Annotated in this window: 56 protein-coding genes, 2 pseudogenes and 2 riboswitches (1 of these 60 running past the window's edge); of the genes and pseudogenes, 47 read left to right on the top strand and 11 right to left on the bottom strand. The window is 37.9% G+C overall.

The genetic code is table 11. From position 1 onward, the window contains the following. A protein-coding gene (locus ACQKOF_RS17450) for a glycosyltransferase family 4 protein (protein ID WP_427559641.1) crosses the window boundary here: on the top strand, window positions 1-86 show its 3' portion. The gene continues 1012 nt to the left of window position 1, outside the view; only the last 86 of its 1098 coding nucleotides appear in the window; its start codon lies beyond the left edge, outside the window; its stop codon occupies window positions 84-86. Between the two features lie 335 nt (window positions 87-421). Here the strand turns inward: ACQKOF_RS17450 and ACQKOF_RS17445 are convergent, their stop codons facing one another. The 5 genes from ACQKOF_RS17445 to ACQKOF_RS17425 all read right to left on the bottom strand — a co-directional run bounded on the left by ACQKOF_RS17445 (window position 422) and on the right by ACQKOF_RS17425 (window position 6835). Beyond that, the gene (locus tag ACQKOF_RS17445; RefSeq protein WP_427559638.1) at window positions 422-3919 is read right to left on the bottom strand and encodes a S8 family peptidase; all 3498 of its coding nucleotides are present in this window, start codon (window positions 3917-3919) and stop codon (window positions 422-424) included. Between the two features lie 285 nt (window positions 3920-4204). Next, window positions 4205-5041, bottom strand: coding sequence for an energy-coupling factor ABC transporter ATP-binding protein (locus tag ACQKOF_RS17440; protein WP_427559635.1), 837 nt, complete (start codon window positions 5039-5041; stop codon window positions 4205-4207). Further along, window positions 5041-5811 (bottom strand): cobalt ECF transporter T component CbiQ, encoded by a 771-nt coding sequence (gene cbiQ, locus ACQKOF_RS17435; protein ID WP_427559632.1) that lies wholly within the window; start codon window positions 5809-5811, stop codon window positions 5041-5043. The genes ACQKOF_RS17440 and cbiQ overlap by 1 nt, the downstream gene beginning before the upstream one ends. A 3-nt stretch (window positions 5812-5814) precedes the next feature. Then, on the bottom strand, window positions 5815-6087 hold the full coding sequence (locus ACQKOF_RS17430) for an energy-coupling factor ABC transporter substrate-binding protein (protein WP_427559629.1): 273 nt from the start codon (window positions 6085-6087) through the stop codon (window positions 5815-5817). Between the two features lies 1 nt (window position 6088). Continuing rightward, entirely contained in the window at window positions 6089-6835 is a 747-nt protein-coding gene (locus ACQKOF_RS17425) for an energy-coupling factor ABC transporter permease (RefSeq protein ID WP_427559626.1), read from the bottom strand. A gap of 143 nt (window positions 6836-6978) precedes the next feature. Then, a riboswitch (cobalamin riboswitch) is annotated at window positions 6979-7163 on the bottom strand. Between the two features lie 228 nt (window positions 7164-7391). After that, window positions 7392-7576, top strand: a riboswitch (cobalamin riboswitch). 136 nt (window positions 7577-7712) lie between these two features. On the opposite strand from ACQKOF_RS17425, the gene ACQKOF_RS17420 reads away from it, so the two are divergent. The 18 genes from ACQKOF_RS17420 (at window position 7713) to rnz (ending at window position 24615) form a co-directional block, all read left to right on the top strand. Further along, complete coding sequence (locus tag ACQKOF_RS17420; protein ID WP_427559624.1) at window positions 7713-8084, top strand: (2Fe-2S) ferredoxin domain-containing protein; 372 nt, start codon at window positions 7713-7715, stop codon at window positions 8082-8084. A gap of 4 nt (window positions 8085-8088) precedes the next feature. Continuing rightward, window positions 8089-9759: a precorrin-3B C(17)-methyltransferase gene (cobJ, locus tag ACQKOF_RS17415; protein WP_427559621.1), complete on the top strand. Its 1671-nt coding sequence runs from the start codon at window positions 8089-8091 to the stop codon at window positions 9757-9759. A 14-nt stretch (window positions 9760-9773) separates the two neighbouring features. Beyond that, window positions 9774-10679 carry a sirohydrochlorin chelatase gene (locus ACQKOF_RS17410; RefSeq protein ID WP_427559618.1) on the top strand — a complete coding sequence of 302 codons (906 nt, stop codon included), beginning with the start codon at window positions 9774-9776 and terminating at the stop codon, window positions 10677-10679. Further along, entirely contained in the window at window positions 10676-11437 is a 762-nt protein-coding gene (gene cobK, locus ACQKOF_RS17405; protein WP_427559615.1) for a precorrin-6A reductase, read from the top strand. The genes ACQKOF_RS17410 and cobK overlap by 4 nt, the downstream gene beginning before the upstream one ends. Before the next feature lie 12 nt (window positions 11438-11449). Continuing rightward, window positions 11450-12109 (top strand): precorrin-8X methylmutase, encoded by a 660-nt coding sequence (locus ACQKOF_RS17400; protein ID WP_053594968.1) that lies wholly within the window; start codon window positions 11450-11452, stop codon window positions 12107-12109. Beyond that, entirely contained in the window at window positions 12109-13242 is a 1134-nt protein-coding gene (locus ACQKOF_RS17395; RefSeq protein ID WP_427559612.1) for a cobalt-precorrin-5B (C(1))-methyltransferase, read from the top strand. Before ACQKOF_RS17400 ends, ACQKOF_RS17395 begins: the two co-directional genes overlap by 1 nt. After that, window positions 13199-14419, top strand: a complete 1221-nt coding sequence (cbiE, locus tag ACQKOF_RS17390) for a precorrin-6y C5,15-methyltransferase (decarboxylating) subunit CbiE (RefSeq protein WP_427559609.1) — start codon at window positions 13199-13201, stop codon at window positions 14417-14419. The genes ACQKOF_RS17395 and cbiE overlap by 44 nt, the downstream gene beginning before the upstream one ends. Continuing rightward, window positions 14412-15119, top strand: a complete 708-nt coding sequence (gene cobI, locus ACQKOF_RS17385) for a precorrin-2 C(20)-methyltransferase (protein ID WP_427559606.1) — start codon at window positions 14412-14414, stop codon at window positions 15117-15119. Before cbiE ends, cobI begins: the two co-directional genes overlap by 8 nt. Next, entirely contained in the window at window positions 15119-15904 is a 786-nt protein-coding gene (gene cobM, locus ACQKOF_RS17380; protein ID WP_427559603.1) for a precorrin-4 C(11)-methyltransferase, read from the top strand. The genes cobI and cobM overlap by 1 nt, the downstream gene beginning before the upstream one ends. Then, window positions 15897-17018: a cobalt-precorrin 5A hydrolase gene (locus ACQKOF_RS17375; RefSeq protein WP_427559600.1), complete on the top strand. Its 1122-nt coding sequence runs from the start codon at window positions 15897-15899 to the stop codon at window positions 17016-17018. The genes cobM and ACQKOF_RS17375 overlap by 8 nt, the downstream gene beginning before the upstream one ends. 11 nt (window positions 17019-17029) lie before the next feature. After that, window positions 17030-18397, top strand: a complete 1368-nt coding sequence (locus tag ACQKOF_RS17370) for a cobyrinate a,c-diamide synthase (RefSeq protein ID WP_427559597.1) — start codon at window positions 17030-17032, stop codon at window positions 18395-18397. Then, complete coding sequence (locus ACQKOF_RS17365) at window positions 18390-19028, top strand: precorrin-2 dehydrogenase/sirohydrochlorin ferrochelatase family protein (protein ID WP_427559594.1); 639 nt, start codon at window positions 18390-18392, stop codon at window positions 19026-19028. Before ACQKOF_RS17370 ends, ACQKOF_RS17365 begins: the two co-directional genes overlap by 8 nt. Then, window positions 19025-19792, top strand: a complete 768-nt coding sequence (cobA, locus tag ACQKOF_RS17360; protein WP_427559591.1) for a uroporphyrinogen-III C-methyltransferase — start codon at window positions 19025-19027, stop codon at window positions 19790-19792. Before ACQKOF_RS17365 ends, cobA begins: the two co-directional genes overlap by 4 nt. A gap of 37 nt (window positions 19793-19829) precedes the next feature. Beyond that, entirely contained in the window at window positions 19830-20390 is a 561-nt protein-coding gene (locus ACQKOF_RS17355) for a nitroreductase family protein (protein ID WP_427559588.1), read from the top strand. 14 nt (window positions 20391-20404) lie between these two features. Beyond that, window positions 20405-20941, top strand: coding sequence for a cob(I)yrinic acid a,c-diamide adenosyltransferase (locus ACQKOF_RS17350; protein WP_427559586.1), 537 nt, complete (start codon window positions 20405-20407; stop codon window positions 20939-20941). Between the two features lie 309 nt (window positions 20942-21250). Next, window positions 21251-22750, top strand: coding sequence for a cobyric acid synthase (locus ACQKOF_RS17345; protein ID WP_427559583.1), 1500 nt, complete (start codon window positions 21251-21253; stop codon window positions 22748-22750). Beyond that, window positions 22747-23583 (top strand): class I SAM-dependent methyltransferase, encoded by an 837-nt coding sequence (locus ACQKOF_RS17340; protein WP_427559580.1) that lies wholly within the window; start codon window positions 22747-22749, stop codon window positions 23581-23583. Before ACQKOF_RS17345 ends, ACQKOF_RS17340 begins: the two co-directional genes overlap by 4 nt. Window positions 23584-23682: 99 nt before the next feature. Continuing rightward, window positions 23683-24615, top strand: coding sequence for a ribonuclease Z (gene rnz, locus ACQKOF_RS17335; RefSeq protein WP_427559577.1), 933 nt, complete (start codon window positions 23683-23685; stop codon window positions 24613-24615). Window positions 24616-24831: 216 nt separating this feature from the next. Here rnz and ACQKOF_RS17330 read toward each other — a convergent pair whose 3' ends face one another. Then, window positions 24832-25374, bottom strand: a complete 543-nt coding sequence (locus ACQKOF_RS17330; protein WP_427559575.1) for a TetR/AcrR family transcriptional regulator — start codon at window positions 25372-25374, stop codon at window positions 24832-24834. A gap of 169 nt (window positions 25375-25543) precedes the next feature. On the opposite strand from ACQKOF_RS17330, the gene ACQKOF_RS17325 reads away from it, so the two are divergent. Further along, window positions 25544-26974 carry a DHA2 family efflux MFS transporter permease subunit gene (locus ACQKOF_RS17325; RefSeq protein WP_427559572.1) on the top strand — a complete coding sequence of 477 codons (1431 nt, stop codon included), beginning with the start codon at window positions 25544-25546 and terminating at the stop codon, window positions 26972-26974. A 338-nt stretch (window positions 26975-27312) separates the two neighbouring features. Here ACQKOF_RS17325 and ACQKOF_RS17320 read toward each other — a convergent pair whose 3' ends face one another. Next, the gene (locus ACQKOF_RS17320; RefSeq protein WP_427559699.1) at window positions 27313-28209 is read right to left on the bottom strand and encodes a metallophosphoesterase; all 897 of its coding nucleotides are present in this window, start codon (window positions 28207-28209) and stop codon (window positions 27313-27315) included. Window positions 28210-28630: 421 nt separating this feature from the next. Between ACQKOF_RS17320 and ACQKOF_RS17315 the strand changes: the two genes are divergently transcribed. From ACQKOF_RS17315 to ACQKOF_RS17265, 11 genes and pseudogenes are all read left to right on the top strand, one after another. Then, window positions 28631-29887 (top strand): glycoside hydrolase family 5 protein, encoded by a 1257-nt coding sequence (locus tag ACQKOF_RS17315; RefSeq protein WP_427559696.1) that lies wholly within the window; start codon window positions 28631-28633, stop codon window positions 29885-29887. Window positions 29888-30096: 209 nt separating this feature from the next. Beyond that, window positions 30097-30669, top strand: a complete 573-nt coding sequence (locus ACQKOF_RS17310) for a glycoside hydrolase family 73 protein (RefSeq protein WP_427559569.1) — start codon at window positions 30097-30099, stop codon at window positions 30667-30669. Between the two features lie 12 nt (window positions 30670-30681). Next, a pseudogene (locus ACQKOF_RS17305) lies at window positions 30682-31030 on the top strand (response regulator transcription factor); the annotation flags it as partial. Between the two features lie 71 nt (window positions 31031-31101). Beyond that, window positions 31102-31320: pseudogene (locus ACQKOF_RS17300) on the top strand (winged helix-turn-helix domain-containing protein); the annotation flags it as partial. Beyond that, the gene (locus ACQKOF_RS17295; RefSeq protein ID WP_427559566.1) at window positions 31317-32672 is read left to right on the top strand and encodes a histidine kinase dimerization/phospho-acceptor domain-containing protein; all 1356 of its coding nucleotides are present in this window, start codon (window positions 31317-31319) and stop codon (window positions 32670-32672) included. The pseudogene ACQKOF_RS17300 and the gene ACQKOF_RS17295, both read left to right, overlap by 4 nt. 443 nt (window positions 32673-33115) lie before the next feature. Beyond that, window positions 33116-33346, top strand: a complete 231-nt coding sequence (locus ACQKOF_RS17290; RefSeq protein WP_370044341.1) for an acyl-phosphate glycerol 3-phosphate acyltransferase — start codon at window positions 33116-33118, stop codon at window positions 33344-33346. Between the two features lie 231 nt (window positions 33347-33577). After that, window positions 33578-34198: a sporulation-specific diadenylate cyclase CdaS gene (cdaS, locus tag ACQKOF_RS17285; protein WP_427559562.1), complete on the top strand. Its 621-nt coding sequence runs from the start codon at window positions 33578-33580 to the stop codon at window positions 34196-34198. A gap of 98 nt (window positions 34199-34296) precedes the next feature. Beyond that, window positions 34297-34740: a MarR family winged helix-turn-helix transcriptional regulator gene (locus ACQKOF_RS17280; RefSeq protein ID WP_427559559.1), complete on the top strand. Its 444-nt coding sequence runs from the start codon at window positions 34297-34299 to the stop codon at window positions 34738-34740. Between the two features lie 53 nt (window positions 34741-34793). Further along, the gene (locus ACQKOF_RS17275; protein WP_427559556.1) at window positions 34794-35735 is read left to right on the top strand and encodes a ring-cleaving dioxygenase; all 942 of its coding nucleotides are present in this window, start codon (window positions 34794-34796) and stop codon (window positions 35733-35735) included. Between the two features lie 14 nt (window positions 35736-35749). Continuing rightward, window positions 35750-36805, top strand: coding sequence for an LLM class flavin-dependent oxidoreductase (locus ACQKOF_RS17270; RefSeq protein WP_427559553.1), 1056 nt, complete (start codon window positions 35750-35752; stop codon window positions 36803-36805). A 12-nt stretch (window positions 36806-36817) separates the two neighbouring features. Next, window positions 36818-37384 (top strand): NADPH-dependent FMN reductase, encoded by a 567-nt coding sequence (locus ACQKOF_RS17265; RefSeq protein ID WP_427559551.1) that lies wholly within the window; start codon window positions 36818-36820, stop codon window positions 37382-37384. A gap of 68 nt (window positions 37385-37452) precedes the next feature. Here ACQKOF_RS17265 and ACQKOF_RS17260 read toward each other — a convergent pair whose 3' ends face one another. Then, on the bottom strand, window positions 37453-38478 hold the full coding sequence (locus ACQKOF_RS17260; RefSeq protein WP_427559549.1) for a DUF2332 domain-containing protein: 1026 nt from the start codon (window positions 38476-38478) through the stop codon (window positions 37453-37455). A 120-nt stretch (window positions 38479-38598) separates the two neighbouring features. Between ACQKOF_RS17260 and ACQKOF_RS17255 the strand changes: the two genes are divergently transcribed. The 5 genes from ACQKOF_RS17255 to ACQKOF_RS17235 all read left to right on the top strand — a co-directional run bounded on the left by ACQKOF_RS17255 (window position 38599) and on the right by ACQKOF_RS17235 (window position 43096). Further along, window positions 38599-39480 carry a LysR family transcriptional regulator gene (locus tag ACQKOF_RS17255; protein WP_427559546.1) on the top strand — a complete coding sequence of 294 codons (882 nt, stop codon included), beginning with the start codon at window positions 38599-38601 and terminating at the stop codon, window positions 39478-39480. Window positions 39481-39742: 262 nt separating this feature from the next. Further along, a complete protein-coding gene (locus ACQKOF_RS17250; RefSeq protein ID WP_427559543.1) occupies window positions 39743-40417 on the top strand; it encodes a response regulator transcription factor in 675 nt (224 codons plus the stop codon). 82 nt (window positions 40418-40499) lie between these two features. After that, window positions 40500-41423: an ATP-binding cassette domain-containing protein gene (locus ACQKOF_RS17245; RefSeq protein WP_427559540.1), complete on the top strand. Its 924-nt coding sequence runs from the start codon at window positions 40500-40502 to the stop codon at window positions 41421-41423. Beyond that, window positions 41416-42198 (top strand): hypothetical protein, encoded by a 783-nt coding sequence (locus ACQKOF_RS17240; RefSeq protein WP_427559537.1) that lies wholly within the window; start codon window positions 41416-41418, stop codon window positions 42196-42198. Before ACQKOF_RS17245 ends, ACQKOF_RS17240 begins: the two co-directional genes overlap by 8 nt. A 13-nt stretch (window positions 42199-42211) precedes the next feature. Continuing rightward, complete coding sequence (locus ACQKOF_RS17235) at window positions 42212-43096, top strand: sensor histidine kinase (RefSeq protein WP_427559535.1); 885 nt, start codon at window positions 42212-42214, stop codon at window positions 43094-43096. Between the two features lie 244 nt (window positions 43097-43340). Here the strand turns inward: ACQKOF_RS17235 and namA are convergent, their stop codons facing one another. The 3 genes from namA to ACQKOF_RS17220 all read right to left on the bottom strand — a co-directional run bounded on the left by namA (window position 43341) and on the right by ACQKOF_RS17220 (window position 45505). Then, window positions 43341-44351 (bottom strand): NADPH dehydrogenase NamA, encoded by a 1011-nt coding sequence (namA, locus tag ACQKOF_RS17230; protein WP_427559533.1) that lies wholly within the window; start codon window positions 44349-44351, stop codon window positions 43341-43343. Window positions 44352-44549: 198 nt separating this feature from the next. Continuing rightward, the gene (gene proC / locus ACQKOF_RS17225; RefSeq protein WP_427559530.1) at window positions 44550-45356 is read right to left on the bottom strand and encodes a pyrroline-5-carboxylate reductase; all 807 of its coding nucleotides are present in this window, start codon (window positions 45354-45356) and stop codon (window positions 44550-44552) included. Next, the gene (locus ACQKOF_RS17220; RefSeq protein WP_427559528.1) at window positions 45353-45505 is read right to left on the bottom strand and encodes a hypothetical protein; all 153 of its coding nucleotides are present in this window, start codon (window positions 45503-45505) and stop codon (window positions 45353-45355) included. Before ACQKOF_RS17220 ends, proC begins: the two co-directional genes overlap by 4 nt. Before the next feature lie 491 nt (window positions 45506-45996). Here ACQKOF_RS17220 and ACQKOF_RS17215 point away from each other — a divergent pair, with 491 nt between their 5' ends. From ACQKOF_RS17215 to ACQKOF_RS17165, 11 genes are all read left to right on the top strand, one after another. Then, window positions 45997-46944, top strand: coding sequence for an MBL fold metallo-hydrolase (locus ACQKOF_RS17215; protein WP_427559525.1), 948 nt, complete (start codon window positions 45997-45999; stop codon window positions 46942-46944). 14 nt (window positions 46945-46958) lie between these two features. After that, a complete protein-coding gene (locus ACQKOF_RS17210) occupies window positions 46959-47708 on the top strand; it encodes an SDR family NAD(P)-dependent oxidoreductase (protein ID WP_427559522.1) in 750 nt (249 codons plus the stop codon). Window positions 47709-48129: 421 nt separating this feature from the next. Further along, the gene (locus tag ACQKOF_RS17205; RefSeq protein WP_427559519.1) at window positions 48130-49323 is read left to right on the top strand and encodes an argininosuccinate synthase; all 1194 of its coding nucleotides are present in this window, start codon (window positions 48130-48132) and stop codon (window positions 49321-49323) included. Window positions 49324-49402: 79 nt separating this feature from the next. Then, window positions 49403-50776, top strand: a complete 1374-nt coding sequence (gene argH / locus ACQKOF_RS17200) for an argininosuccinate lyase (RefSeq protein ID WP_427559517.1) — start codon at window positions 49403-49405, stop codon at window positions 50774-50776. A gap of 211 nt (window positions 50777-50987) precedes the next feature. After that, window positions 50988-51362, top strand: a complete 375-nt coding sequence (locus ACQKOF_RS17195; protein ID WP_427559514.1) for a carboxymuconolactone decarboxylase family protein — start codon at window positions 50988-50990, stop codon at window positions 51360-51362. Between the two features lie 633 nt (window positions 51363-51995). Continuing rightward, window positions 51996-52373, top strand: coding sequence for a GntR family transcriptional regulator (locus ACQKOF_RS17190; RefSeq protein ID WP_427559511.1), 378 nt, complete (start codon window positions 51996-51998; stop codon window positions 52371-52373). A gap of 7 nt (window positions 52374-52380) precedes the next feature. After that, window positions 52381-53460, top strand: a complete 1080-nt coding sequence (locus ACQKOF_RS17185; RefSeq protein WP_427559508.1) for a DUF1648 domain-containing protein — start codon at window positions 52381-52383, stop codon at window positions 53458-53460. Between the two features lie 13 nt (window positions 53461-53473). Continuing rightward, window positions 53474-54772 (top strand): alpha/beta hydrolase, encoded by a 1299-nt coding sequence (locus ACQKOF_RS17180; protein ID WP_427559505.1) that lies wholly within the window; start codon window positions 53474-53476, stop codon window positions 54770-54772. Beyond that, entirely contained in the window at window positions 54756-54947 is a 192-nt protein-coding gene (locus tag ACQKOF_RS17175) for a DUF3784 domain-containing protein (RefSeq protein ID WP_427559503.1), read from the top strand. Before ACQKOF_RS17180 ends, ACQKOF_RS17175 begins: the two co-directional genes overlap by 17 nt. 565 nt (window positions 54948-55512) lie before the next feature. Continuing rightward, complete coding sequence (locus ACQKOF_RS17170; RefSeq protein ID WP_427559500.1) at window positions 55513-56361, top strand: MerR family transcriptional regulator; 849 nt, start codon at window positions 55513-55515, stop codon at window positions 56359-56361. Window positions 56362-56448: 87 nt separating this feature from the next. Next, window positions 56449-57552, top strand: coding sequence for a C45 family autoproteolytic acyltransferase/hydolase (locus tag ACQKOF_RS17165; protein ID WP_427559497.1), 1104 nt, complete (start codon window positions 56449-56451; stop codon window positions 57550-57552). Window positions 57553-57671: the final 119 nt, after the last annotated feature.

Genomic DNA, 57671 nt, shown 5'->3' with positions numbered 1-57671 from the left:
ATCTCCAAGCATTCGCAAGAGTGGAATTAAATTGGAAGCATATTGTGCAAAAAGTGGCCGAATATTTAGAGGAAAAACCAAGTTAAATTAGGTCGAATAAGAGGAAGGATAGATCATCTCTAACATGCCATTATTATAAGATGATTGGAGGGAAGACAGGGCGACTCCTTAGGAATCAGCATCATAGATGAGAGCCAGTAGGGGAAAAGAATCACACGCCCCAGAAAAAGCACCTAATCGGAACGGGAAATAAACCCCTCGTTATGGTGAATTAATGTACAAAAAAATCCCCTAGATTTTTCATCATCTAGGGGATAATCCTTCATTTTTTTGAAAACTTAAATCGTGCCGCTATTACACTACCTTCAACCGAAAAGTTTATTCTTCTACTAAGTTCGTTTTTTCAGTCCAAGGGTATATCTTATTTTATTTCTAGTGTATATGGTTGAGTACTAGCTTTGCCGTAATATTCACTTACTTCAATATAGTAAGTTCCTTTATCCAGTTCGACTGTTCCTACTTCATCATCTCCAGCACCGTAAAGATCTAAAGTTTCTACTGTTTTTCCTTTTGCATCAATAATACGGATGACGCCATCTAGTGCTTTTTCTGTTTGAAGAGAGAAGAACACATCGCGTTTGCTGTCGTTTTTAAATTCAAAATAGTCTTTATCACCAAATGGAACACCAGCATTTAGATATTGAGTAGCTACCCATTTATCGTCTTTTTTCGTAAGAATAGTTGGTTTTGTCGGTATACCATTAACTAATTTGGAATCAGCATCTTCATCTACTCTTTTATGATCAAACAAAGTTAAAGTATATGGTTGGATTGATACTTGTCCAACATTGCTTCCGTTAAGAACAATAAAATATCCGTGATCTTTTTTTGCTTTAAAAGAAGTATTTACATCTGTTGTCCCTCCAAGACCGAGTAGCATTTGAAGGAGGTCTTCAGCTTGGCCAAATGGAATTTCTGTTGCCAATTCTTCTGGATCAATTTCCATATTACCATTAGTATCTTCAATAATGGAGCCTGAAAACTTTAAGTCATTTTGAAGTTCTTTAGGTAATTGATCTAGCTGTTCTTTTGTATATGGTTCAGAAGAAATAAGAAGACTCATGACTTCATCGTTGCCCTTTTGTTTATAGTAGTAGAAATCAGTATCATCTTGATAAATGAGATGATCTTTATAAGCGATACCAGGTTTAATCGTTTTTGCAGCTATTGGTGTGTTATTATTTCTATTATCGTCTTCTGGAATTGCTGCCATTTTACTTGTTTTAAGTGTGTATGGTTCAGCGGAACGGTCACCAAGATTCATTACTTTTACTACATAGGTTTTGTCCTTTTTCAATGCAATTGTCTTAGCATCGTTTGGATCACTTGTTGATCCAAGAAGTAGACTGAGTAACCCCATATCATTACTTAATGAAGAAACTGGGATTAATCCATTTGTTTCCTCATCATATTCAAATATAGTACCAGCTGGTGACTGGTTCATACCTTTTTGAATTTGGAAACCATATACGGCATCTTCTTTAGCTGTAAATGTGAAGTAATCTTCATCATCTTCAGTTTGGAAGTATGCTTTTTGATCTTGACCAATATCAAAACGAATCGCTTGGTCCATAATTTGGCCAACGTCTTCAGGTTGTCCCATAGCATCTGGATTCATGAATATATTCATGAAATCATTTAGTTGATTACGTTTTTTTGTTTTATATTCAGTTAAAGGTAAAATATCCTTTTGTATGTTGTTTTCTAGCATTCCTTCATTTAATGGAAGACCGTCTTCGTCTTTAGGAAGGGTAACGACTTCACCTTTTAATGTGTAAGGAATGATTGATTCACTAACAGTTTGCTCAGTATCAATACCGCCGCTAAAGAACATTTCAAGTGAAAAATTGCTACTGTTTTTATTAGATACGCTTATTACATACTCTTCATCTGGCACAGCATCGACAACCAAGTTTACTCCATCGCCTTTATCCGTTCCATAAGATGTTCGGATTGGATATGCCTCATTTAAACCTTCAGCATCGTCTTCCTCTGTTGGTACATTAACTAAGTCTTCTTTTCGATAAAGCTCCATGGATGCTGTAACACCTGGAATACCAGTCAAATCAAATTTCAATGTCGTTGGTTCATTCACTGAAAATGTAAAATAATCTTGGTCACCTAGATGATCTTCAGAAAGTAGGGTATAGTTTTTCCCTGCTGTACTGAATGGGAATTTTTCAATCTTCTCCATATGTTCCATATCTAAAGAATCAATTGGTAATTTTTTAGTAGTTTGAGCTGTGAAAATGTAGTTAGATTCGCCCTTTGAGCTATAGCTACCATTATGATCCTTAACTCCAACAAGAAGGGTTCCCTTTTGATCTGCTTCATATAGGTATCCTTCTTGCTTGCCTACGCGAACATCATTGACGTTAATTGGTTTTACTTCTTCGTTATGGCCTTCAGGGTAGAAGTATAAATCAAATGCATAATCGTATTTGTTTGCACCTTTTAATGTCAGTTGAGCATATTCATTTGCGTCTAGATCAACCTTGTACCATTTCTTTTCGTCCGGTAACTTGAATTCACCTTTTTCAGTATTTAATGTATCCTTTTTAAGGACTTTTGCGTTTTTCAAGCGCTCTTCTTTTGTTTCAGAATACTGTTTTGGTAGATTTTTAATATTAAACTGTAATGCTTTCACAGGATCTACAAGGCCATGTCCATATGTAAGATCATAGCCCTTGTCACCTAAATCCTTTGCTGACATTTCGAGAATAGCTTCTATTTCATAAGGCTTTAAATCTGGATATTTTGATTTTAATAGGGATGCCACACCTGCAACAACAGGAGAGGCCATCGATGTTCCGCTAAATTTTACAAAGGAGGATCCTTTTTTCTCATCATAAACTGAACTATATATATCTTCGCCTGGAGCTACTAGATCAACCGATGGGCCGTAGTTTGAATAGCTTGATAGTTTGTTTCTATCATTCGTAGAACCTACACTTATAACGCCTTCGAATGAAGCAGGGAAGGAGTAATTATCTGTCGATTCATTTCCAGCAGCAGCTACAATGGTAATTCCATTATCAATCGCTTTCTGAACGGCTTCCTCCATTAATGGAGATTCACCATAGCCGCCAAGACTCATATTGATAACATCGGCGCCTTGCTCAATAGCGTAAAGGATTCCTTGTGCAATGGCGAAATCACTAGCACCATCTTTTCCGTTGAATACATCAATTGGAAGAAGCTTGGCATTTGGATTAATCCCATGTCCTCCAATCCCATTATCTTTTGCCGCTCCAACAATTCCTGCTACATGTGTTCCATGCTCACTAGGATAAGAAGTATTGGCAGGTGCTGCAGCATTATATGGTGGTAGCACTTGAGATTTTAAATCTGGATGTTTAAAATCCACGCCACCATCGATAACTGCTACTTTTACCTCGTTGTTACCTGCTAATTCTAGTGCTTTATCAATTTGAAGAAGATTCAAATGATACATATCCTGTTTCTTTGGATCTACTTCAGTGCCAAAGGAATGATACACGTAGCTTGGGGATACACGTTTAACCCCTTTTTGCTTAGCATAATATGAAACTGCTTTTTCTAAATTTGTTCCTTTGTTAAGTTGGATAACATCGTAACCTAGTGAAGGAATAGATCGGATCACTTTTGAGCCAATTTTTTTGTGCACATTCTTATCAAGACCTGAATGTTTGACAATAATAGTATCCTGACTAATCCAGTCATTTTGATTCTTGAATGTTTGTTCCTTATTGCTAGCTACTTTCACTAACTCTTGGTTCTTTGCTGTTTTTTGAGGTGCTTCAGCAAAGGCAGATGTAGCAGGAACCATTAGTGCTGCAGACGCTACTAAAGCGATTGATTTTTTTGACCAGTTTTTCAACTGTTTTCCCTCCTTGAGTGTTCCAAATATTTGTGACATCTATACTATTACGAATGAGTGATAGAAAAGTTTCGTAAATGAGGATATATTTTTCAAAAATCCCATTCTATATTTTACCATTATGTTTTACCTATCGTAAAGATTTGTAGAAAGCAGATAGAATCCCCCCCAAGATCACTAAAGTAAAATTCACATCCTTCAAGACAACGGTTGCCATTCCTACTCGATTTGCGAGATTGAGTAGAAGAGGCCACAATTAAAAATTCCAACTACGGATAAATGGACTTATAGCTGTTCTATAAGTCTGTGTAAATCTTCCTTAGAACGAGGCATTTTGATGTTTTTCTCAAATAGTTTTTTGTTTTGTAAAGCAATGGCCATTTCGAAGACCCATGGGCGTTCAAGATGGGCTCTTTCAAGCAAATCCTCTTGGAAGAACATTTCAACTGGATCCCCATTATAAATAATTCTCCCGGCTTCCATCACGATTATTTGATCTGCCCATCCATAGGCTAATGGAATATCATGCGTAGCCAGTAAAATTGTTCGTTCACCGTTCTCTAACGTAGCTAAATACTGTAAAACTTGTGCACTATAATAATTATCTAGCCCAGCTGTTGGTTCATCTAATAATAAAACGGAAGGTTCCATTGCAAGTACTCCTGCCATCGCGACACGTTTTTTCTGTCCAACACTTAAAAAATGTATCGGTTTATCTAGCAATGCTTCGACTTCGGTTTGAGCGACAGCCCACGCAATTTTCTCTTCAATTTTTTCAGTTGTCCAGCCAAGATTCAAAGGTCCAAATGCAATATCTTGCTTAACTGTGCCAGAAAAAAGCTGGTTGTCTGCATCCTGAAAAACAATGCCAACCTGTTGACGCAATTCTTTTAATGTTTTTCTACTATAGTTCAGTTCTTTACCACAAAAGGATATACTTCCAGCAGTAGGCTTCAAAATACCATTTAAATGCTGGAATAACGTTGATTTTCCAGCTCCATTATGACCAAGTAAAGCGATTTTTTTCCCCTTTGGAATCTGAAGTGAAATATCTGTTAAGGCATGAGTTCCATCTGCATAAGCGTAGGATAAATGTGTTAAATCAAAGTACAAATCTGTCATCAGAAAAAACCTCCATAAATGATGAGGAGTATAAAAATAGCAGCAATACCTACCCAATTTTTCGTGTTATAGATAACATCATCTTGCCAATAGACAGTTTCGCCACCACGCGCTTCCATCGCATTGTTTAGCTCACGACTGCGTTGGAACATCTCGACAAATAAAGCAGCAATCAGCATTGATACTGAACGAAGCCACTGCATAGGGGAGCTGTATCCTAGACGAGCCTGCTGGGCAAGATGGATTTTCTGCATACTGTTTAAAAAGATAAAAATAAAACGATACGTTAGTTCTACTAGCTCTACAAATAGAGTTGGAAGTCGCCATTGTCGTAGCACGTAACAAATAGATTGGACTGATGTTGTGAGAATTAAAAAATACAAACAGCTAATGCTGCCAAGGACGATGAAAAAAAGCTGTTGCGCTGTCATGAGGCTCGCACTGCCGATAAAAATCGTCCAACTATTAAGTGAAAATGACCAAATGTGCGTTGGTAGTGTGCTAGTTGTTGGTGCTATAGAAATTAAAATTGACACTAAACTTGATAGTAAAAAAAATCCAGGTAGCAATAGTAATTTTGCATAATATTTTGTAGGAATTTTTGCGCCTAAAATGATAAAAACACTCATCACAATAAATGTAATGAGTGAAATTCGTTCATCTCTCATGATAAGCGACAATATAAGTAGTCCAAGGGATAACGTCATTTTTTCTAGCGGATGAACAGACGCTAATTTATTCAAATAAGCATACTTATCAATGAGTAACATCGTTTAACCCTCTTTATGTTTGCCGCGCATTAAGCCGATGAAATAGCCAATAAATCCAGCGCCAATAGCAGCTTGTAGTGCGAATAATAAGCTTTCAATTTCACCGCTTGGTGGCTCCCATAAGCTTTCAAACCATGGCTCGTAGTTTGCATCTATTTCACTAATTGCTGCTTCCGCTTCGCCGTCAGCCCCCTCGAATTCTGCACCTTTTTGAATAAATAGGGGAACGATCGCTAGTAACACAACAACTGCTAAGAGCAGTAAGTTTTTTTTCATTTTAGTGTGCCTCCTTTGTTGAGAACACACGTAGAGCTTTTAATTCACTCACATTGTATTTTTTCAGGAAATTCATAACGATCACTGTTAAAATTCCTTCACTAACAGCAAGAGGAATTTGTGTTAACGCAAAAATACCAGCAAATTTTGTGAATGAAGCCATAAAGCCTCCGACCTCAGAAGGGAAGGCAAGAGCTAATTGTACAGAAGTGACAACATATGTACCTAAGTCACCAAGCATTGCTGCTAAAAAGACTGCAAGGGAAAAGGATAACCCTATTTTTTGTGAGCCTTTAAATACATAGTAAGCGATAATAGGGCCCATAATTGCCATGGAAAAGGTGTTTGCACCTAATGTTGTAAGCCCACCATGTGCTAAAAGTAAAGCTTGGAATAATAATACGATTGTTCCGATAACACTCATCGCTAATGGTCCAAAAAGAACTGTTCCGAGCCCAACCCCAGTTGGATGCGAGCAGCTCCCTGTTACAGAAGGGATTTTTAAGGCTGATAGCACAAAGGCAAAGGCACCCGATAGACCTAATATCATTTTTGTTTCAGGATTTTCATCAATGGTTTTACGAATAGAACGTAATCCTAAAATAATAAATGGAATCGAAATGACCCACCAAAAAATCGCCCATTCGATTGGTAAAAAACCCTCCATAATATGCATCGCAAATGCACGATTTGGCACGAATAAAAATGCCAATAAGAAATAACTAAGCTTCCAAGCTGAGAATTTCAAAAATCTCTCCTCCTCACATTAATATTTTTCGAATTAGTATGCGAAAATAAAAAAACACTTCTCCAACTTTGGAAAAGTGCATAGCTAAAAAAGTAAATAAAATTCTAATCTGCTAAGCCGCACACCCATCCTCGTAGGTTGAAACGATCACATATTTTTCGGCAGGTCTCCTGGCTTTAGTTCAACGTTTTATAGGCCTTCCCATCCTTTGGACAGTGACATTATCTATAAAACTCTCTAGTACAGTGGCGGGACCGCGCCGGACTTGAACCGGCTTCCCTTTTAAGCGAAATGATGAACAATTCGCACCGAAAAAAGATGAAGTTGTGAGATTTCACGACAAAGTGTAACATGATTTTCCATATATATGCTATACTTTTTGTGAAAAAATTTTCAATTGAGGATCTATGTCGAAAATTCGGATAAATTGAAAACGAATGTGATATTTTTCTATAAAAAATTAATAAAAATGTCACAAATTAAAAAAGAAATATTGAATTTTTTAAATAATAAGATATGATAGAAACAGTTTTCTATTACATGAAAGATCATAAATTCATATAAAACATCCATAAGTGCTTGAATATTTTCAAGATAATAGGGAAATCGGTGAAAATCCGATACAGCCCCCGCTACTGTAATAGCTGATGAAATCGCGGATGCCACTAGTGAAAACTTAGGAAGGCGCGAAAGTAAAAAGAAGCTTAAGTCAGGAAACCTGCTTATGTGATGATGCATGCAAACTTTTCGGAGGGAGAAGTTGAAGCGAGAGCGAGTACCTGTATATATTCGTTTTTCTTTGGCTTCTACTACCTTTACTCTTCGTCTAGAGTAAAGGTTTTTCTTTGTCCTAAAAGCAAATGAGGGGAGAACAACTATGACAACTTGGAATTTAGAGGGGATGAAAACACATCTTTTTATTTGCAATGGTAGTAGCTGTATGAAAAAAGATGCTGAAGATATTACACAGGCAATTCGTGATGAAATACAGTTGCTAGCGCTTGATCAGGAAATACATACGACAAGGACCCGCTGTAATGGTAGGTGTAAGGATGCTTGTGTTGTCATTGCTTATCCTCAGGGGAATTGGTACCGTGTGCCGACAACGGAGCATGGGAAGGCACTCGTACAAGATTTAAATCATGAAGCGTTACATAATGAGCATGTTTTTACATTGCGTGAAGGTTCGTTGCAGCGTACAGCACAAACAACAGCCATTAAAGGCATTGAAAAGGTGAAAGAGGGGTAGCGAAATGGCGCAAAAAGGTAAGATTTTCGTAGTTGGCTTTGGCCCTGGAGACTTTAAACATATTACGACTCGTGCTGTGGAGGCACTACAACAAAGTGATATGATCATAGGCTATAAAACTTATGTTGAACTTATTCAGGATTTAGTTAGTGCAAAGTCGATTATTAGTACTGGTATGACAGAGGAAGTTTCACGTGCACAGGAAGCGGTGCGTCAAGCAGAGGCTGGAAGTATCGTATCGGTCATTTCCAGCGGTGATGCAGGGGTTTATGGAATGGCAGGATTAGTGTATGAGGTATTAATCGAGCTAGGTTGGACGGAAGCAACTGGTATCGAGGTAGAAATTGTTCCAGGTATTTCGGCTATTAATTCGTGTGCAAGTTTACTAGGTGCTCCCATTATGCATGACGCCTGTACCATTAGTTTAAGTGACCACTTAACACCTTGGAATTTAATTGCAAAACGAGTAGAAGCAGCAGCAATGGCGGATTTTGTTATCGCTCTTTATAACCCAAAAAGTGGACGTCGTACGAGACAAATCGTTGAGGCACAACGGATTTTATTAGAATATCGTTCCCCAGATACGCCAGTTGGACTTGTGAAGAGCGCGTATCGTGACCGTCAGGAAATTACGATGACTACTTTAGCAGAAATGCTTGAACATGATATCGGCATGTTAACAACAGTTATTATCGGGAATTCAACAACATTCTTCTACGACAATAAAATGATTACGCCACGTGGTTATCAGCGTAAATATACACTTGGTGAGGAAAAACAGCCGTTACGACCATATCAACGACTTAAGGAAGAAAATGAACCATGGGCGATGAATCAAGAAACAGGAGCAGCGCGTAATGATTTTGCGACCGATCCTAATGCCAATCGTATTAAGCCCAGTTTAGCCATAACACCACAACCAAAGCCTAGAAAATCATCACTGGAAATGGCGACAGCTGCTCTTGTAATGGTGAAGGGAACGAGCGCTGTGAAGGTATCACCTAAGCTTGTTCAACAAAAAATCGAATCTGTTTTTGAATTAGCAGTTAGTCCTGGGGTAGCTAATAAGTTTTTTAGTCCTCAACAAATGATGACGTTAGCTGAAGTAGTTGGTGAAGAAGGAACGATGGAGTATACACCAGACCATCAAATTCATTTGAAAATTCCAACGTCTGAGCCTGAAACGATTACCGCAAAGCTTCGTGAAGTTGGCTTTTTACTAGCACCACTTGGTGACGTGTTATCGTTAAAGGCTTGTGACTTCTGTTATGGAGAAAAGTTTGATTCGATTCCATATGCTGAAGAGATTCAAGAAAAGCTTGGTGGTATGTCGTTACCGAAAACATTAAATATTGGCTTTAACGGCTGTGGTATGGCGTGTTATCGAGCAGTATTTGATGATATTGGAATTGTTTATCGTAAAAGTAAATTTGATGTTTTTATTGGTGCCAAGCCGGTTGGTCGTACAGCACATGCGGCCCAGCCAGTTGTTGAGGGGTTAGAGCCTGATCAGCTCATACCACTTATCACAGACATTATCGAAGAATATAAAGCAAATGCGCACCCAAATGAACGTTTGTTTAAATACTTCAAGCGTGTGAAAAAGATTCTACATTTTACGTATCAGGATATGTCTTCAAAAATAAAAGTTGAGCCCGCTCCATGCGGCGACTAGTGAGGGGTAATGAGATGAAAGCAATTTTATTTGTCGGCCACGGGAGCCGTTTAGAAGCAGGGAATGACGAGGTACGCACGTTTATCGAGCAAATGACACCTCGTATTGATGATAGCTTTTTAGTAGAAACATGTTTTTTAGAGTTCGCTTCGCCAAACATTGAAGAAGGTATTACGAACTGTGTAGAGAAGGGTGCTACAGAGGTACATGTTATTCCGATTATTCTTCTTCATGCTGGACATTCCAAACTACATATTCCAGCAGAGATCGAACATGCGGGTGAGCATTATCCAAATATAAAGTTCACATATGGTCAAACAATCGGTGTCCATGAAGAAATATTTGCTATTTTAGAAGATCGTTTAGCAGAAATCGGCTTTAGTGCTGAAGAAGAACATAAAGATACAGCCGTTTTATTAATTGCACGAGGCGGCAGTGATCCATATGCAAATGGTGATTTTTATAAAATTACACGTTTGTTATGGGAAAAACTCCCTGTTCAGTATGTGGAAAGCGCATTTATGGGTGTCACAGATCCACGTGTAGAAGAAGGAATAGAGCGCTGTGTGAAGCTTGGTGCCAAAAAAATCATTATGCTACCGTACTTTTTATTTACAGGTATCCTAATGGAGCGTATGAACGGCATGTGCAAGCAATTTAACGAAAAATATGCTGACTGTGATATTCAAATTGCCAACTATTTTGGCTATCATGAGCGTTTGCAAAATGTGCTATTAGAGCGTATTGAGCAAGCTGTTAATGGCACATCGACAGGTATGCAAGATTTAGAAAATTATCGTGCTTATGCGGCAGTGCATGGACCTGCGCATCATCACCATCATGACCACGATCATGGACATGACCACCACCATCATGACCATGACCATCATCACCACCATGAAGAGGAGCCGGTAAAATGATTTTCATGTTAGCAGGGACGAGCGATGCTAGGAATCTAGCACTTGAACTACAGTCAGCAGGTTATGCTGTGACGGCTACGGTCGTCACTGATTCAGCCGCTTCAAGCCTTGCAGAAGTCGGTCTTCCTCATTTAATCGGTCGTTTAACGGCGGAGGAGATGGCGACGATTATCACTGAGCGAGGGTACCGTTTAGTTGTAGATGCCTCTCATCCATTTGCTGAAGAAGCTTCAAAAAATGCCATGGCGGCAGCTGAGCAAGCCAATGTTCCGTATATTCGCTATGAACGTGCTCATGAGCATTATGCCCATCCACTAATTACGGTTGTGAAGGATTATGAGGAGGCTGCCCATTTAGCAGCTGAAAAACGTGGCGTCATTATGTTAACTACGGGCAGTAAAACGCTGGCTACCTTTACAAAGGTGTTACATGGCTTAGAAAATACGCGAGTGATTGCACGTATGCTTCCTCGACTCGATAATATGGAAAAATGTGAAGCACTTGGTGTGGCACAAAGAGATATTGTTGCCATACAGGGCCCTTTTTCTAAAGAATTAAACGAAGCCCTCTTTCGTCAATATGATGTGACATTGATGATTACGAAAGAAAGCGGCAAGGTTGGCTCGGTGGATGAAAAGCTAGAGGCAGCCCTTGCATGTGGCATTGAAACAATTTTAATTGCAAGACCAAATATAAAATACGGACAGCAATATTCTACATTTGAAGATGTACTACAAGCTGTACAAAACACACTTTAGGAGGCAATACAGATGGACTTTAAAACAGATTTCAAACCTTTAACAGTGGACCCAGATAAAATTTACGATTACAGTTTCTCTATTATTGCAGAGGAAATGGGTGAGCATAATTTCTCAGAGGATGAGTGGAAAGTTGTACGTCGCATCATTCACGCTTCTGCTGACTTTGAATTAGGACGTAGCGTAATTATTACACCAGGAGCACTTGAGGCCGGTATTAAATCAATCCTTGCTGGTCGCCATGTCATTGCAGATGTGCAAATGATTGAAAGTGGTTCAGGGAAAAAACGCTTCCAAAAGCATGGTGGCGATTTACACTGCTATATTGCAGATGAAGACGTATCGATTGAGGCGAAAAAACAAAACACAACACGTGCGATTATCTCCATGCAAAAGGCAACTAAATTACACGAAGGTGGCATTTATGCGATTGGTAATGCACCAACAGCATTGCTTGAATTGATTCGTTTAATTAAGGAAGGCTTAGCGAAACCAGATTTAATTATCGGTATGCCAGTTGGCTTCGTGTCAGCTGCTGAATCGAAGGAAGAGCTATTAAAACTAGAAGGTATTCCGTATATTACAAATGTTGGTCGTAAAGGCGGTAGTACAGTGACGGTTGCCGCATTGAATGCTGTCTCACTTTTAGCGGATGAACAGGCGAAAAAATAATGGAGCGGAAGCCTAAAAAGGATCCCAAGGACATGCGTCACGGTTATACAACGGGATCCTGTGCGACTGCAGTAACGAAGGCCGCATTACTTGCCTTAATTACAAATGAAGAGCAAGAAACAAGTACTATTCATTTGCCGATTGGCCGAGATGTGACCTTTACGATTGAAAAATGTACATTTCAGCAGGATGCTGTCAGCTGTGAAACGATTAAAGATGCTGGTGATGACCCGGACGCAACACATAAAGCACTCATTGTTGGCACGGTAAGCTGGGCCGATATACCAGGCATTCATCTGGACGGTGGAATTGGTGTCGGGCGCGTAACAAAGCCCGGCTTACCAGTACCTGTCGGAGAAGCAGCCATCAATCCAGTACCACGGAAGATGATTCATAGTACTGTACAAGGCGTACTTGATGAATTTCAAATTAAACGAGGTGTTAACGTAGTTATTTCCGTCCCTAAAGGTGAGGAAATTGCTAAAAAAACGTTAAATGGGAGACTTGGTATTATTGGAGGCATCTCCATTTTAGGCACAAGGGGAACCGTCGTGCCTTTTTCGAGTTCCGCTTATATGGCTAGTATTGTCCAAGCGATTAGTGTTGCAAAAGAGGCTGGTTGTGAGCATTTAGTTGTTACGACTGGTGGACGTAGTGAAAAGTATGCGATGGCACAGTACCCTCATTTGCCAGAGGAAGCGTTTATAGAAATGGGCGATTTTGTAGGCTTTACATTAAAGCATTGTAAACGACTTGGTATGAAGCAAGTATCGCTTGTTGGTATGATGGGGAAATTTTCGAAGGTGGCACAAGGTGTCATGATGGTGCACTCCAAAAGTGCTCCTATTGATTTTAACTTTTTAGCTCAATTAGCAGTGGATATAGGTGCTGATGAAGAAACCGTTATGAACGTACGAGAGGCAAACACTGCTTCACAGGTCGGAGAAATTATGGCAGAAAAGGGCTATGATGCATTCTTCCACCACTTATGTGGGGCATGCTGTTATTCTTCATTACATCACATTAAGGGCGGTTTAACGCTTTCCACATCGATCTATTCGATGCAGGGACAATTATTAGGAAGGGCTGATGACATTGCATCGATCGATGAAATTGATTGGAATCGGGGATAACGGACAAGAAAGCTTGCTACCGCAATATGTACAGTGGATTGAAGACTGTGAGGTGCTTGTTGGTGGGGAGCGTGTTCTAGAATTTTTCCCGAACTTTACCGGTGAAAAAATGTTGATTAAAGGTGGTCTTTCAGCGCTTGTTGAAAGATTATCTACAGAAACAAGAAATACAGTTATTTTAGCGTCAGGTGATCCGTTATTTTACGGAATCGGTGGGTATTTAGCGAAAAAGCTAGACATTGACGTTTATCCATATATGAGCTCACTCCAGCTTGCTTTTTCAAAGATGGGGGAAAGTTGGCAGGATGCTTATGTCACTAGTATTCATGGGCGCTCGATGAAAGGCCTAGCACAACGTATTGATGGTAAAAAGAAAGTAGCACTGCTTACAGATGCAGAGAATAATCCAAATGAGCTGGCACGTTATTTAAAACATTTTGGCATGACAGAATACCGTGCATTTGTGGCAGAAAATTTACAGGGCACAAATGAGAAATTCGGCTGGTATTCGCTTGATGAATTAGAAATGGCTGATTTTTCTCCTTTAAATGTTGTCATTCTGCAGCAAACCTCAGTACCGAAACGTTATGCACTCGGTATCGATGATGAAGAATTCTCACAGCGTAAGCCAGACAAAGGTCTGATTACGAAAAAAGAAATTCGTGTTTTAAGTTTACAAGCGATGCAGCTACAAAAGGATAGCATCATTTGGGACGTTGGGACATGTACGGGTTCGATGGCTATTGAGGCTGGCAAGCTTGCGCCAGAAGGTCAAATATTTGCAGTGGAGAAAAACGCCCCTGATTTAGAAAATTGCTTGCAAAATCAGCAAAAATTCCGTGTAGATATTACAGCTATTCATAGTAAAGCGCCAGCAGGACTTGAAAACTTCCCTGATCCGGATGCGATTTTCATCGGCGGCACAGGAGGAGAAATGGTGGAGTTATTGCAATTGTGTTGTACACGCTTAAAGCCAAATGGTCGTATTGTCTTGAATGCGGCAACAATTGAAAATTTATATAAAGCAGTCGAAGCGATTAAGTCTTGTGGTTTTGCTGTAGACATCTTGCAGGCACAGCTTGCGCGCAGTAAACCAATATTAGATATGACACGTTTTGTCCCATTAAATCCGATCTACATTATTTCTGCATATCGAAAGGAAGAAAATCATGAGTAATCTTGGTATTTTATATGGCTTGGGCGTAGGTCCTGGCGATCCAGAGTTAATTACAGTTAAGGCATTCCGTGTCATTCAAGAATCGCCTGTTATTGCCTATCCGAAAAAACTAAAAGGCAGTAAAAGCTACGCACATCGTATCGTAGATGTCTATATTAACCCAGAAGAAAAGGATATGCTTGGCCTAGTATTTCCAATGACAAAGGATGAGGCTGTATTAGAACGCGAATGGACGAAATCAGTGGAACTTGTCTATGAAAAATTACAAGAAGGTAAGGACGTCGCATTCGTAACAGAGGGAGACCCATTATTATATAGTACGTTCATCCATATGATGAAGCTTATGCAGGACATGCACCCTGACGTTGAAATTCGAACAGTTCCTGGAATTTCTTCATTTAATGGTTCAGCATCCCGACTTGGTATTGCACTGGCAGACGGAGATGACCGTGTTGCCATTATCCCTGCCCATGATGACTATGATGCAATGCGTGAAGCGATTGAAAGTCACGATGCAGTGGTGTTCATAAAAGTAGCGAAGGTTATTGATTTAATGCTTGAGGTGCTACGTGATTTAGATTTACTTGATAAGGCATCAGTCGTAACAAAGGTAACGTCTGACGAGGAAATTATTTGGGATGTACAGGAGCTAGACGGTGTCGATTTAGAATATTTAACGTTAATGGTGGTGCGTAAATAATGAAGAAAATTTATATTGTCGGCGCTGGTCCTGGTGATCCAGATTTAATTACAGTAAAAGGCTTACATATGCTACAAACAGCAGACGTTGTGATGTATACAGATTCTTTAGTGAGTGAGGACCTTATTGCAAAGGCACGACCAGATGCTGAGGTTATTCGTACAGCAGGTATGCATTTAGAGGAAATGGTAGCGGTCATGATAGCTCGTGTCAATGCGGGGAAAGTGGTAGCTCGTATGCATACAGGAGACCCTGCTATGTATGGAGCGATCATGGAGCAGGTGGCACTGTTAAAAAAAGAGGGCATCGGCTATGAGGTTATTCCTGGTGTTAGCTCTGTCTTCGCTTCCGCAGCGGCAATCGGGGCAGAATTAACAATTCCTGACTTAACACAAACACTTATTTTAACGCGTGCTGAAGGACGTACACCTGTACCAGAATTCGAGAAGCTACGCGATTTAGCGAGTCATCACTGTACAATTGCATTATTCCTGAGCGCAACGCTAACAAAGAAAATAGTAAAAGAATTACAGTATGCTGGCTGGGCTGATGATACACCAGTAGCTGTTATTCAACGAGCTTCTTGGCCAGATCAAAAAATCGTACGTACAACATTAGTTGAACTGGATGAAGCGATGCGTGTGAACGGTATTCGTAAGCATGCGATGATTTTAGCTGGCTGGGCATTAGATCCGACTATTCATGATAAAGATCAATATCGTTCGAAATTATATGATGCTACCTTTACACATGGCTTTAGAAAAGGCGTGAAGACTAGTGATTGAGTTACAAGAGGGCGTATTGCCAGAGGTTGACCAACGAAATCCTTATGCAGTTGTAGCCATCACAAAGCACGGTGTTCAAATTGGACGTCGCTTGCAGCAAACCTTTGCTGCGAGCGACTTATATTACATGAGTAAATTCGAGCAGGGTGATGAAGCAGAAAAGCATATTCAGATGTTTACAGGTACTGTGCGTTTACTGCTGCCTACTCTTTTTAAGCAATATAAAGGCTTAATTTTAATCATCTCACTCGGTGCAGTTGTACGCATGATAGCACCGATTTTAAAGGATAAAAAGACAGATCCAGGTGTTGTTGTCATTGACGACCGTGGTGAAAATGTGATTAGCGTGTTATCGGGACATTTAGGTGGCGCCAATGAGCTGACACATGAAGTAGCCGCAGCACTCGGAGCAAATCCAATTATTACGACAGCCTCAGATGTGCAAAAGACTATTCCGGTTGATTTATTTGGAGCACGTTTTGGCTGGGTATGGGATAGTGCCGATAAACTGACACCTGTCAGTGCCTCTGTTGTTAACGAGGAGCACGTTGCAATCGTTCAGGAAACGGGGGAACTTGACTGGTGGATGCGGGACACAGCGATGCCAGAGCAAATTAAAATGTATCCGTCAACATATGCTGCGATTGAAGCGAAACCACATGCGACATTGCTGATTACTGACCGCATCATTGACCCGGAGGAAGAAGTGCTTCTTGAAAATGGTGTTATTTATCGACCAAAATCAGTCGTGCTTGGCATGGGCTGTAATCGTGGGACATCTGTGGAAGAAATTGAGCAAGTCATTGATGAAACCCTTGCAGAGCTGAAGCTTTCGAAAAAAAGTGTTAAAGCGTTATGCACGATTGATTTAAAGAAGGATGAGCAATGCTTCCTAGAAATAACAAAGAAATATGATTGGGAATTTGTAATATATTCACCGACGGAATTAAATGAAATTGACTTCCCATCACCTTCGGAAACCGTTTTTAAATATACAGGAGCATACGGGGTGAGTGAACCTGCAGCAATGCGTTATGCGCAGGTGGAGTCGCTTGTGCTAGAAAAGAAAAAATCGGGCAATGCTACAATCTCTGTTGCTAGATTAACATTTTAAGGAGGAAGCCTATGCAAACGAATCGCTTTGTACTTGCTGGTACTGGCAGTGGAGTTGGTAAAACAACTTTTACCATTGGACTAATGAAAGCGTTACAAGAAAAGGGCAAAATTGTGCAAGGCTTTAAATGTGGTCCCGATTATATAGACCCTACCTATCATACTGCTGTTACAGGACGTGTATCGCGCAATATCGATAGTTGGATGTTTTCACATGAAGCAGTGCGTGATATTGTCGCGCGCGCAAGCGAAGATGCTGATGTTGCCATTATTGAAGGAGTTATGGGCTTTTATGATGGCAAAAGTCCGCTATCGGATGCTGGCTCTGCAGCAGATATTAGTGTTGTCACAGAAAGCCCTGTTATTTTAATTGTCAATTGTGCAAGTATGGCACGAAGTGTAGCAGCAGTTGTGAAAGGTTTTCAAATGTTGTCGGATCAACCGAATATCGTTGGTGTCATTGCCAACCAAGTCGGTAGTGTTGGCCATTATGAAATCGCGAAGGCTGCTATTGAGCAGGAGTGCGGTATTCCTGTGATTGGCTATTTGAAGCGTGAGGAAGGAATTGATATTCCTAGTCGCCATTTAGGATTAGTGCCAGCGATTGAACGAGGAGAACTCGATACATTTTTTGATAAGCTAGGCTCTTTAATGGCAGAGACGATAGACTTAGATCAATTGCTCGAATTAACAAAGGCTCCTGTTCTACAAGAATCAGGGCAACTATTTGCGGAACAACCATCTCAAAATATTTGCATTGCGGTAGCAAAGGATGCCGCGTTTAACTTTTATTATGAAGAGAATTTGAATTTACTGCGTGCAAAAGGAGCCGAGCTTCAATTTTTCTCACCACTTGCGAATGAACCTGTACCTGCTGAAGCAGACGGATTGTATATAGGTGGGGGCTTCCCAGAAGAATTTGCGGATATTTTGGCGGACAATTCGGATGCCAAACAGTCAATTCGTGAAGCAGTTGCCAAAGGTTTACCAACATTAGCTGAGTGTGGTGGCTTTATGTATTTGACGGAGGCTATTACGAACAGCAATGGTGACCGTTATGACATGGTTGGTGTTATTCCGGGAGAAGTAGCGATGCAAACAAAACTTGCGGCTCTCGGCTACCGTGAAATTTTTGGCACACCAAATAATTTTTTAATTGATACGGATGAAGAAGCAAAGGGACATGAATTCCACTATTCAAAATATAGCGGCTCACATAATACGCCGGCCTATGAAACGAAGGGGCGCTTTGGTAACAAACAAGAGGGCTACCAAGTAGGAAATTTAGTAGCTGGCTACACGCATTTTCATTTCGTATCAAACCCAAAGCTTGTTGACAATTGGTTATCAGCTTGTAAGAAGGTGAAAAATCATGACTAATTATTTTCCTATTCATATCAACATTGAATATAAAACTGTAGTAATTGTTGGCGGTGGGCACGTAGCAACACAGAAGGTAGCATCATTGCTTCCAGCTAAAGCTAATATTGTCGTTGTTAGTCCAACTCTAGACGCCTCATTATTACCGCTTGCTGAATCAGGGCAAATTACGTGGCGTGAAAAAGAATTTGAAGCACGTGATTTAGATGATGCATCACTCATTATTGCAGCAACAAATGATACGTCAGTAAATGAGGCCGTACAAGAAGCGGCACAGCATTGGCAGCTTATCAACCGCGCTGATGCTCAGGCAGAGAGCGACTTTATAACGCCAGCTACAGTACGCCGTGGTCCATTAGTGTTAACTGTTTCAACGTCAGGTGCCAGTCCAGCATTAGCGCGTAAAATCAAAGCTGATCTCGAAGAGCAATTTGATGACGTTTATGACGACTATATATGCTTCTTACAGCAGGCACGTTTAATGATTGCTGCTAAGTTTGAAAAAGGCCCACAAAGACGTAACGCTTTACAAGCATTACTTGAACCGAGCTTACTAGAATGGACACGTAATGGAGAGATTGATAGACGTGAAGCATTTTTACAACAAATACTGATGGGAGAAGCGCGATGAAAGACGGAATTGTGTATTTAGTTGGAGCTGGACCAGGAGATCCAAAGCTCATTACAGTGTACGGGCTCGAATGTATTCAAAAGGCGGATGTCATTGCATATGACCGTCTTGTGAACCCGAAATTGTTAGAGTTTGCGAAAAAAGATGCTGAGCTTGTGTACTGCGGTAAATTACCTGGTAAGCATCACTTAATTCAAGATGAGATTCATACATTACTTGTCGAAAAAGCGCAGGAAGGCAAAATTGTCACACGATTAAAAGGTGGCGATCCATTTGTTTTTGGTCGTGGTGCAGAGGAAGCTGAAATCTTAAAAAATCATGGTATTACGTATGAAATTGTACCTGGTATTACAGCAGGGATTGCTGCTCCGGCGTATGCTGGTATTCCTGTAACACACCGTGATTTTGCAACAAGCTTTGCTCTTGTAACAGGGCATGGTCGTGAGGAAAAAGGACAGGACTTTTTAAATTGGCCTGCACTTGCAACAGGTATCGATACAGTCGCCTTTTATATGAGTGTTGGCAATATTGCTTATATTTCTAGAAAGCTCATCGAAAATGGTCGCAAGGCAACTACTCCAGTCGCTGTTATTGAGTGGGGAACAACAGATCAACAGCGTACCATTACAGGTCAGCTTGCTGAAATTGCTAGCATTATTGAACGAGAAGGCTATCATAATCCTTCCATGATTGTCGTTGGCGAAGTCGTCAATGTACGCGAGAAAATTCAATGGTTTGAAGAAAAGGGACTAGCCCTTTCTTAAAGACAAAAGTTATTTGAGCATAAGGAGGAAACACATCATGACAGTAATGGAGGCTTTAAAAAATCGTCGGGCGATTCGCAATTACACGACACAGCCTGTTGAAAAAGAGAAAATCGAGCAAATTCTACAAGCGGCTACTTATGCTCCAAATGACCGTATGCGTGAGCCTTGGCATTTTTATGTTATTCAAGATGATGCGATGAGACGCTATGAGGAAATGGCAAGTGCTTATTTGCAAGAGCGATTCCCAACAAAACCAAATTTAGTAGAAAGCTCGTTAAAGGTTGTTCAAACAACGCCTGTTGCCATAGTTGTTACTGCAGATATTGTAGAAGACGACGCTGATGCGACAGCAGATAATGTCTTTGCTGTAAGTAGTGCCATTATGTCCATGTGGCTTGCCGCCGAGGAGCTAGGGCTTGGCTTTGTATGGCGTACACGCGGAGTGGGGCTTGTTCATGATCCACGTATGCATGCATTCATTGGCGCAAGTGACTCACAAAAAGTAGTAGGAACTATCTTTATTGGCTATCCAGAAGAGCAGGAGCTTAAAGACAAGAAACGTACCCCATTTGAAGAAAAAACAACATGGCTTTAAGGGAGGCTTGAAGAATGGCTAGAAAAGGCTTGTTTTTAGTTTATACAGGTGAAGGGAAGGGCAAAACAACAGCTTCTCTTGGTGTTACATTGCGCGCAGTTGGTCGAGGACTAAATGTACGTTATATGCAATTTATTAAATCACCAGAGCGTACATACGGAGAACAAATTGCTCTTCGTAAGCTTGGCGTAGAAATGGAGCAAATGGGAATCGGCTTCACTTGGACAAAAACCCCCGAGGAGCATCGTGCTGCTTTAGCAAAGGCATGGAAAAAAACAAAAGCCGCTCTACAAGACGACAGTATTGATTTACTCGTATTAGATGAGCTCAACAATGCGCTTGCTATTACAAAATTTCCAATTGATGATGTGCTCCCATTAGCCGAAGTCATTGAAGCTATCCAGCAGCGCCCATCTACAATGCACATAGTCGTAACAGGCCGTAGCGCCAATCCAGCGCTTATTGCAATGGCCGATTTAGTATCAACCATTGATGCGACAAAGCATTATTATGACGAAGGCATTCCAGCTGTTAAAGGCCTAGAATTCTAATTTGATGGTCTCGTATCTGTGGGGATACCCGCGCTTGGGGGAAATACCCGCGAAAGCAAGGAGAATACCCGCGCTTTGAAGGGAAATACCCGCGAAAGCAAGGAGAATACCCGCGCTTGGGAGTGAAATACCCGCGGGAGCAGGAAGAATACCCGCACTTTGGGGGAAAATACCCGCGGAAGCAGGAGGATATCCGCGCTTCAAGAGGAAATACCCGCGAATCAAGCTGAACCCCTCGCATCGCTGGGAATACTCGCGTTCTCTGACTTGCCCCTGCGCTTCAACTATAAATAAAGGAGGGAAAAGACTATGCCAGCAAAATCTATCATGATTCAAGGAACGGCCTCTGATGTAGGGAAAAGTATGATTTGTACTGCGCTGTGCCGTATTTTCTCTGATGATGGGCTAAAGGTAGTTCCATTTAAATCGCAAAATATGGCCCTTAATTCGTTTGTAACTCAAGATGGCGGTGAAATTGGCCGTGCACAGGGTGTACAAGCAGAGGCAGCACGTGTTGTCGCAACTACGGATATGAATCCTATTTTGCTAAAACCAAAGCAGGATATGGTATCGGAAGTGATTGTTCATGGCAAGCATTTTTTAAATATGGATGCTAAAAGCTATCGCAATCAATTCGTTCAAGAAGCGATGCCGATCGTTGAAAAGTCAGTTCGAACTTTACAAAATACATATGATGTCATTGTCCTTGAAGGTGCGGGGAGCCCGGCAGAAATTAATTTGAAAGACCGTGATATAGCAAATATGCGGATGGCTCATTTAGCAGATGCAGCGGTTGTGCTAGTGGCTGATATCGATCGAGGTGGCGTGTTTGCATCGATTGTTGGAACACTTGCATTACTTGATGATGCTGAACGTGCACGTGTAAAAGGGTTGATTATTAATAAGTTTAGAGGGATGCGTGAACTACTTGATGATGGCATTGAATGGGTAGAGCGTGAAACGGGGATTCCTGTACTTGGAGTTGTACCGTATGTAGAAGTCAATATTGAGGCTGAGGATTCGCTAGCGCTATCTTCATTACGCTTTAAAAAGCCAAAGCAAGGGGAGTTTGCAGTGGATGTGGCAATGATTCGCTTGCCGCGCATTTCAAACTTTACTGATGTTGATCCATTTTTCGATGAGCCAGAGGTTGGTGTACGTTTAATTGGCAATGTCAATGAGCTTGGTACGCCCGATTTACTTATACTACCTGGAACAAAAAGTACAATGGATGATTTAGCATGGTTAAAGGCACAAGGCTTCGATCGTGCGATAGCAAATTTACGTGTACAAGGTACAAAAATTATTGGTATTTGTGGTGGCTTCCAAATGCTTGGCGAAACGTTACTAGACCCAGATGCAGTAGAAGGAAATGGTGATTCAGCGCAAGGTCTAGGGTTATTACCAATGGAAACTGTTTTTGTTGGCGATAAAAAAACAGTTCAAATGACCGGAACAAGAGAACAGGATACGTTTACTGGCTATGAAATTCATCTTGGTCGTACAAAAATTTTACGTGACGAAGTATCACCATTTTTACAGCTTGCAGATGGGCGAGTAGATGGGGCAGTAAGTGCTGATGAACAAGTAATCGGAACGTATTTCCACGGATTATTCCATAATCGTACCTTTACACGACAGCTTGTCAATGACATTCGCGTGAAAAAGGGGCTCGTTGCTTTACCAGGTGATGTAAAAAGTGACGCAGAACGTAGAGAGGACGCTTACAATATGCTGGCAAAGCATGTGCGTGCTAATCTCGATATGAAAAAAGTATACGAAATCATGAATATTGAGGTACCTGTATGACAAGAAAAGGACCGTTAGCAATTAATTATGAGGCGTTATGGCAGGAAGGTATGAAGGACTGGCATGGCCAAATGCCTGAAAGAATGGTCAATGATCAATTAGAGGAGCAGTTTTGGGCGCAGTCAATCGCACGTAAAAAGGTCGGACAAACAGATCCTTATGCTGCAATAATTTTTCAAGAAATTAAAAATAGTATTCAACAAAAGGACTCGGTATTGGAAATTGGTCCAGGCTGGGGTAATTATACGTTTCCACTAGCTGATCATGTGCGAAAGCTAACGTGTGTAGATAGCTCAGAAAGTATACTTAGCTATTTAGAAAATTGCATGGAGGATAAGCAACATGTTTCTTATATTCATGCAAAATGGGAAAACCTTGCTGAAGATGAAGTAGAAGCGCACGATATAGTCATTGGTGTCAATTGCTTTTATCGTATGTATGAAATCAAATCAGCACTTTACCATATGAATCGTCTAGCTAAAAAGCGTGCAATTATTGGCATGACAACAGGGCCAATTCAACCTCACTATGAAATTTTATACGAAAAGTATGGCTACGATATTAAATTTCCACGAAGAGATTATATAGAATTTTTAAATTTACTCTATGAAATGGATATTTATGCAGAATGCAAAATCATCCCATTGCAACGAGTGTATGAATATGAAAGCTATGAGCAGCTTGTCACAACACAAAGCAAAAAAATATTAAATAATACTTTTAATAGAGAGCATGTTGAGGAATCGCTCTTGCCGTTTATTGAGGAAAAGAACGGGCGTTATTATTATCGTCATGATTTCCATGCGGCACTCGTATCATGGGAGCCGAAATAATTATGAAACCTTTGGACAAAACTAGTGACCAAAGGTTTTTTTTATTGGGAGCGATAGGGTACAATAAAGCGATATAGATATTGAAGTGAGGTGGCATATGTGCAACTACATTTTTTAGGAACAGGCGCAGGAATGCCTTCAAAGGACCGAAATACAAGTGCTCTAATGGTAAAGCTATTAGATGAAGTGGGAGAAATGTGGCTTTTTGATTGTGGAGAGGCGACCCAACATCAAATTTTGCATACATCGTTAAAGCCACGTAAAGTAACGAAAATATTCATTACACATTTACATGGTGACCATATTTTTGGTTTACCTGGCTTTTTAAGCTCTCGATCATTTCAAGGCGGTGAGGAGCCATTAACAATATTTGGTCCACTAGGTTTACAGCAATGGATAGAACAAACCTTTGCCTTGTCAAAGACACATTTAACATATCCATTACAATTTGTTGAAGTCCAAGAAGGCATTATTTATGAGGATGAACATTTTACAGTAAGTGCAAGTGAATTGCGACATGTAGTTCCATGCTTCGGTTACCGTATTGAGCAAAAGGATTTGCCTGGCGAACTGTTAATGGAAAAAGCACTGGCTCTTGGTGTTCCAAAAGGTCCTATGCTAGGGCAATTAAAAGCTGGGAAAGATATTGAGCTCGCAGATGGCACAATTGTTTATGCGAAAGATGTTGTCGCTCCGCCGAAAAAAGGCTTTACGCTCACTATTTTAGGAGACACAAAATACTGTCCAGAGGCTGTTTCATTAGCTAATGGAGCAGATATCGTTATTCATGAAGCAACCTTTGATGGTACTACGACAGATTTAGCAGCGAACTATGGACACTCTACAAATGTCGAGGCGGCAAAGGTGGCACAACAGGCAGGAGCAAACTATTTACTGCTAAACCATTTAAGTGCACGCTTTTTACCATATGATTTACCAAAATTCTTAGCAGATGCACAGGAGATTTTCCCACAAACCTCCCTGACATCCGATCAATCCGTATTTACATGGAATAACAACAAATTAATTTAATTAAAAACATAAAGTACCTTTTAGATGACGCTTCATTTAAAGGGTACTTTTATCTTTATTCAGCGATTTTTTTCTGGCGAAAGCGCAGCGACAGCAACAAATGTTTTCTGTGCGAAAGCGTAGCGACAGCAACAAAATGCTTTAATAGCGAGACAAACCTACATTTTGAAGTGAGCCCTAGGTAAGAAAGAGTATTTTATAAGGTAGTTACAAAAATTATCGATACAATTCAATAATTTGAGTGGCTATATATTCGGAGCTAAAATGAACTCCATTTCTGAGCCACCACATGATGATCCCAAGTATTGAAGATGCGAGAATATCCATTGATAGCGTTATTTCAGAAGTATCAGTGCTTTCACTTTTACGTTGTATGACAATCAAGTCCTTTAATGTCATATGCATTTTTCTATTGAAACCAGGGTGCTCAAATAGAACAGCTAAAATTTTTCTATGCTTATAAAAGTAATCTAAAAACGTAATTAATTGTTCTTGATTATTTAAATTATCAATTTGTAAAGTTGGAGACATTTTCGACAACAAGTCGTCGAAAATATCATATACTACTTGCTTTAATAAATCATTAATATCTAAAAAATGTAAATAAAATGTTGCCCGATTTAGCTCTGCACGTTGGGCTATTTTTTGTACTGTAAGTTTCGAAATATCTGGGTTTTCAATCAAAATATCTACAGCAGCTTCTTTAAATACCCGTTTAGAGCGAATAGATCGTGGATCTTGTTTTTTGTGTGTAGTCAATTTAATTCTCCTTTATCTATTAAATGCAAATTTAATTAATAGTATTTTAAAATCTGTTGTTTAATTGACACTTCTTGAAAAATTGTAAATAGGAATCAAAAAATAAAAGTGTTATTATCTATTTTATTGACATAGTGTTAATAAAACAAGTGGAAAGAGGAATAATGTAATGTCGGAATCAATAAATAAAAAAGTACTATTAACAGTATTAATTTTAGGGTGTTTTTTATCTACACTAAATCAAACACTGTTGAACGTTGCATTAAGTAATTTAATGGGCGTATTTTCCGTTTCTGCTACAACTGTTCAGTGGTTATCTACTGGCTTTATGTTGGTAAATGGGGTGCTAGTCCCTATTACAGCATACTTAATGAAACGTTTTTCAACACGCCAATTATTTATTAGTTCAATGCTGTTTTTATTATTAGGCTCTATTTTTTGTGCAGTAGCTCCGAACTTTACGACTTTACTAATAGGTCGTATGATTCAAGCAATAGGGGCAGGAATTATTATGCCATTGCTAATGAGCATCGTGATGTTTATTTTTCCTCCTGAAAAAAGAGGCAGTATGATGGGCTTAATTGGGCTAGCTATGATTTTCGCTCCAGCAATTGCACCAACATTAGCAGGTTTCGTTATAGATTATTATTCATGGCGTTGGTTATTTATTGGAATAATCCCATTTGTCGTGATCATTATATTGATGGCAATGAAATATTTAATTAATGTTTCAGAAACAGCAAAAACGAAGTTAGATGTAATCAGTGTTATTTTATCAACAATTGGCTTTGGTTTGATTTTGTATGGTTTTAGTAATGCAGGAAGCCATGGTTGGGATGATAAAGTTGTAATAGTTACTATACTTGCGGGGGTAATGACTACAGCAATATTCTGTCTTCGCCAAATTAAATCTTCTGATCCACTTCTTAACTTATCCGTTTTTAACAATAAATTATTTACGCTAACGTCCATCATCAACATTATTGTCACAATGATGATGTATGCGGATATGATTTTATTACCAATGTATTTGCAAAATGGAAGAGGGTTTACGGCATTAGACGCTGGTTTATTATTATTACCGGGTGCACTTGTAAATGCATTTATGTCTCCAGTGACAGGGAAAATGTATGACCGCTTTGGTGCAAAGCCGTTATTTATTATCGGTTTGATTTTTGTCATTCCTTCAATGTGGGTTGTAACAGATTTAACAGAAACAACAACCTATAGCTTTTTAATGATACGTACCATTTTTCTACGTATAGGGTTGAGCTTTATCACAATGCCATTGAACACAGCTGGTTTGAACGCTTTACCTAAGACACTTGTAACGCATGGTACAGCAGTGAATAATACATTACGTCAAATTGCAGGTGCAATTGGATCTGCAGTCGTTATTACAATTTTCACAGCACAAACGACAAACCATGCGAAAACATTGCTAGCAGAAACACCAAATGCTACGGCTGAAGGTATTCGCACACTTGCTTCTATTTTGGGCTCAAGTGATGCCTATTATTTCATGACAATCTTAGCGATAATTGCATTTGTTTTAACTCTATTTGTTCCATCTAAAAATAAGTTTCAACAACAATCATAATTATTTTATATAGACTATAATTACGAGCAGTAGTTAACGTTTTCTACGTTAGCTTACTGCTCTTTTTTTATGGTTAAATACGATATATATGAGTGTGATTTTTATAGTTCTTATAGTTTTTAATGAAACGGAGGAAGAAGATGAAGGTATTAGAGATTGGATCAACCGAGTATAAAAGATATATGCTACTAAATCGAGAGGGAGAACCCGTTATTCCAGCCATGAAATATCTAAAATATCTTTCCAATATAGGGGGAGAAAAACGAAGCCTAATCGAAATGATTAGGCTTCTTATTTATTCTCCTAGAATAGACAGAAAGAAAATCTTGCGAGTATCATCAATTTTTTAATAAAAAAACAGAAAGTTCTGGCTTACTCAAAAAGCGTATGGGCATTCTTGTTGTACCAATACCACGATTTACATACAACTGTAACGGTTTTGTTTTCCCTTGTAATGGATACAAACCTTCAACATATTGGCTTGCTAATGAAGTAGTGATAATAGGGCCAATGAATGGAAGTTGTACTTGCCCTCCATGACTATGACCAGATAATTGAAAATCAACCGGATACACAAGAACTTCATCTACTGCATCGGGTTCATGCACTAACAAAATGTTAAAGTCCTTTTTTCGTAAGTTTTGAAGAGTATGCTGCACTTTTGGCTTGCCAAGTAAAAAATCATCAAGACCAGAAAGCGTAATATAATCACCATTGCTTACCTTAATTTTTATAGTTTCATTAACTAAAACTGTAAAACCTGCTTCCTCCATATACTGTTCGTACAAATAACCCCCTCCGCCTCCACGGTCATGATTACCGAACACTGCATATTTTCCAAGAGGAGCGTTAATTTGGGACAAAATTGTTTGTGAGTATTTTCTTTCGGAAGTATACTCACTAAAATTGTCAATTAAATCACCTGTAAAGACTACAATGTCGGGTTTTACTTCATTTATTTGATTGATTAACATTTTCTGCTGCTTATGAGAAAAATTTGGCCCAAAGTGTGTGTCAGAGAATTGCACAATCTTTACATTTTGAAATCCTTCAGGAATATTAGGATTTTTGATATCAGTCCATGTAATAGACAATGATTTTGTCTCAAAGTGGGACGCGTATAAATAAGTAGTGATTGGAAAAATGAAAATCATAAGGAAAAGAACACATTTCCACTTAAGATTCTGTTGAAACATCCTTCCTATTAATTTCAAGGAAGTGATTAATTTTACCATTGATAATCTATTTTCTTTTGTATGCTTCGAATTAACTTTCAAATGTCACCTCTATTTTTGTCATAAAAAACTACCATTTATTAAATGTTGTAGCATTTTAATGTTACAGGAGGTTGTCATTTAGAGATTTGTATAAAAAATTAAAATCATTTCTCGACTAGCAATTTATTTAAAAGTGTAAAAAGAAGGGGTACTGCCAAAATATCTAAGCATCAAAACGTTACAACTAAATTTGCTTGCTCTCCCCTACCCAATATTCCTCATTAAATACTTTTAAAAAATCCTTAAATTGATTTCAGATAAACATATACACATCCGCTTATTTTGTCACATTCACGTAACACAGGTTCAATAGTATATATCACGAGGTGATAATATGAGAGAAATAAATCAAAGGAAATGGCTGAAAAATAAATTCAAAATGATAGCTTCCCTTGGTTGTGCTTTGACAGTAGCACTTGCTGCTGGTTGTAGCTCTTTAGAGCAAGAAAAGAAACAGGAAAAACTAGAAGTAAAGGAGATAAAGAAAGATTTTTGGGATGAGCAACGAAAAGGAACAAATTTTATGAATTCTACTTCTTTACCGGAAAATTATGAAGAGGCGAATAAATTCAATATTGAATTTATCCGTTTAGCACCTGATAAATGGGCAAAAGATAAAGACTTCTTATTTAATGACGGAAAAGATTCTAATCCTAGTAAAGATTTCTTAATCGGTAATGCGGATCAATATGAGGGAATTGTTGAAGAAGATTTTATAAAGTTAAAAGAGGATTTGGATGCAGCCTATGCAAGAGGGTCAAAGATTGTACTAACTATTCTAAGTCTTCCAGGAAATCGTTGGAGGCAGTTTAATAACTATGAAAATGACGATCGTATTTGGCAAGACTTTAAATATCATGAGCAAGCAGCGCTTTTTTGGAAAGATCTTGCCTTCCGTTTGAAAGATCATCCTGCAGTGGTTGGATATAACGTAATTAATGAGCCACATCCTGAAACAGCTACGGGATTTAATGATTTTTGGACAAAAGATTATGACGAATGGTACAAAAAATTAGAAAATACTCCGGCAGATTTAAACATGCTTTATGGAACCATTGTAGATTCTATACGATCTGTAGATGCTGATACACCCATTATTTTAGACTCAGGTTTATTTGCCACTCCATGGGCAATAAACTATTTAAAACCAATAGATGACGATAATGTGTTATATGCATTCCATATGTATGAACCTTATGAAATGACAAGCCAAAATCGAAAAAAAGGATTCACATACACTTATCCTGGTAAGGTGAAGGTTGGTGAAGATCAAACAGAAAAAATGTTCAATAAAGCTTCATTAAAAGAGTTTTTAGAACCAGTTGCACAATGGGCAGAGAAACACAATGTAGCAAACAACCGAATTATGGCTGAAGAGTTTGGAATTAATCGAATGGTTGGTGGAGCCGATCAATATATAAAGGATTTAATTGATATTTTCGATGATTATGGCTGGCACTGGGCATTTTATGCATTTCGTGAAGATACGTGGGAAGGTATGGATTTTGAATTAGGAAGTCAACCAGTCAACTGGGCATATTGGAAAGCTAAGGAAAATGGCGAACTACCGGATAGAAAAGATATAGAAGTTGATAATTCGATTTGGGATGCATTGAAAAAAGGATTGAACAAATGAGCTTGTTCGTTACACATAGTTCAGAATAAAATTTTTATTATCGGTAGTACAAACTATAGTTTGTACTACTTTTTTTATAGAAATGAGTGAACAAAGTATTCATTAATCCTATTAAAGGTTTTTCATCTAATATTATTCTTTTGTCAAATGACTGTAACATTCCTCTTTTAAAATATATGTAATAAATTCATTTAAAAAGAGGTTATATAATGAAAAGAATCTGCAAATATAGAAAATCCAAAGTATCAATAATTATACTAGTAGTTAGTTTAGCTTTACTTTCTGTTTTTTTTATAAGACTATTTCATAAGGAAAATAGAGAGAATCACTTTATAGATGAAATCGCTCCTATAGCTGTAGAATTAAACCAACAAACAGGAGGAGTGCTTCCGAGTATAACAATTGCGCAGGCGATATTAGAATCGAATTATGGCGAAAGTGAATTGGCTATAAAAGCAAATAATTTATTTGGGATAAAAGGTAGCTATAAAGGCAATTCAGTAAAAATGCTAACTATGGAATATAAAAATAATAAAAGTTATACAATTGAAACTGAATTTAGAGCTTATCCAGATTTGAAAAGTGCATTTATTGACCATACTAAATTAATTTTAGAAGGAACGAGTTGGAATGAGCATCAATATTATGATGTTCTTGCTGCAGCGAATTATCAAGAAGCCGCCCATGCTTTGAAAAAAAACCACTATTCCACAGATCCTATGTATCCTGAAAAATTAATTGCTATTATAGAACAGTATAATTTGGGTAAATATGACAATTAGGAGATAAATATAATGAATATACTTATCGCTGATGATGAACTAGATATGTTAAAGATTTTACAAAGTTATTTCAAAAAGGAAGGATTTACGGTATTTACGGCTACAAATGGTTCAGAAGCACTTGATATTTTCTATAATGAAACAATTGATTTGGCCATTTTGGATTGGATGATGCCAGAAAAAGATGGGATTACAGTTTGCCGCGAAATGAAGAAGACTCAAAAAATTAAAATATTAATACTAACAGCTAGAGATACAGGAGAAGATGAATTTATTGCCCTTTCTGATGGCGCTGATGATTATGTAAATAAACCATTTTATCCAAAAGTTTTATTAATGCGGGCGAAAAAATTGTTACAAATGGAATCCATTCAACGAATAAACGATGTTTCATTTGATATTTCAAGCAAACGTGTATGGAGATCTGGAAATGAATTGATTTTAACAAAGACTGAATTTGAGCTTTTACGTATATTTAGCCAGAATAGAAGACAAATATTAACGAGAGATCAACTACTTGATTTAATTTGGGGAATGGACTATGAGGGTGATCCACGGACGGTAGATACACATATTCGGCGTCTACGTGAAAAAATCGGAGAGGATATTATCCAAACACATCGAGGAGTTGGATATAGTACAAGGGAATGAAACGAAAAATTGGGACAAAATTAACTATTTATATAACTCTTGTTGTTGTCATCACATTTAGCATCTCACTTGCGGTAAGTCAGTTTTTTCTACCAAAATATTATCTTTATCAATTGAACCAAAAAGTAACTAATGCTTTTTCAGCGTATCAGGAATTTGAGGATAAGAGTTTGGTGGAGCATCAATTTGATGTAACTATTCTTTCAGTATCTCTAAAAGATAATATTAATGTCCTGAATGAAAATTTAAAACAGCAACTTGCAAGAGAACATATTGCACTTAATAAATTTTGGGTTTCCGAAGAAGTATTACAAAAAGTTAATGAGGATAAAATTGTAGGCAAGGTTTATAATCAAGGAAAACAAAAGTCCAGTTTTATCGCACATTATTCAAAAGATGATCATCAGCTAATTATGATTGGTGCCTCAATGGCTAATTTTATTGATATAGCTTATTTTATTACCCGTTTTAACATATTCTTTTTAATAGTCAGTATCTTACTGATTATTATTATTACTGCCTTTTTATCTCGAAAACTAACAAGACCGTTAAATGAACTCAAAAAAGTTGCAAAAGAAATTGGCGAGTTGGAATTTAAACAGGCTGAAATTCGTACAGGAGATGAAATCGAGGACCTTGCAAAAAGTATTAATAAAATGAGTAAGGCACTTGAAAAGGCGCAACAAGATTTATCTAAACGGAACATTGACTTAAAGCAATTTATGATAGGTTTAACCCATGAGCTTAAAACTCCTTTAGCATTAGTTAGAGTATATTCCAGTGGAATTGAAGATGGTATGGATGATGGAACTTATCTTGCAACCATTAACAAGCAAGTTGATAGAATGGAAAAAATAATTACAGATATGCTTTATTTCGCCAAAACAGAAGAAAATGATTCTAATAAAACAAACTTTGATTTAATTATGTTGATTAATGAGATACTGGATAACTATCGACACATACAAGGAGATAAACATATTTATTTTAAAACTGAAGTTACTGAATTTATGCTGTCGGCTGAACAAGATAAAGTACATTTCATATTTGAAAATATGATTAGTAATGCAATCAAATATGCTTCTGAAGATGAAATTCAGATTTTCTTTAGTCAAGATGGAGTGTTCGAAATTAGTAATGACACCACTCTTACAGATATATCTAGAATATGGCAGGCCTTTTATGTTGGAGAAAGCTCTCGTGACAAAAACTTTTCAGGTACTGGGCTAGGACTTGCTACCGTTAAAAGCCTTGTTGAACAATTAGGATATTCAGCTCAAGCAACGCTATCTAACAGTAAAATCATTTTTAAAATCGATTTTGTAAATCATGATTGCGTGGATATGCTTTAAATCATATTGTTGCTAATTTAAAAATGAGTCTTAATATTAATTGATAACAGTTGTTGAACGATCCTAAAACAACAAAACAATGTTACCATTATTAGTCTAAAGACAAACAATCGCAACATTGTTTTTTATTTGGTAGTTGTATCTTTGCATACATGTATTTAAAGAAATAAGCCTAATTAACTTTGAATAAATTAATAAAAAGTCTTGATAAAGTGTTATGCATTCAAAGTTTTGGCCGAATTAGTTTTGTGAATGCTTTAAAGAGCCTTGCTACAATAATGTGTGTAGCAAGGCTCTTATTTTTAAAATGTCTCAACCTATCAAGTAACAAGAAATCAAATACAAAGTAGTAATAGTTGTAGAACGGAAATTTGGAATATAAAAGAATTATAATGCGGTTAATAGTATATTTTTGTATAATTTAGTAAAGGGGAGTGGTTTATATGAATCAGCAAAAGATGCCACCAGCACTATTGCGTTTAATTGTTATTTTTCCAAATGTGCTAAGCTATTTATTACTTGTTGGACTAATTGTGTTTGTTATCTCAAATTATGACACATTAAAAGCTACGGACAACTTAACGGTTTGGCTTATTTTTATTGTAGCACTTGCACCAGCCGCTGCCTACACGACATTCAGTATTGTCAAGAAAATTCGTGCTGGACAAATGTAAGCTAAATGACAACACGTGTATTCTTTAGTTCATCTAATGGATACACGTGTTTTTTTAATTCCATTTTGTGTGTTGTAAGATTACTCTTTTCATTAAATTACATTTTCAGAAACAATTTATTCAGAAAGTAGACTTAATGAAACTCAAAACGAATAAAAAAATCCCATCTAGAGAAACTAAAGATAAATACGAGTTTTTTCATAATAAATTTGAAAAGCGGGGTGTTTTTTTGTGGATCCAACAAATTGCGATTTTTCACCAATGAAACAAACATTAAAGGAAGAGCTTCTGCAAGTCATTCATTCATTACAGCAAAGTGTAGAAGCTATGGATACTGATACAAACTGTCTTCTTGGGAATTTTGAAAAAATAAAAGAGAAATTTGTAATGATTGAAATGAAGGCTGCTACGTTTTATTTGAATTGCTATCTTTCCCCGTTTACTGAAAAATATCCTGAGCTTTCGCATTGCGTACAAAATATGTCTAAAAGAAGACACGGTGGACTAATTGTTATTGAACGGGAGGATTCTCTGGGAGCCCTTATACAACCTGGTATTCATATTGGCGCAGAAGTAACGCATTCCTTATTAGAATCTATTTTTTTTCCTGGAAATCCACTTCATGATGGCGCAGTTTTGGTAAGCCAAAATCTAATTGAGTCAGCAGCAAATGTACTGCCACTGTCAGAGAGATATACGGGGGAAAAGAAATTAGGCACAAGACATCGAGCAGCATTAGGGTTAAGTGAAGTAAGTGATGCGCTTGTCATGGTAGTGTCCGAAGAAACAGGGAGAATTTCCTTTGCCTTTAAAGGAAATTTATATCCAATTACGACGCATGGCATTATATAGTGTGAGCTTCACACTAAAAAATATCTCGAATTCAAGATATTTTTCTTGCTTATTTATCACTTGCGTTGTAAAGTGATGAATGAGAGGAGGAGGAAGCAATGCGAAAACACACGCTCGGATCACTGACATGGATTCGGATGATGCGCTTTACAAATCAAAGTAACCAGCTATCCAATGAGTTTTTAAAGCGCTTTGACTTAACGACTGCACAATTTGATGTCCTAATACAAATAAAGACATATGCACCGTTAACGCAATCCCAATTAGCAGAGAAAGTGATAGTGACGCAAGGTGGTATGTCTCGGATGCTTGCTCGTCTTGAAAAAGAAGGACTTATTGAACGCAAGCAAAAATGGAAGACTAAAACAATCTCACTAACAGCTAAAGGCGAGCAAATGATTGATGCGGCAACTCCAAGTCAGCTACAATTTCAATCTTCATTGTTTGAAGAAGTATTAACAGAAGAAGAAATGAAAACTTTAAATACATTAATGTCGAAATTAGAGAAGCATAGTCGTGAAAAAAAACTACCGCCAACATGACTTTTTTTACCATATCACTTGCTTAGTCAAGTGAAAACAAGGAGGAAACATTCATGAACAAATTAAGTGGACATCATCATATATCAATGCTAACAAAAAACGGCAAACGTAATAATGATTTTTATACAAAAATTCTCGGCTTACGTCGTGTAAAGAAATCAGTAAACCAAGATTCGCCTTCCATGTATCACTTGTTTTATGGAGACTTAACAGGAGCACCGGGTACAGAATTAACATTTTTTGAAATGCCTGTAGCAGGACGGACAGTTCGAGGAACAAATGCCATTACACGTATTGGACTACTAGTGCCAAGCTATGACAGTCTGCAATATTGGAAAAATCATTTTCAAGAATTAGAGATTGAACATAGTGAAATTACAACTTATGCAGGGAAAGATGCTTTATTTTTTGAGGATCATGAAGGGTTACGAATGGTGCTTTTAAACAATCATGATCACGCAACACCCGCTCATTGGCAACCGTGGGAAGGCTCTGATATCCCTGCAGAACATCGTATTTTAGGGATGGGTACAGTTGAAATGACAGTGCGTTACTTGCAACGGACAGTAAACTTATTAAAAGAATTATTTAACTACACAGCTGTTGAAGAAAGTGAAAAAGAAGCAGTATTGCAATCCATTCCTGGTGAAGTACTTGGAGAAATAGTCGTTAAAGAATTAGAAGGGCCAAGTGAGAAACCTGGTCGTGGTAGTATTCATCATCTTGCACTACGTGTCGGAACAGTGGAGGAATTGCAACAGTGGGATATCAAAATTAAGGAACAGGGCTTTGATAGTACTGGCATTGTGGACCGTTATTATTTCCAAAGTCTTTATTTCAGAGATCGTAATGGAATTTTATTTGAAATGGCAACAGATGGCCCAGGGTTTACAGTTGATTCGGCAATAGAGGATCTTGGCAAAGAACTTGATCTTCCACCATTTTTAGAAGAAAGACGTGCAGAAATCGAAGCTATTTTAGAGCCACTAGATTAAGGAGAGATTTTATCATGGAAAAATACCGTATTGATCAATCAAAAGGCATTGAATTTGGCTTGTATTCATTAGGGGATCATATTCCAAATCCATTAACAGGTGAACGTATTTCAGCTCAGCAACGAATCCAAGAGCTTATTGAGGCAAGTCAGCTAGCAGAACAAGCAGGTATTGATGTATTTGCTGTTGGCGAAAGTCATCAATCGTACTTTACTACTCAGGCACACACGGTTGTTTTAGGAGCCATCGCACAAGCTACATCAAAAATCAAATTAGCAAGCTCCGCGACAGTACTAAGTGTCTCTGATCCAGTACGTGTATATGAAGATTTTGCGACGATCGATTTAATTTCAGATGGACGTGCAGAAATAGTCGCTGGGCGTGGCTCTCGAGTTGGTGCATATCAATTACTAGGCGTTGATTTAAAGGATTACGAAGAAATTTTTGAAGAAAAATTAGAGTTACTGAAAAAAATAAATGACAACGAACTGGTCACTTGGGAAGGACAATTCCGTGCACCACTTCACAATGCGCAAATTTTGCCACAACCTAAAAATGGGTCGTTGCCAATTTGGCGTGCTGTCGGTGGACCACCTGCTAGTGCCATAAAAGCAGGTTATATGGGCATTCCAATGATGCTAACGACATTAGGTGGTCCCGCAGTTAACTTTAAGCCATCTGTAGATGCCTACCGAGAAGCAGCGGAGAGAAGTGGCTTTGATCCGCAAGAGTTACCGATTGCTACAACTAGCCTATTCTACGTTGCTGATACGACGCAAGAGGCACTACAAGGGATGTATCCCCATTTAAATGTGGGATCCCAAGCAATTCGTGGCGGGGGTTATCCAAAGCAACAATTTGCACAAGCGCCAGATACACGAGATGCCTTAATGGTCGGCAGTAAGGAACAAATTATTGAAAAATTACTGTATCAATACGAGCTCTATGGCATGCAGCGATTTATGGCACAAATTGATTTCGGCGGTGTGCCATTCGATAAATTAATGAAAAATATTGAAATTATAGGGAACGATATTTTACCTGCCATTAAAAAATATACAGCAAAATAAGGAGTGTTCAGCATGAAAATTGTTGCACTAGCTGGTTCAATTGTCGGCTCAAAAACAAAAACAGCCATCAGTAAAATGGTTGAAATTTTACAAGATAAGTATCCAGAGCATGAAGTAACGTTATTAGATCTTGCTGAATATAATATGGAATTTAGTGATGGACGAAATTATTTTGACTATGATGGGGATACAAAATTTGTGACCGAAACAATTATGGCTGCAGATGCGATTGTCATTGGAACGCCCACATTTCAAGCTTCGATTCCGGCAACGCTGAAAAATATTTTTGACTTACTACCTGTTAATGCCTTTCGCGATAAAGTGGTGAGTACGGTTGTCACAGCTGGGACATCGAAGCACTATCTAATGATTGAGCAGCAGTTAAAGCCAATTCTCGCTTACATGAAGGCCCACATCGTCCCAACATATGTTTTTATAGAAGAAAAGGATTTTTTGCGGAAGGAAATTGTGAATGATGATGTTCTGTTCCGCCTTGACCGTTTAGCTGAAGATACAGTGATGGTAGCCGATGCGTTTGCAGAAATTCGTGCTAAAAAAGATGCGGAATATGATTTTTAGAAAATACTAAATAAAATTTAAACGCTGCATGAGAGGAAATCTTATGCAGCGTTTTTTCGTGTTACCGTTTAGTTTTGGTTTGACCACTTAAACCATCGAGCATGACCATCAGGGCGCTCCATTTTACGTATAGACTCTATTTCTCCTTGATCAATAAAATCTTGATGTAGTTGCATATCGAATAAATTGTTATAACAATGGTAAAGAGGTCGTTCCATGCTGATCTCTTTTAACTGTTCAATTAGTTCAAGGCGTAATTCCATTGGGATTTGATTGGCCACATGCGTATGATAAACAACTAACATCGCATCTTGATTAATTTCTCTACTAATATCTTTTATAAGTTCAATGGCATCTCCTTTTATTAGCTGTAAATCGAGCTCTTTTAAAATAGGGAGTGCTTGATTTAACAAAAGTCTTCGTTCTTCATGCTCTGGCCAAATTAATGCTTGAAGCCATCGGAGTTCTTCCTCATTATGAATATCAATAGGATTTAAATCGATGCCAACTCGTTTACAAACAACTGGAGCATTTGAAATGGAAGCTGGAAGCGGTTGTCCTTGATTTTCTGAGGCCAAAATGAAAGCGCTATTTGAATTGTTTATGTGAAGCTGTTGATTATAGCAGTAATTGTATTGATCCATTCCAAGTTGAAGTCCTGCACTTGCACCGATTTCTATTAAGGCTAATGGTTTTTGGTGGCGTTCATAAATTTCTGTCATCATTGGATAAAGGTAAGAACAACGACGAATTTCATTAGTCTGAACAAGTTTTTCTTGAAATAAAATCTTCAATTCTTCTGAATGGGATAAGACGAATGCTTTAAAAACAGCATACACTTCATTTATTGCTTTAGGTGTTGTCGTTAAAGATGAATAAAAATTAACCAAATCGTCTTTTGATGATGACAGCAAATACTGAACCCCAGCTAATAATAAATTAGGTACAGGTTGTCCTTGAGGTATAAATGCGGCAACTTTTAGTATTTCATCATCATCGGCAATCTTATTTGCTAAATGTTCATACAGTGGACTTGAGTTTTCACATTCATCTTTTGCAAAAGTACGAAATTGCTTACTTAATTTAGCTAACATACGATTCTCCCCTTTGTGTAAAAGTATCGATCTAATTTTAGTTTATTATTTTTGGATAATTTAGTAAATTAAATATAGTTAATGAAGTTGATTAAGAACATTAATGAAAGGGGTGAGAGTTTGGATTACAAATGGATACAGTCTTTTGTAGTAGCCGCTAAATCTTGTAATTTTCGAGTAGCCGCAGAGGAATTACATTTATCGCAGCCGAGCATCACAGTTCATATTCATCAGTTGGAACATTTCTTGAATGTAAAATTATTTAAACGTGAAAAGAATCGTGTGCAATTAACAGAGGCAGGGCATCTCTTTCTAATAGAAGCTCAGCAAATTACCCATCAATGGGATAAAAGTATTGAACGTTTTCAGTTAGCAACAAAAGGTATTGAAGAAAAACTAGTGATTGCAATGACTCCTTTAATGGTAGAAACGATATTGCCTCATGTTATTTATCAGTTTATCAATGAAAATCCTGCCATTGAAATATCAATTCTAGTGGAGGATTCAGCAAAAATTGAGGATTTAATAAATAGTGATAAGGCACATATTGGTATTTCCTTATTGCCAACACGTTATCGACATTGGCACCAAGAGCTTCTTGTAGAGAGTCCTCTAGAATTGGTTATTCCTCTGGATGCTTTCGATGATGAGACAGGAGCATATATTGATTATGAGGAATTATTTCAAACCTACACTTTATTTACACACCATCATCCAACTATTTGGGAGGATTTATTACATAAACTACAGGAAAAATATGTAGTGACCAAGCAAGTGTCCATATCCCAATCCTATGTGGTAAAGCGCTTAATAAAAGACGGCTTAGGCATGTCATTTTTGCCACGGATGATTGTGAGAAAGGAGCGGATGGAAGGTCGCTTTAATATCGTCCCCTTCGAAGAAATAGCTTTGCCAAGTGTTCCTGTATATCTTTTTTATAAGGATTCAGTAAAAATTCCAGAAGAGTTACTATGTTTATTTCAGACGAGGGATTATTTGTAAAATTATTGTCATCTATTTCAACACAATTACTTATCGATCTCATAACTTTATTAATGTGGTCATATCAAAAGTAGGGAAGTCGTTAGTAAAACTTATGCTATGTAAGTTGATTGGAGTGAAGACTGGACGCCCCCAGGAAAGCGCCCAGTCGGAGTGGAAATCAACCAATGTTATGATGATAGCTATTAAAATTAATTAATGTTGAACGACATAAAGTTTTATATAATATTAATAGGAATATTTTAACAAAGGTGTGATTGTATTGAGAATTTTAATGGTTGAGGATCATGAAGATGTAAATGCAATGTTAACCGAATTGTTTGAGCAAGCAGACTATCAGGTAACAAGCGTGATGGATGGTATAGAAGGTCATCGGGCATTTCTGCAAAATGAGTTTGATATAGTGCTTCTTGATATTATGCTACCCTATAAAAGTGGGGATGAATTACTAAAAGAAATTCGCGCTATTTCGGAAGTACCTGTTGTTATGATTTCAGCTAAAGATTTAGTATCAACAAAAATTGATTTGCTTCGTTTAGGAGCGGACGATTATATTACGAAACCTTTTGATCTTGGTGAGGTTCTTGCCCGTATTGAATCTATCTTACGTCGTGTAAAAAAACAAGCTACACCAATGAAGCAGCTGCAATACAAGGATATAATACTGGATGATGTCGCTAAGCGAGTGACAGTGAGTGGTGAAGAGGTCTTGCTAACTGCAAAGGAATATTTACTGCTTGAACTGTTTATGACAAATCAAGAGAAAGTATTCACGAAAGCAAATTTATATGAATCCATTTGGCAGGAAGAATATTTAGGGGATGAACATATTATTAAAATCCATATTAGTAATCTTCGACATAAATTAAAGACAAAAAATCCACAGGCGGATTATATCGAGACGCTCCGAGGGCTTGGTTATCGTTTACGTCCGTAAATTATCCGTAATCTATACGCCATCTTTACTTTATCTATACCTTTCATGAGTAATCTATGAATATGAAAGGGAGGTGCTTACTATGGGAGAAACCATATTAAAAACGAATCAAATAACGAAAACATACAAAAAACATACAGTACTTCACGACGTATCGATCGAATTAAAAGAAGGGCGTATATATGGGCTTATTGGTGAAAATGGTGCGGGTAAATCGACCTTAATGAAGATTATTTCAGGGATTAGTTTTCAAACAGAAGGCTCATTTGAGTTATTTGGAAAATCATCTGACAAGGAAATACAGCAGCAACGAAAACGTATTGCCAGCATGATTGAACAACCAGCAATTAGCCCTGATATGACAGCAAAAGGAAACCTTAAATATCATCGTTTAATGCGGGGAATTCCGAATGAGGAGCTCGAAGATGAGATATTACAATTGGTTGGATTGACGAGTACAAACAATAAGAAAGCTAAGTATTTTTCACTAGGCATGAAACAACGTTTAGGCATTGCCATTGCGTTATTAACTAACCCAGAGTTATTGATTTTAGATGAGCCAGTGAATGGGTTAGATCCTATAGGTGTTGTTGAAATTCGTCAACTTTTAACTCGGCTTTGTGAAGAGCGACAGATGACGATTTTAATTTCGAGTCATAATTTGCCAGAACTTTATCAAACAACAACTGATTATATCATTATTCATAAAGGGAAAATTATGAAACAAATGACTCAACAACAGCTTGACGAAGAATGTAGACATTATATTCGCATTGGTTGTACAGCTCCCGAACAATGTGCACATGTATTAGAGACAATTCTTAAAACACAAAACTTTCAAGTCATACCAAATAAAACGATTAAATTGTACGATTTCTTAGAAGATCTTGGAGATGTATCAACCGCATTATTTGAAAATGGGGTAACACTTACGGAATTTAGTCTACAAGGAGATACGTTAGAGAACTACTTCATTACGTTAATAGGAGGTGAGCGACATGTTTAATTTAGTACGTGCTTACCTCTATAAAACAACTAAATCCAAAATATTTAGGGTCTTACTGGCTTTAACAACATGTTCTGCAATAGCAATGTTTAGTATTGCCTATGGGATCGGCAATAACTCACTAAATGAAAGCATCAGTAACGTTGGATTTTTATTATCTGATATGAATACGATGTCAATAGTAGGCGCAGTACTTGCCACTACACTTATTTGTTCAGACTTTGACACAAAAAATATCCATCATCCTATTATAAGCGGGTTTGCAAGAATCCAAATTGTCATAAGTAAAGCGATTGTTTTCTGGATATTACTTATTGTTCTTGTAAGTCCGTATATCATCGTGACTATAATTGGTTTATCAATGGGCAGCACGTTTAGCATGGGTGGGAAAGCAGCAGGTTTTTTAAGCATTCTAACTTTGCCTACTAGTGGTACCTTTGGCGAATATTTAACAATAATGAGCACAATGACAATGGTCTATCTTGCTCAGTTAACGACCTGTATTTTACTTGCTTTTGCCTTAAGAAAATCGGTGCTTGTAGTAGCTGCGTATTACATGATGTCCATGTTCTTTGGGCAGGTAGCGAGTTTCCAAGATTCATTTGAGATTATAGATAAAGTATTATCCTTCACACCATATTCAGCGGAGTATATTACGCTTAATTTAAGCATGAGTAAAGGTGATATAATTTCGGCCGTTTCCATTTGTGTCATCTTTATAGTAGTAATTATATATTTAACATTCATGATATTTAGAAAAGCAGAAATCAGGTAAGGGGATGTAGGGAATGTGGATTGTGGCAATTGTAGTCATTGTAGGATTACTGTTTTATATTTTTTATATACAAAGGCAACTACGATTGATGAACGTACAATTGTCACAACGTCTACATGAGCAATATACGCAACCAATTAGCGTAGAGCTATTAAACAAAGAAATAAATCAACTAGTGGCAAATATAAATCGCATATTAATAGAATCACAAAAATCAAAGTCGTATATTAAACGGGAAGAAAAATACTACAAGGAAATGATTTCAAACATTTCTCATGATTTTCGTACGCCGCTAACTGCGATAAAAGGCTATCAACAAATGCTTTTAAAAGAATCCTTAACAGAAAAGCAGCTTGCAAAGCTTGAAGTCACACAAAAACATGTTGGAAGACTAGAGCAATTATTAGAAACATTTTTTGAATATTCCTATTTGCATAGTAATGAAGATCAACCCAAAAAAGATCGTATTAATATATCAAATATAGTATTTGAAGAGATTGCTGGTGCCTTTGCACAATTTGAACAAAAAGGAATAGCCGTCAACTTGCCTAATTTTGAGCCGCTCATTATTAACTCTGACGAAGAAATGCTTTTACGCATTGTGCAAAACTTAGTACGAAATAGTATCATGCATGCGCAAGGTGATGTAACTATCAAGATGTGGCTAGAAGAGGAACATGCATATATCTATTTTCAAAATCCGATTGACGAAAATATTCAACTAAATCCTAACCAGCTTTTTGATCGATTTTATACAACAGACAATTCCAGACGTAAAAACACAGGTCTAGGGCTAGCTATCGTCAAGCTGCTAGCAGAAAAATTAGGTGGAAGTGCAACGGCCAAAATAGAAGATGGAATGATTGAGTTTTTAGTGTGTTTAAAAAAGAATTTGTAATATTAGTAGCCAAGAAGGTTATTGTATCTTAGTTATAGTGGCAGTGTCTTAGAATGGATAAAAAATCTGTTGGGTTGTTCTCTAACATTGATTTTCTGAGATATGGGATGATGCAGAGACGTCAGTGAAGGCAATTGATGAAGAAATTAAACAAAATCCACTTTATCGAAATGAAAACAGCTTGTTAGCATAAATCAACAAGCTGTTTTTTATATTTTGGTGAAGAGCCACTATACAGTTATTTTTACCAACCTCGTACGTATTGCACTGGAGGTTTAACTTCTTCTCCCAATCCCTTAGCAGCATGAAGTGACCAATAGGGTTCACGAAGAAGAACACGTGCTAAGAAAATTAAGTCAGCACGATTATTTTGTAAAATTTCCTCTGCTTGAATGGCTGTTGTAATAAGGCCGACTGCTCCAGTTGGAATATCAGCACCATGCTTAATCGCTTCAGCATGAGTTACTTGGTAGCCTGGAAAAACATTAATATGTGCTTGCACGACACCACCTGTAGAAACATCCACTAAATCGATACCCTGTGATTTCATCCAACGACTGAAGACGATAAAATCATCCATTGTTGTACCATCTTCTGCATAGTCTTCAGCGGAAACACGCACAAGTAAAGGGCCTTCCCAAACACTACGAATAGCATCGATGACTTGGCGTAGGAGTCGATAACGGTTTTCCTGCGAGCCACCATATTGATCATTGCGTTTATTCGTTGCGGGTGATAAAAATTCACTAATTAAATAACCGTGTGCTCCATGGATTTCAAGAACATCAAAGCCTGCTTTAGCCGCCCGTACAGCTGCTTGTTTAAATGCTTCTATAACATATTCAATGTCTTCTAATGTCATCTCAGTTGGCGTTTTATAAGCATCGCTAAATGCAATGGCTGATGGCGCAAATATTTCTCCATCTACAGCTGCTTTACGTCCAGCGTGTGCAAGCTGTATGCCGGTTTTTGCTCCGTATGCCTTCATTCCTTGAACTAATTGACTTAAACCTTCGATATGCGCGTCATCCCAAATTCCAAGATCGTTACTAGATATACGACCCTCTGGTACAACACCAGTAGCTTCGACAATGATTAAACCAACTTGACCAGCAGCCCGTGTTGCATAATGTACTTGGTGGAAAGGTGTGACAAGTCCATCATCCTGCGCCGAGTACATACACATCGGTGCCATCACAACACGATTTTTTAAAGTGATATTTTGTAATTGATAAGGTTCGAATAATTTCGCCAATATAAAGCCCCCTAATCCCTAGTGATATACTTTACCGCGCTTTAACGGGCAGTAATACTCGCACCTCAAAATTTTAGCAAAAGCAAAGAAGTTAGGTGGGAGATAAACTGCCCGTAAAAGCCCGATTCGTTCAACTAATAATCAGTGGGGGATGAAGAAAACCCCCACTGATTAAAGTTTCACTTTATTTTGCACCCATTATTTACTATTTGCAAGTGATCGAGATCGAGCTTCAGCTTCTTTAATACATGCTTCAATGGCTTCATTAAATTGATATTGTTCAAGTGCTTTAATTCCAGCTTCTGTTGTACCGCCTGGACTTGTTACTTTACGGCGTAAAACATCAGGCTCATCGACGGATTGCTTTAGCATTTCTGCAGTACCAGCAAGTGTTTGCGTCATTAATAGTCGTACTGTATCCTTCGAGAGACCGACCTTTGTACCAACACGTTCAAATGCCTCCATTAAATAATAAATATAAGCTGGGCCACTCCCTGAAAGAGCCGTTACAGCATGTAATTGATCCTCATCCACCTCAATAACTGAACCAACCGCCTCTAACAGCTGTAAGAAAATGGAGCGCTGTTCTGCTGTCACTTTGTCATTAAAGGCAATCCCACTTGCAGACATTCCGATTGTGGCAGAAGTGTTAGGCATAACGCGTGCGACTGGACGAGCACCTAAATGTTCTATAATAGTAGAAATAGCAATACCAGCTAAAATAGAAAGAACGGCTGATTGCTCTGAAATTTTAGGCTTTAGCTCACGCATCGCTGCAATGGCATCTTTAGGCTTCATCGCTAAAATGATTAAATCAGCCTGCTGATAAATATCATCATCAAAATTGCAATTTACACCATATGTGTCGTGTAAAAAATGTAAGCGTTCTTTGGCTGAGCGATTGGTGACGTAAATTTCTTGTGCTGTAAATACTTTTTGTTTAATCCAACCTTGAATCAATGCCTCAGCCATCGAGCCTGCACCAATAAATAGTATTTTTTTCATGATAAAACCTCCAGTTCAAATTCAATTTCGCCTTGGCGTAATTGTAGCTGACGCTTCGCTTTCGCTACAGAAAACATTTGCCGCTGACGCTTCGCTTTCGCGCAGATAAACAATGCGTCCGGATTTTGAATTGTGCTAGCACAATTCATTCCTTTGAAAATCCGTGACATCCGCCGGAGGCTTTATCTTCATTCAGCTGTCGCTACGCTACGCTACGCTTTCGCACAGAAAAGATCTGTACCTGTCGCTACTAAAACATTTGCTGAATGAAGATAAAAAAGCGTTCTCGTCCTTATAAAGAAGGACGAAAACGCTGTTGTTTCCGCGGTACCACCTTTGTTTGCCAATTGGCACAACTCATAGCCCTTTTATCGCAAGGGAAACGGTTATGTTTTCATAACTGCTCAGAAGTAGGTTCGGTAATGGGAGTGGGTGATGTTACTTTCAGCAAATGTAACACTCTCTAAAACACCTTCACCAATTACGTACTTGGCTTCATCAACGCACGAAAATAATTAGATTATTCAAAATTATATTGATAATACGTCAACCTGTCAACTGAAGGGTGACGAAAAGAAGAAAAACTTGTAAAATAGAATGAATCGGTATTCACTAGTTGCATAAAAGGGGGAAACAGCTTTTGTCTATATACAAAATAGAAATACCAACACCCTATGAAGTAGGAGATGTGAATGCATTTGTTGTAAAAGGCGATGCATTGACAATTTTTGATGTTGGTCCAAAAACAATGGAAGCCTATGATGCTCTAAAATGGGGTATTCGAGCAGCGGGCTTTGACATGCGAGATATTGAACAGGTTGTGTTAACCCATCATCATCCAGATCATGCAGGTTGGGTGGATGCCTTTCCAAACGCAGAAATTTTAGGGCATGCCTATAACGATAAATGGCTTCGTCATGACGAGGATTTTTTACATTACCATGTGCAGTTTTACAGTGAACGTTTATTTGAGCACGGTGTTCCTCAACAATATATCCAGCCGAGTGTACATGTCCGCCGTGAAATAGAGCTTGTAGGCGAACGACCATTAACACAAATTCTTAACGATGGGGATGAAGTGCCAGGACATCCTGGATTAAAGGCTATTGAAACATTAGGACACGCACAAAGTCACTTAATCTTCTGGGATGAAAAAACTCATGATGTAATAGGTGGAGATTTATTGCTTGAAAAAATTACGCCAAACCCATTAATTGAGCCACCACTAGACCGTACATTAGGACGTACTAAATCATTACTACAATATAATGAATCGCTCGAAACTTTGCGTCGATTACCCGTAAAAAAGATGTATACAGGACATGGTGCTGAGCTAGAGAATATTCCTGATTTAATTAATAAACGACTAGAACGCCAGCATCAGCAATCTTTGAAAGTTTGCGAATTATTTGGTGACGAATCATTAACCGCTGTACAAGTAACGAAGCGCTTTTACCCAGCGATTTTTCAGCGTCAGCTTGGCCTGACACTGTCTAAAACGCTCGGTTATTTAGATTACTTAGAGGCCAACAATTTCATTACATCTACAAAAACGGAAGAAGGTATCTATTTATTTCATAGAAAGTAGGTGTAAACTTGAGCGTGAATAAAAAGACTATCTTCGTGACAGGTGCAACAAGTGGTGTAGGATTGAAAATTACAGAATTATTAGTAGCACAAGGTCATACGGTTTATGCAACAGGACGCAATACAGTGGCTTTGAAAGCATTAGAACGCGTTGGTGCAAACGTGATCCAAGCAGATTTAACTAATTTATCTACAATCGATGAAGTATGTGCACAGCTACCGCCTCTTGATGTAGCTATTTTATCTGCCGGAGTAGGGAAGTTTGGCATTGCACCTGATTTATCAGATGAAGCTATTAGACAAATGGTAGAGCTAAATGTCAGTGTACCGATGTATTTAGCAAAACGTCTAGCAGCACCTATGATACAACGTCAGCAAGGTCAGTTAATCTTCATCGGCTCACAGGCAGGAAAGGTAGCGACACCGAAGGCTAGTGTTTATGCTGCTACAAAGCATGCGATTGTTGGCTTTACGAATGGGCTTCGCATGGAACTGGCTCCGTATAATGTGAAAGTCACTGCGATACATCCAGGTCCAATTGATACACCATTTCTAGACAAGGCGAGTGATGAAAGTGGCTATCGTGAGTCTTTAGGAAGATTTTTATTAACCGCTGAAGAAGTGGCACAAGCTACGATAAAAACAATCGAGCGTCCTGTTCGTGAGGTTAATTTACCACGGATCATGGGGTTAACAAGCAAGCTATATGCAATGGCACCTGCAACCGTTGAGTTTTTAGGCAAATCATTTTTTAATAAAAAATAGGTAATCAACTGTAAATATACTCGAGTAAAAATCGAGTGTATTTACAGTTTTTTTATGTTAGGAATGGTATCTGTTAAAACGCTTGTCATTTGCTCATCGGACGCCCCCAGGAAAGCGCCCATCAGGAACGGAAATCAACTCAACTCCTTGTCTTGTAGAAGAACCATTTACTTTCCTGAAATTTATATTATATACATTCAAGCAGCGAGTAAAAATTCGTTTTTCCGGGTAAAAATATTCATAGTTCGCACATGTACTCAAAGTATTGGAATGACACACTTTTTACAATAAACATAAAAGTCTATTAATTTATAAAAATACACTTGTTTTTATTTTTATAACATGATACTATTCGTGTATAAACTTTTAGTTGAATGTATAAACATACATATCTTATAGATTAATTGGAGGCGCATTTTTTATGGCAAATAAAAAAGTAGTATTAGCATATTCAGGAGGTCTTGATACTTCTGTAGCAATTCCGTGGTTAAAAGAACAAGGTTGGGACGTTATTGCAGTGTGCCTTGATGTTGGTGAAGGTAAGGACCTTGAATTCGTAAAAAATAAAGCTCTTCAAGTAGGAGCAATTGAATCATATATGGTAGATGCGAAGGATGAGTTTGCGGAAGAATATGCATTAATCTCATTACAAGCTCATACTTGGTACGAACAAAAATATCCATTAGTATCGGCACTTTCTCGTCCATTAATTTCAAAAAAATTAGTGGAAATTGCGAATCAAGTAGGTGCGGACGCAGTAGCTCATGGTTGCACAGGTAAAGGAAATGACCAAGTTCGTTTCGAAGTTTCCATCAAAGCTTTAAATCCAGATTTAGAGGTATTAGCACCTGTACGTGAGTGGGGCTGGAGCCGTGATGAGGAAATCGAATATGCCATGAAACATGATGTACCGATTCCTGCAACGTTAGATTCACCATTTTCTATTGACCAAAACTTATGGGGCCGTGCAAATGAAGCGGGTGTAATGGAAGATCCATGGGTATCTCCACCTGAAGAAGCTTATGGTTTAACAGTTTCTGTGGAAAATGCTCCAGACGTAGCGGAATACGTAGAACTTGAATTCGTTGCTGGTAAGCCAGTAGCTTTAAACGGTAAAGAAATGAAGCTTGCTGATTTAATTCAAGAGCTAAATGCAGTAGCTGGTGCACACGGTGTTGGCCGTATCGATCACGTAGAAAACCGATTAGTTGGTATTAAATCTCGTGAAGTATATGAAATTCCAGGTGCAAAAGTGCTATTAACAGCACATAAAGAACTAGAAGACTTAACGCTTGTAAAAGAGTTAGCGCACTTCAAGCCAGTCATTGAGAAAAAATTATCTGAATTAATTTATGATGGTTTATGGTTCTCTCCATTACGTGTAGCTCTGGAATCATTCCTGGCTGAATCACAAAAATTTGTGAACGGAACTGTACGCGTGAAGCTTTACAAAGGTCATGCGATTGTGGAGGGACGTAAATCTCCAAATTCACTTTATAGTGAAAAGCTAGCAACATACTCTAAAGAAGACCAATTCAACCATGCTTCAGCAGTAGGCTTCATCGAATTATGGGGTCTGCCAACAGTGGTTAACTCTTCAATAAATAAAAATTAATTTTGACAAGCAAGGTGTAAGATAGCTTTGTGCTATGTTGCACCTTTTCAAAAAGAAATGAAGGAAAAGGTGAGCTGTTATGACAAAACTTTGGGGCGGACGTTTCCAAAAATCAGCAGAAGCATGGGTGGACGAGTTCGGCGCATCGATTGGCTTTGACCAACAGCTTGTTCTAGAAGACCTTGAAGGTAGCGTAGCGCATGTTACGATGCTTGGCGCAACAGGAATTTTACCAGCAGCTGACGTAGAGGCCATTCTCGGTGGACTTGCACAATTACAAGAAAAAGCAATTGCAGGGAAGCTTGAATTTACAGTTGCTAATGAAGATATTCACTTAAATCTGGAAAAAATGCTCATTGATTTAATTGGTCCTGTCGGTGGTAAACTTCACACAGGCCGTAGCCGAAATGACCAAGTAGCAACGGATATGCATATTTTCTTGAAAAAACGTGTGAAGGAAGCAATCGATTTAATGGAGACATTCCAAAAGACATTGCTAGAAAAGGCAGAGGAGCATGTGGAAACAATTGCTCCAGGCTATACACATTTACAACGTGCTCAACCAATCTCATTTGCCCATCATTTAATGGCCTATTTCTGGATGTTAGAGCGTGATAAACAACGCTTTACGGAGTCGCTTAAGCGTATTGATATTCTGCCTTTAGGTGCAGGTGCCATGGCGGGTACAACTTTCCCAATCGACCGTTTAAAATCCGCTGAGCTTTTAGGTTTCAGCGAGGTTTATGCAAACTCTATGGATGCAGTAAGTGACCGTGATTTTATCGTTGAATTTTTAAGCAATTCATCATTATTAATGGCGCATCTATCTCGTTTTGCAGAGGAAATTATTTTGTGGTCTACAGATGAATTCAAGTTTATCGAATTAGACGATGCTTTCTCAACAGGTTCTTCTATTATGCCACAAAAGAAAAATCCTGATATGGCGGAGTTAATTCGTGGGAAAACAGGACGTGTTTATGGTAACTTAATGGGTTTATTAACAGTTCTTAAAGGAACACCGTTAACGTACAACAAAGATATGCAGGAAGATAAAGAAGGTATGTTCGATACAGTCCATACAATTCTTGGTTCACTAAAAATCTTTGAAGGTATGATTCGCACAATGACTGTCAATACAGAGCGTTTGCACCAGGCAGTACACTCTGACTTCTCTAATGCTACGGAGCTTGCAGATTATTTAGCAACAAAAGGTATGCCTTTCCGTGAAGCGCATGAAGTGACAGGAAAACTTGTATTCACATGTATTCAAAAGGGCATCTACCTATTAGATTTACCGCTTGAAGACATGAAAAAAGAAAGTGAGCTTATCGAAGCGGATATTTATGAAGTATTAGCACCTGAAGCTGCCGTTCGTCGTCGTCATTCTTTAGGTGGTACAGGGTTTGATCAAGTAATAATCCAAATCGAAAAGGCAAAAGCTTGTCTTGCTTAACAATTATTTTAGCGTGCATGTCCTTGTGACTTTTGCATAGATATTCATTAAAGCTGTCCAGTGAGGCACTATGATAAAACATTTCCTTTTTCGTTAGAGCCAGAGGGTGAAATGAAAAAGAGCCCCTTACATAGGTGAAGGACAATCCCCAATTCTGGAGACGCGGAATTGGGGTTTTTGTGTAATGAAATAATAATGGGAGGGATTTTCAATGAATGAGCGTTTTACAAAGGGGTTCGAAACAATAAAGCAGTATGTGACAAAGGAAGAAGCGGCAAGAATGATTGAGGCGGATGCACTAGCTGACATCGCACCAGATTTACGCAAAATGATTATTGAATTTGCCTATGGGGATGTGTATTCTCGACCAGGGCTAGATGCAAAAAGCCGTGCACTTGTTGTCATTACAGCCGTAGTAACGCAAGGGGCTGCCCCACAAACAAAAACACATATTAAACGTGGTTTACATGCAGGTTTAACACAGACAGAAATTGTGGAAGCATTATTACAATTAGTTCCATATATAGGTTTTCCGCGTGTGCAAAATGCTTTAACTTTTTTCAGCAGGTGTTTGGACACCTGCTGAAAAAAGTTAAAGCCTCCGGCGGATGTCACGGAATCGGAAAGGAGTTCTTTGTGCCAGCACAAAGCCGATTCCGGACGCAATTATGCCAAGGCATAATTGATCTATTGTGCAACAGGTCTTTAAAGAAGACGCATAAAATAAAAACTTTGCATTTTCGTGGAGTTTTATTCTTGAATGAGCCATTATTAATAAAAATGCTCTTCACATGAATAAACACTTGTTAAACAGTTCATATTAAGAGAGGAATCACTTATTAATCTAATATGATTAGGAGGATGTAGAATGAGTAGTCAAACACCCAAAGACCAGGAATCTCAGGAAAGTCCGCCACAACTGTATAGGGTGAGCTTCTAAAATCTTAAGGAAAAGGTGAGGCAGAGGATATTCTGTTTTGCTGTATCTTAAGAAGAAGCAACAACCGATACAGATACAATCAAATAGAAATAAGTGTTCTTGGATCCAGAATTTTTCTGGGTCCTTTTTTTATTTCGTATTCATTGTCCTAAAGCCTGATTGGTGCCCCGCTGATTAAGTTTTACTTTATAGAAAAATTTGACTTCTTCAAAAAACTGTATTACTCTAAGTGTGACAGATTTCTGTTTGGTGATAAGCAATACAGATTGGAGGGGTGAGATGCATATTCATTTAGATCCAAGCAGTGAATTACAACTCTATAAACAGTTAGCGAATCAATTAATTGAGTTCATTGCTAAGGGAGAACTAAAAAATGGTGATACATTACCTTCAGTTCGTTCAATGGCTACGGATTTAGGTATCAATGTCAGTACGGTAAGTAAAAGCTATCATGAACTTGAAGAAAAAGGGTTAATCGAATTAAAGCCGAAAGCAAAGGCGATCATTATCGGTGGTCAAAAAAAAGAGCTGGAAAAGACGGAAGTTGAAAAAGTAGAAAATGCTTTAAAGCCAATTATGGCAGAGGCATTTGCACGTGGCATCGAAAAAGATCAGATGACAAGTTTGTTTCATCGAATTCTAAAACAATGGAAGTAGGGGAAATATGCTTTTTATAATAAGCATTTTTATCTTTGGAGGGGTACTGGAAACAGTAACACCATATTTGTCGAGAAAAACAACAGTATTTGGTGTTTCAATTCCAGAGCCCTATGTGCAACATCAGCAATTACAAATGTTTAAAAAGCACTACAGCATGCTGGTAGGGAGCATTGCAGCTGCATTTCTTTTAGGCCAAATTTTACTTCTGTTTACGTCCATTCAAGAAGAGAAATTTGTTTTATTATCCTTTATCTTGCTATATGTCATGCTTCTCTTATCAGCTGGACTTTATATGTTTTATCATATAAAAATAAAAAAACTGAAAAAACAAGAAAATTGGGAAGCACATGTCAAAACTGTTTATGTGACGGATTTATCTATACGTGATAGAGATGAAGTACTCTCACCGACATTTTTCACATTACCAATTATTATCACTTTAGCATTGATTACCTTTACCTATATGAATTACAATGCCATCCCGGATGTATTTGCTACCCATTGGAATGCAGCAGGTGAGGTAGACGGTTGGACTGAAAAAACATGGACCTCAGTAATTGTAATGCCACTTATTTTACTAGGGACACAAATTAGCTTTTTCATCATGAGTATTGGTATGAAAAGTGCCAAAATACAATTGAGTGCACAGGCGAAAGAAGCATCAGCCAATAGAGAGCTTAAACAGCGTAAATATGGCAGCTGGTACTTAGCGGCAATTAATTATAGTATGACCATTCTTCTTGTTGTTTTACATTACACGACAGTGATTTTAAAAGATCAAACAGCTCCTTACTTCTTCCCTCTTTTTACTGTTTTTATGATCATTTCTTTAGGAGGACTTATTCTCTTCATTTGGAAGTTAAGTAAAAGTAATGAGCGTTTTGATGATTTACATACAAACGAAACAGCTGCAGCCGATGATCAATACTGGAGATGGGGTATTGTTTACATCAATAAAAATGATCCTTCATTATTAGTGCAAAAGAAATACGGTGTTGGATGGACTGTGAATTTGGCGAATAAATGGAGCTATATCATTTTACTTGTTATATTTTTGCCAATCTTGTTAGTCATTTTCATATAGAGGGAGAGATTTTATGAAAAAACTATTGTTTTTATGTTGTGCACTCTTATTATTAGCAGCATGCGCTCAGAAGGAAGACAACACAAAAGGGAAAGAGACGAAAGGGGACAATAAAATGAATGAACAACTAGTAGGTAAATGGGAAGGGAATCTGGAGCTACCAAACGGAGCACTTCCAATTATTGTTGATTTGCAGAAAGATAGTGGGAAATTATCAGTACCAGCGCAAAGATTATCCAATTATCCATTTAAAAGCATTAAGTACGACGGTGATCAAGTGAGTGTTTCAATCAACTTAAATGGCTCGGCTATTGAAATTAATGGAACATTAAAAGATGGGCAAATTGAAGCAACATTTCAACAAAATGGTGGCAAACTCCCACTTGTCTTAAAACCATTCAAAGAACAACCCGAACAACCAGTTACGTATGAAACATTGAAGGTTCCCGTTAAAGATGGTGAGTTAACTGTGGCTCTTCAAAAGGCTAGCAAGGAGCCATCTCCAGTTGCACTTATCATAGCAGGCTCTGGTCCAACTGATAAGGATGGAAATTCAGCCATAGCTGGTGAAAATAATAGCTTAAAAATGATTGCAGAAGGATTAGCAAAAGACGGTATTGCAACTGTTCGCTATGATAAACGTGGACTCGGCGATAATCAATCCCTTTTAACAAAGGAAGAAGATATAACTATTGACCAATACGTAGATGACGCAGTTCAAGTGATTAATACCCTTTTAGCCGACAAAGCTTATTCAAGCGTTCATATTATTGGACATAGCGAAGGCTCACTGATCGGTTTACTAGCAGCACAGAAAGCAAATGTAGAATCCTTTGTTTCTATAGCAGGTGCTGGAAGACCAGCAGATGAAATTTTATTAGAGCAATTAAAAGGCCAATTATCACCAGCGCTTCTAAAAGAATCAACAGATGCCCTTGCATCGTTGAAAAAAGGTGAGCAAGTTAAGAACGTTTCACAAGAATTACAGTCTCTCTTCCGTCCTTCCATTCAACCGTATATGATTTCATGGTTGAAATATAACCCTGCAAGTGAATTAGCTAAAGTGGAAAGCCGAGTTTTAATTCTTCAAGGAACAACCGACTTACAAGTAGTTGCAACTGATGCAGAAGCGTTAAAGAAAGGTAAACCAGATGCCGAGCTTGTATATATGGACGGAATGAATCATGTATTAAAAAATGCTCCAGCAGATCGCGCGGAAAATTTAGCAACGTATTCAGACCCATCATTACCACTTCATAATAAATTGCTGCCAGCCATCCAGCAATTTATTATGAATGAAAATAGAGACTAGGTATGGTGAATGCATTGTTTGTTTTATCATTATGATTCCATTCCTAATCTTTGCGATAGTTCTATCTCAAGGAAAAGGTGTATTTTTATTAGCGGGCTATAATACGATGTCCGATAGTGAGAAAGAGAAATATAACGAAAAAGCACTTGCTATATTTATGGACAAAGTAATGTAAGGCTACTGTTTTTGTTTACTATTATGGGGACTGAACGAGCTATTCACAACGGAATGGCTATTTATAATCGGGCTCGTTCTCTTTATAGGTCTTACTATTTTCGCAATTGTGTATACCAATACACGTAATCGTTTTAAAAAATAAGTTTCATACAAGATGAATCGAGCGAAGGTGGGTAGATGCCTGCGCTAAATGGATGAATACCCGCGGGAACAAGTTAATGCTCATACGAAACAAATTAGTATATAGCCAAAAGAAGTATGCTCAAACAAAAAAATGATGAGCATACTCTTTTGGTGTTTAGGCATCCTTTCACCTTATGTCATTGGGCAAGTTGTCGCTGAAATTTGTCAATACGTTGAGTAGAGCGAAAGCTGATTGTTGAGACTGGGAGCAAGGCGATTCATCGGACCCCTAAATCAACATATCGTCGCATTATATTGAAACAATTACTAAAACTTTATCGTACAATAATTAAGCAAGGAGAGGTATATATTAATTCATTCAAAATGAAGGACATAGCATGATGAATCAAAATCAACTAAATTGAAAAGAAGGTGTTCTTATGTATAGTATTGGGAAATTTTCGAACCTGTGTAATGTTCCTGTAAAAACTATCCGTTACTATAGCGGTATTGGATTACTCGAACCATCCTTTATAGATGAAGTGACCGGCTATCGTTATTTTGATTACGATAAAATGAAAGAACTGAATACGATTCAGGTACTAAAAAATTGTCATTTTTCATTAAAAGAGATTGAACAGATTATGAAAGGAAAAAATGATCGGCAAGATTTAGAGTTAAGATTACATAAAAAAGTTCTGGAATTAGAGCATCAACAAGAAATAATTGCTGAACAAATTCAAAATATTGTCCAAGTGAAAAATTCTATAAGGAACGCTGAGACGTTTAATCCAAAGCCAATATTATCAAGTTGTTACATAGAAGAACGACCAAAAACACAGGTGCTTTCCATCCGTGAAAAGATACATATTATTGAAATGGATAAGCTAGTTCAAAAATTATTTGAACGAATATATGCGTATCAATTTGAGATAGATGGAGAGCTTGTTGCAATTCTCCACCAACAGGACAGAAAGCAAAATATAGTAGATGTTGAACTACTGTTACCAGTAAAAGCAACTCAACAAGGGGAGTATATTAAAGTAATACCAGAAGGCAAGTATGCTTGTATAAATGTAAAGGGACCGTATTCAGAGTTACATTTTGGCTATAGTCGCTTGCAGGAATGGCTGACTGAGCAATCCCTCCATGCAGAAGGGACTTTTATGGAGCAGTACATAAAGGGGTTAATACCAACAGAAGTAGTTAATCCAATTAATATTAAACCAAATATTGAGCTACATCCAAATGATTTTTTGACAAAAGTATTTGTGAAACTAAGAAACTAGCTAAACTCTCCAGTAGATGGAGACTTTATTCTGTATTTAGCAAGGTAAGAAATGTCTTGCTACTAAAATATAGAACGGGGTATATCGATGAAAACAAATACAGGACAGTTTGCATTTCTTAAAGGTAGTTCATATGAGATTGGACAATCACAAGCGAGAGAATTTCTAAATAACCCTATTGCAAAATCGCTATTCTTTACGGAAAATTTAACTTCTGACAACGCTTATTTTGAAATGAAAGCACAAATAGAGCAGTATTGCCCAGGTTTAAATAAAGAATTAGAAGGCTTTGCAGAAGGCTTTGGTTATGCGCCTGAACAACTAAATTTTTATCAAAATGCGTGGTTAATTCCTGGGGGATGTAGTTTAGGGGCTATTTTACCTGGAAAGATGGTAGATCGTAAAACATATGTTTTAAGAAATTATGATCTATCACCTGATATTTCGGATATGCGCTTATGTACTACTCGTGTTGAAGGGAAATATACTCATACAGGATTTTCTGTTTCAACATTCGGTCGTAGTGAAGGCTTAAATGAGAAGGGGCTATGTGTTGCCTATGCATCATGTGGTACGCCTATTGGCAAATATCCTGGTATGAGACCACCAGTAGTACCTGGGTTACAGTTTATGGTTATTGTTAGAGCCCTGTTAGAAAATTGTAAAAATGTAGAAGAAGCAATTTATATGGTTAACAATATGCCAGTAGGAACGAATATGAATTTACTTTTGGCTGATGCAAATGGCGAAGCGGCTATAATTGGAACATATGACGGAATAAAAGAAGTGAAACGTGCAGAACTAGATTATCTTATTGCCACTAATCATGGTCTATTTTCTACAATACAAAAAAAGGAGCCTGGCAAGCTTGAGCATTCTCAATTAAGATATGATATTTTAGATGGGAAATTGAAGGAAAGTGGCAAAAGATCTGTTGATGAAATCCAAGAGCTTCTTTTAACAGAGTTTCCAAGAGGATTATCCGTTCATAATTATAAAGAAAGCTTTGGAACAGTGCATTCAATTTTGTTTAACCTTACTGATTTACAACTGGAATTTTCATTTGGCTCACCATTACAAAATCAGGTAAACAAGATAGACGTTGGCGAGAATTTTGTGAAAACACAAACACCTATTGAATTTAATAATAAAAGCTATGGAGCAGAATTTTGGAAAATAATAAAATCTTAAACAACAAAAAGACCTTTCTTTGGTGGAGGGCACTGAAAAAGTCTATACCTTCTCACATCGCGAGGTATTTAACGAGTAAATCGTTGAATACCTCGCTTTTTTCATTTGGCACTGTGACT

Origin of the sequence: Lysinibacillus sp. NPDC093190 (assembly GCF_050280425.1) — a bacterium.
Taxonomy (GTDB): Bacteria; Bacillota; Bacilli; order Bacillales_A; family Planococcaceae; genus Lysinibacillus.
The sequence above is the reverse complement of the archived record's forward strand: the minus strand, read 5'-3'. Positions and strand labels throughout refer to the sequence as shown.

Excerpts from the sequence above, each read along its gene's own strand:
- ACQKOF_RS17440 (WP_427559635.1), bottom strand. The coding sequence starts at position 5,041 with ATGACAGATTTGTACTTTGATTTAACACATTTATCCTACGCTTATGCA.
- cbiQ (WP_427559632.1), bottom strand. The coding sequence starts at position 5,811 with ATGTTACTCATTGATAAGTATGCTTATTTGAATAAATTAGCGTCTGTT.
- ACQKOF_RS17430 (WP_427559629.1), bottom strand. The coding sequence starts at position 6,087 with ATGAAAAAAAACTTACTGCTCTTAGCAGTTGTTGTGTTACTAGCGATC.
- ACQKOF_RS17420 (WP_427559624.1), top strand. The coding sequence starts at position 7,713 with ATGACAACTTGGAATTTAGAGGGGATGAAAACACATCTTTTTATTTGC.
- cobJ (WP_427559621.1), top strand. The coding sequence starts at position 8,089 with ATGGCGCAAAAAGGTAAGATTTTCGTAGTTGGCTTTGGCCCTGGAGAC.
- ACQKOF_RS17410 (WP_427559618.1), top strand. The coding sequence starts at position 9,774 with ATGAAAGCAATTTTATTTGTCGGCCACGGGAGCCGTTTAGAAGCAGGG.
- cobK (WP_427559615.1), top strand. The coding sequence starts at position 10,676 with ATGATTTTCATGTTAGCAGGGACGAGCGATGCTAGGAATCTAGCACTT.
- ACQKOF_RS17400 (WP_053594968.1), top strand. The coding sequence starts at position 11,450 with ATGGACTTTAAAACAGATTTCAAACCTTTAACAGTGGACCCAGATAAA.
- ACQKOF_RS17395 (WP_427559612.1), top strand. The coding sequence starts at position 12,109 with ATGGAGCGGAAGCCTAAAAAGGATCCCAAGGACATGCGTCACGGTTAT.
- cbiE (WP_427559609.1), top strand. The coding sequence starts at position 13,199 with ATGACATTGCATCGATCGATGAAATTGATTGGAATCGGGGATAACGGA.
- cobI (WP_427559606.1), top strand. The coding sequence starts at position 14,412 with ATGAGTAATCTTGGTATTTTATATGGCTTGGGCGTAGGTCCTGGCGAT.
- cobM (WP_427559603.1), top strand. The coding sequence starts at position 15,119 with ATGAAGAAAATTTATATTGTCGGCGCTGGTCCTGGTGATCCAGATTTA.
- ACQKOF_RS17370 (WP_427559597.1), top strand. The coding sequence starts at position 17,030 with ATGCAAACGAATCGCTTTGTACTTGCTGGTACTGGCAGTGGAGTTGGT.
- ACQKOF_RS17365 (WP_427559594.1), top strand. The coding sequence starts at position 18,390 with ATGACTAATTATTTTCCTATTCATATCAACATTGAATATAAAACTGTA.
- cobA (WP_427559591.1), top strand. The coding sequence starts at position 19,025 with ATGAAAGACGGAATTGTGTATTTAGTTGGAGCTGGACCAGGAGATCCA.
- ACQKOF_RS17355 (WP_427559588.1), top strand. The coding sequence starts at position 19,830 with ATGACAGTAATGGAGGCTTTAAAAAATCGTCGGGCGATTCGCAATTAC.
- ACQKOF_RS17350 (WP_427559586.1), top strand. The coding sequence starts at position 20,405 with ATGGCTAGAAAAGGCTTGTTTTTAGTTTATACAGGTGAAGGGAAGGGC.
- ACQKOF_RS17345 (WP_427559583.1), top strand. The coding sequence starts at position 21,251 with ATGCCAGCAAAATCTATCATGATTCAAGGAACGGCCTCTGATGTAGGG.
- ACQKOF_RS17340 (WP_427559580.1), top strand. The coding sequence starts at position 22,747 with ATGACAAGAAAAGGACCGTTAGCAATTAATTATGAGGCGTTATGGCAG.
- ACQKOF_RS17325 (WP_427559572.1), top strand. The coding sequence starts at position 25,544 with ATGTCGGAATCAATAAATAAAAAAGTACTATTAACAGTATTAATTTTA.
- ACQKOF_RS17320 (WP_427559699.1), bottom strand. The coding sequence starts at position 28,209 with ATGGTAAAATTAATCACTTCCTTGAAATTAATAGGAAGGATGTTTCAA.
- ACQKOF_RS17315 (WP_427559696.1), top strand. The coding sequence starts at position 28,631 with ATGATAGCTTCCCTTGGTTGTGCTTTGACAGTAGCACTTGCTGCTGGT.
- ACQKOF_RS17310 (WP_427559569.1), top strand. The coding sequence starts at position 30,097 with ATGAAAAGAATCTGCAAATATAGAAAATCCAAAGTATCAATAATTATA.
- ACQKOF_RS17295 (WP_427559566.1), top strand. The coding sequence starts at position 31,317 with ATGAAACGAAAAATTGGGACAAAATTAACTATTTATATAACTCTTGTT.
- ACQKOF_RS17290 (WP_370044341.1), top strand. The coding sequence starts at position 33,116 with ATGAATCAGCAAAAGATGCCACCAGCACTATTGCGTTTAATTGTTATT.
- ACQKOF_RS17280 (WP_427559559.1), top strand. The coding sequence starts at position 34,297 with ATGCGAAAACACACGCTCGGATCACTGACATGGATTCGGATGATGCGC.
- ACQKOF_RS17275 (WP_427559556.1), top strand. The coding sequence starts at position 34,794 with ATGAACAAATTAAGTGGACATCATCATATATCAATGCTAACAAAAAAC.
- ACQKOF_RS17270 (WP_427559553.1), top strand. The coding sequence starts at position 35,750 with ATGGAAAAATACCGTATTGATCAATCAAAAGGCATTGAATTTGGCTTG.
- ACQKOF_RS17265 (WP_427559551.1), top strand. The coding sequence starts at position 36,818 with ATGAAAATTGTTGCACTAGCTGGTTCAATTGTCGGCTCAAAAACAAAA.
- ACQKOF_RS17260 (WP_427559549.1), bottom strand. The coding sequence starts at position 38,478 with ATGTTAGCTAAATTAAGTAAGCAATTTCGTACTTTTGCAAAAGATGAA.
- ACQKOF_RS17245 (WP_427559540.1), top strand. The coding sequence starts at position 40,500 with ATGGGAGAAACCATATTAAAAACGAATCAAATAACGAAAACATACAAA.
- ACQKOF_RS17240 (WP_427559537.1), top strand. The coding sequence starts at position 41,416 with ATGTTTAATTTAGTACGTGCTTACCTCTATAAAACAACTAAATCCAAA.
- ACQKOF_RS17235 (WP_427559535.1), top strand. The coding sequence starts at position 42,212 with ATGTGGATTGTGGCAATTGTAGTCATTGTAGGATTACTGTTTTATATT.
- proC (WP_427559530.1), bottom strand. The coding sequence starts at position 45,356 with ATGAAAAAAATACTATTTATTGGTGCAGGCTCGATGGCTGAGGCATTG.
- ACQKOF_RS17220 (WP_427559528.1), bottom strand. The coding sequence starts at position 45,505 with ATGAATTGTGCTAGCACAATTCAAAATCCGGACGCATTGTTTATCTGC.
- ACQKOF_RS17205 (WP_427559519.1), top strand. The coding sequence starts at position 48,130 with ATGGCAAATAAAAAAGTAGTATTAGCATATTCAGGAGGTCTTGATACT.
- argH (WP_427559517.1), top strand. The coding sequence starts at position 49,403 with ATGACAAAACTTTGGGGCGGACGTTTCCAAAAATCAGCAGAAGCATGG.
- ACQKOF_RS17195 (WP_427559514.1), top strand. The coding sequence starts at position 50,988 with ATGAATGAGCGTTTTACAAAGGGGTTCGAAACAATAAAGCAGTATGTG.
- ACQKOF_RS17190 (WP_427559511.1), top strand. The coding sequence starts at position 51,996 with ATGCATATTCATTTAGATCCAAGCAGTGAATTACAACTCTATAAACAG.
- ACQKOF_RS17185 (WP_427559508.1), top strand. The coding sequence starts at position 52,381 with ATGCTTTTTATAATAAGCATTTTTATCTTTGGAGGGGTACTGGAAACA.
- ACQKOF_RS17180 (WP_427559505.1), top strand. The coding sequence starts at position 53,474 with ATGAAAAAACTATTGTTTTTATGTTGTGCACTCTTATTATTAGCAGCA.
- ACQKOF_RS17175 (WP_427559503.1), top strand. The coding sequence starts at position 54,756 with ATGAAAATAGAGACTAGGTATGGTGAATGCATTGTTTGTTTTATCATT.
- ACQKOF_RS17170 (WP_427559500.1), top strand. The coding sequence starts at position 55,513 with ATGTATAGTATTGGGAAATTTTCGAACCTGTGTAATGTTCCTGTAAAA.
- ACQKOF_RS17165 (WP_427559497.1), top strand. The coding sequence starts at position 56,449 with ATGAAAACAAATACAGGACAGTTTGCATTTCTTAAAGGTAGTTCATAT.